The organism is Pseudomonas syringae pv. cilantro (assembly GCF_001293775.1).
GTDB classification, from domain to species: Bacteria; Pseudomonadota; Gammaproteobacteria; order Pseudomonadales; family Pseudomonadaceae; genus Aquipseudomonas; species Aquipseudomonas syringae_P.
On the sequence record NZ_LGLN01000071.1, the window covers coordinates 95,466 to 153,136 of the forward strand.

At 59.0% G+C, this 57,671-nt stretch carries 39 protein-coding genes (1 of these 39 only partly in view); 27 read left to right on the forward strand and 12 right to left on the reverse strand.

Features of this window, described 5'->3' with window-relative positions:
- Window positions 1-199: 199 nt before the first annotated feature.
- A complete protein-coding gene (locus ABJ99_RS19330) occupies window positions 200-1,234 on the reverse strand; it encodes a sensor histidine kinase (RefSeq protein WP_054087180.1) in 1,035 nt (344 codons plus the stop codon).
- A complete protein-coding gene (locus ABJ99_RS19335) occupies window positions 1,231-1,980 on the reverse strand; it encodes a response regulator (protein ID WP_054087240.1) in 750 nt (249 codons plus the stop codon). Before ABJ99_RS19335 ends, ABJ99_RS19330 begins: the two co-directional genes overlap by 4 nt.
- Window positions 1,981-2,351: 371 nt before the next feature.
- Here ABJ99_RS19335 and ABJ99_RS19340 point away from each other — a divergent pair, with 371 nt between their 5' ends.
- From ABJ99_RS19340 to ABJ99_RS19350, 4 genes are all read left to right on the forward strand, one after another.
- Window positions 2,352-3,830, forward strand: a complete 1,479-nt coding sequence (locus ABJ99_RS19340; protein WP_057446889.1) for a hypothetical protein — start codon at window positions 2,352-2,354, stop codon at window positions 3,828-3,830.
- A 26-nt stretch (window positions 3,831-3,856) separates the two neighbouring features.
- A complete protein-coding gene (locus tag ABJ99_RS29305; protein WP_230081065.1) occupies window positions 3,857-4,354 on the forward strand; it encodes a hypothetical protein in 498 nt (165 codons plus the stop codon).
- Window positions 4,355-4,650: 296 nt separating this feature from the next.
- Window positions 4,651-6,972 carry an autotransporter outer membrane beta-barrel domain-containing protein gene (locus ABJ99_RS19345; protein WP_054087181.1) on the forward strand — a complete coding sequence of 774 codons (2,322 nt, stop codon included), beginning with the start codon at window positions 4,651-4,653 and terminating at the stop codon, window positions 6,970-6,972.
- A gap of 135 nt (window positions 6,973-7,107) precedes the next feature.
- Complete coding sequence (locus ABJ99_RS19350) at window positions 7,108-8,655, forward strand: hypothetical protein (protein ID WP_080378222.1); 1,548 nt, start codon at window positions 7,108-7,110, stop codon at window positions 8,653-8,655.
- A gap of 37 nt (window positions 8,656-8,692) precedes the next feature.
- Here ABJ99_RS19350 and ABJ99_RS19355 read toward each other — a convergent pair whose 3' ends face one another.
- The 5 genes from ABJ99_RS19355 to ABJ99_RS19375 form a co-directional block, all read right to left on the reverse strand.
- Window positions 8,693-9,805 carry a fimbrial protein gene (locus ABJ99_RS19355; RefSeq protein ID WP_054087182.1) on the reverse strand — a complete coding sequence of 371 codons (1,113 nt, stop codon included), beginning with the start codon at window positions 9,803-9,805 and terminating at the stop codon, window positions 8,693-8,695.
- Window positions 9,806-9,851: 46 nt separating this feature from the next.
- Complete coding sequence (locus tag ABJ99_RS19360) at window positions 9,852-12,365, reverse strand: fimbria/pilus outer membrane usher protein (protein ID WP_054087183.1); 2,514 nt, start codon at window positions 12,363-12,365, stop codon at window positions 9,852-9,854.
- A gap of 38 nt (window positions 12,366-12,403) precedes the next feature.
- Window positions 12,404-13,159: a fimbrial biogenesis chaperone gene (locus ABJ99_RS19365; RefSeq protein ID WP_054087184.1), complete on the reverse strand. Its 756-nt coding sequence runs from the start codon at window positions 13,157-13,159 to the stop codon at window positions 12,404-12,406.
- A gap of 107 nt (window positions 13,160-13,266) precedes the next feature.
- Window positions 13,267-13,818, reverse strand: coding sequence for a fimbrial protein (locus tag ABJ99_RS19370; protein ID WP_024666983.1), 552 nt, complete (start codon window positions 13,816-13,818; stop codon window positions 13,267-13,269).
- Between the two features lie 439 nt (window positions 13,819-14,257).
- A complete protein-coding gene (locus tag ABJ99_RS19375) occupies window positions 14,258-19,330 on the reverse strand; it encodes an RHS repeat-associated core domain-containing protein (RefSeq protein WP_230081066.1) in 5,073 nt (1,690 codons plus the stop codon).
- A gap of 282 nt (window positions 19,331-19,612) precedes the next feature.
- Here ABJ99_RS19375 and ABJ99_RS19380 point away from each other — a divergent pair, with 282 nt between their 5' ends.
- The 6 genes from ABJ99_RS19380 to ABJ99_RS19405 all read left to right on the forward strand — a co-directional run bounded on the left by ABJ99_RS19380 (window position 19,613) and on the right by ABJ99_RS19405 (window position 34,675).
- Complete coding sequence (locus tag ABJ99_RS19380) at window positions 19,613-21,436, forward strand: hypothetical protein (RefSeq protein WP_054087185.1); 1,824 nt, start codon at window positions 19,613-19,615, stop codon at window positions 21,434-21,436.
- A 119-nt stretch (window positions 21,437-21,555) separates the two neighbouring features.
- Window positions 21,556-24,015 (forward strand): hypothetical protein, encoded by a 2,460-nt coding sequence (locus ABJ99_RS19385; RefSeq protein WP_054087186.1) that lies wholly within the window; start codon window positions 21,556-21,558, stop codon window positions 24,013-24,015.
- Between the two features lie 54 nt (window positions 24,016-24,069).
- Complete coding sequence (locus ABJ99_RS19390; protein ID WP_080378223.1) at window positions 24,070-26,343, forward strand: hypothetical protein; 2,274 nt, start codon at window positions 24,070-24,072, stop codon at window positions 26,341-26,343.
- Between the two features lie 38 nt (window positions 26,344-26,381).
- The gene (locus ABJ99_RS19395; protein ID WP_054087187.1) at window positions 26,382-29,372 is read left to right on the forward strand and encodes a hypothetical protein; all 2,991 of its coding nucleotides are present in this window, start codon (window positions 26,382-26,384) and stop codon (window positions 29,370-29,372) included.
- Window positions 29,369-29,854 carry a hypothetical protein gene (locus tag ABJ99_RS19400; protein ID WP_054087188.1) on the forward strand — a complete coding sequence of 162 codons (486 nt, stop codon included), beginning with the start codon at window positions 29,369-29,371 and terminating at the stop codon, window positions 29,852-29,854. Before ABJ99_RS19395 ends, ABJ99_RS19400 begins: the two co-directional genes overlap by 4 nt.
- Window positions 29,855-29,944: 90 nt before the next feature.
- On the forward strand, window positions 29,945-34,675 hold the full coding sequence (locus ABJ99_RS19405; protein ID WP_054087189.1) for an RHS repeat-associated core domain-containing protein: 4,731 nt from the start codon (window positions 29,945-29,947) through the stop codon (window positions 34,673-34,675).
- Window positions 34,676-34,746: 71 nt separating this feature from the next.
- On the opposite strand, the gene ABJ99_RS19410 is transcribed toward ABJ99_RS19405, so the two are convergent.
- Window positions 34,747-35,010 (reverse strand): helix-turn-helix domain-containing protein, encoded by a 264-nt coding sequence (locus ABJ99_RS19410; RefSeq protein WP_054087190.1) that lies wholly within the window; start codon window positions 35,008-35,010, stop codon window positions 34,747-34,749.
- Window positions 35,011-35,253: 243 nt separating this feature from the next.
- Here ABJ99_RS19410 and kdpF point away from each other — a divergent pair, with 243 nt between their 5' ends.
- The 12 genes from kdpF (at window position 35,254) to ABJ99_RS19470 (ending at window position 49,779) form a co-directional block, all read left to right on the forward strand.
- A complete protein-coding gene (gene kdpF, locus ABJ99_RS19415) occupies window positions 35,254-35,349 on the forward strand; it encodes a K(+)-transporting ATPase subunit F (RefSeq protein WP_003406089.1) in 96 nt (31 codons plus the stop codon).
- Window positions 35,350-35,351: 2 nt separating this feature from the next.
- Complete coding sequence (gene kdpA, locus ABJ99_RS19420; protein ID WP_054087191.1) at window positions 35,352-37,046, forward strand: potassium-transporting ATPase subunit KdpA; 1,695 nt, start codon at window positions 35,352-35,354, stop codon at window positions 37,044-37,046.
- 10 nt (window positions 37,047-37,056) lie between these two features.
- Window positions 37,057-39,135, forward strand: a complete 2,079-nt coding sequence (gene kdpB, locus ABJ99_RS19425) for a potassium-transporting ATPase subunit KdpB (RefSeq protein WP_054087192.1) — start codon at window positions 37,057-37,059, stop codon at window positions 39,133-39,135.
- A 68-nt stretch (window positions 39,136-39,203) separates the two neighbouring features.
- A complete protein-coding gene (gene kdpC / locus ABJ99_RS19430; protein WP_054087243.1) occupies window positions 39,204-39,776 on the forward strand; it encodes a potassium-transporting ATPase subunit KdpC in 573 nt (190 codons plus the stop codon).
- A gap of 66 nt (window positions 39,777-39,842) precedes the next feature.
- On the forward strand, window positions 39,843-42,506 hold the full coding sequence (locus ABJ99_RS19435) for a sensor histidine kinase (RefSeq protein ID WP_054087244.1): 2,664 nt from the start codon (window positions 39,843-39,845) through the stop codon (window positions 42,504-42,506).
- Window positions 42,507-42,552: 46 nt separating this feature from the next.
- Entirely contained in the window at window positions 42,553-43,245 is a 693-nt protein-coding gene (locus ABJ99_RS19440; protein ID WP_054087193.1) for a response regulator, read from the forward strand.
- Between the two features lie 105 nt (window positions 43,246-43,350).
- Entirely contained in the window at window positions 43,351-43,629 is a 279-nt protein-coding gene (locus tag ABJ99_RS19445) for a hypothetical protein (RefSeq protein ID WP_054087194.1), read from the forward strand.
- A 551-nt stretch (window positions 43,630-44,180) separates the two neighbouring features.
- On the forward strand, window positions 44,181-45,098 hold the full coding sequence (locus ABJ99_RS19450; protein WP_007249961.1) for an AAA family ATPase: 918 nt from the start codon (window positions 44,181-44,183) through the stop codon (window positions 45,096-45,098).
- Complete coding sequence (locus tag ABJ99_RS19455) at window positions 45,068-46,051, forward strand: DUF58 domain-containing protein (RefSeq protein ID WP_080378225.1); 984 nt, start codon at window positions 45,068-45,070, stop codon at window positions 46,049-46,051. Before ABJ99_RS19450 ends, ABJ99_RS19455 begins: the two co-directional genes overlap by 31 nt.
- Window positions 46,048-48,051 carry a transglutaminase TgpA family protein gene (locus ABJ99_RS19460; RefSeq protein ID WP_054087196.1) on the forward strand — a complete coding sequence of 668 codons (2,004 nt, stop codon included), beginning with the start codon at window positions 46,048-46,050 and terminating at the stop codon, window positions 48,049-48,051. The genes ABJ99_RS19455 and ABJ99_RS19460 overlap by 4 nt, the downstream gene beginning before the upstream one ends.
- A 24-nt stretch (window positions 48,052-48,075) precedes the next feature.
- Window positions 48,076-48,852, forward strand: a complete 777-nt coding sequence (locus ABJ99_RS19465; RefSeq protein ID WP_054087245.1) for a CHAD domain-containing protein — start codon at window positions 48,076-48,078, stop codon at window positions 48,850-48,852.
- 129 nt (window positions 48,853-48,981) lie between these two features.
- Window positions 48,982-49,779 carry an acyl-CoA thioesterase gene (locus ABJ99_RS19470; protein WP_054087197.1) on the forward strand — a complete coding sequence of 266 codons (798 nt, stop codon included), beginning with the start codon at window positions 48,982-48,984 and terminating at the stop codon, window positions 49,777-49,779.
- 6 nt (window positions 49,780-49,785) lie between these two features.
- Here ABJ99_RS19470 and ABJ99_RS19475 read toward each other — a convergent pair whose 3' ends face one another.
- Window positions 49,786-50,013 carry a hypothetical protein gene (locus tag ABJ99_RS19475; RefSeq protein WP_054087198.1) on the reverse strand — a complete coding sequence of 76 codons (228 nt, stop codon included), beginning with the start codon at window positions 50,011-50,013 and terminating at the stop codon, window positions 49,786-49,788.
- 160 nt (window positions 50,014-50,173) lie between these two features.
- Window positions 50,174-50,995, reverse strand: coding sequence for a TatD family hydrolase (locus ABJ99_RS19480; RefSeq protein ID WP_054087199.1), 822 nt, complete (start codon window positions 50,993-50,995; stop codon window positions 50,174-50,176).
- A 180-nt stretch (window positions 50,996-51,175) separates the two neighbouring features.
- Here ABJ99_RS19480 and ABJ99_RS19485 point away from each other — a divergent pair, with 180 nt between their 5' ends.
- The 5 genes from ABJ99_RS19485 (at window position 51,176) to greB (ending at window position 54,657) form a co-directional block, all read left to right on the forward strand.
- Complete coding sequence (locus tag ABJ99_RS19485) at window positions 51,176-52,597, forward strand: MltF family protein (protein ID WP_054087200.1); 1,422 nt, start codon at window positions 51,176-51,178, stop codon at window positions 52,595-52,597.
- A 106-nt stretch (window positions 52,598-52,703) separates the two neighbouring features.
- Window positions 52,704-53,138 carry a DoxX family protein gene (locus ABJ99_RS19490; protein WP_054087201.1) on the forward strand — a complete coding sequence of 145 codons (435 nt, stop codon included), beginning with the start codon at window positions 52,704-52,706 and terminating at the stop codon, window positions 53,136-53,138.
- Window positions 53,139-53,395: 257 nt separating this feature from the next.
- A complete protein-coding gene (locus ABJ99_RS19495; RefSeq protein WP_054087202.1) occupies window positions 53,396-53,704 on the forward strand; it encodes a hypothetical protein in 309 nt (102 codons plus the stop codon).
- A gap of 104 nt (window positions 53,705-53,808) precedes the next feature.
- Entirely contained in the window at window positions 53,809-54,138 is a 330-nt protein-coding gene (locus tag ABJ99_RS19500) for a hypothetical protein (RefSeq protein WP_007249951.1), read from the forward strand.
- Window positions 54,139-54,183: 45 nt separating this feature from the next.
- On the forward strand, window positions 54,184-54,657 hold the full coding sequence (gene greB / locus ABJ99_RS19505; protein WP_054079409.1) for a transcription elongation factor GreB: 474 nt from the start codon (window positions 54,184-54,186) through the stop codon (window positions 54,655-54,657).
- A 274-nt stretch (window positions 54,658-54,931) separates the two neighbouring features.
- Here greB and ABJ99_RS19510 read toward each other — a convergent pair whose 3' ends face one another.
- Window positions 54,932-57,448, reverse strand: coding sequence for an ABC transporter permease (locus ABJ99_RS19510; RefSeq protein WP_054087203.1), 2,517 nt, complete (start codon window positions 57,446-57,448; stop codon window positions 54,932-54,934).
- Window positions 57,448-57,671: the 3' end of an ABC transporter ATP-binding protein gene (locus ABJ99_RS19515; RefSeq protein ID WP_054087204.1), read on the reverse strand. Its footprint extends 460 nt past the window's final position; 224 of the gene's 684 nt are visible here — the last part of the coding sequence; the start codon falls outside the window, past its right edge — the gene reads right to left on this strand; it ends in the stop codon at window positions 57,448-57,450. Before ABJ99_RS19515 ends, ABJ99_RS19510 begins: the two co-directional genes overlap by 1 nt.

Genomic DNA, 57,671 nt, shown 5'->3' on the forward strand with positions numbered 1-57,671 from the left:
AGACATCATTGACATCGCAAACCGTTGTGTGACGCGTAGTACCACAAAGAGGACGCAGAGCGGCCAGAACGGCATGCCGACGCGGAGCACCGGCATAATAGTCATCAGTAGATCTTCAGCGTTGCACCAACTTCCTCGCGAGCAAGCTCACTCCCACACGGACATCGGGTACATGTACGAGTCGCGGTACACAAGGGGGTCAAAGGCGCGGCAGATCGAGGATTGCCGTCAGGCCGCCGCCTGGGGTCTGCGCAAGCGACAGATCCCCACCGATGCGGCGCGCAGCCTCGCGGGCGATGCTCATGCCCATGCCGATGCCGCCAGAGTTGCGATTGCGCGAACTCTCCATGCGATAGAACGGTTCAAACACCGTCTCGTGAAACTCGGGTGCAATGCCCGGTCCGTGATCAACCACCGACACGCGCACACGATCTGCGCTGTCTTCAATCACGATGTGCGCGCTACCGGCGTAGCGCAGCGCATTGTCGACCAGATTCTGCAGGCACGAGCGTAGCGCCATCGGTTGCGTCCTGAGCGGTTTGCACTGCCCTTCGTACTGCACGTCGTCGCCGTTGTCCTGGGCATTTTCGGCCTGGGATTCGATCAGCGCCTGCAGGTCAAACTGCTGCAAGCCTTCGGTTCGCCGATGTTCATTGAGGTAGGCGAGCGTGGCATCGAGCATGCTGATCATGTCGTTGAGGTCCTGGGTCATCAGCCCATGGAGCTTTGGCTCCACGATCTGCTCGACGCGCAGCTTGAGCCGCGACAGTGGGGTGCGCAGGTCATGCGAGACTGCCGCCAGCATGCGTCCGCGCTGCTGCATCTGTTCGCGCACTTTGCTTTGCATCAGGTTGAACGTCTGCGCGGCCTGACGCGCCTCCTTGGGGCCGCTGATCTCCAGTGGCGGGCTGTCAAGGTCTTCACTCAGGCGCTCGGCGGCTTCACTGAGTCGCTGTATCGGACGGCTGAGTGCCTTGGCGCCATACCAAGCGGCGATGATCATGGTAATGAACTGAAAGAGCAGCACTATCGCCGGGCCACCCAGAATCGGTGGCCTGTGCATCGGTCTGTCATCGAACTGGCTGTGCGCAGGGTCGAAGTCAGGCCTGGGCGGCGGCATGGGGCGCATGCCGTATTGCGTGAACCAGATGAAGGCTAGCAAGTGCGCGAGCAGGATCGCTAGCAGCGCACCACCGAACAGTCGGGCGAACAGCGTATCGAATCTGCGGATCAACCCAGCTCCCTGGCATCGAACAGATAGCCTTCACCGCGTACAGTTTTGATCAACTGTGGATTCTTCGGGTCATCTCCAAGCTTCTGACGCAGCCGCGAGACCAGCAAATCGATACTGCGGTCGAACGCCTCTATCGAGCGGCCTCTTGCGGCATCGAGCAACTGTTCGCGGCTCAAGACTCTGTGCGGCCGTTCGAGAAACACGCGCAACAGGCGAAACTCGGCGTTGGACAGCGGCACGACCAGACCGTCGGCGGCCGTCAATTGACGCAGGACGCTGTTCAGGCGCCAGGCGTCGAAACGAATGGTCGTGCGCTGATCGCTGCGTTCGTCGCGCACCCGGCGCAGGATGGTCTGGATGCGCGCGACCAGCTCGCGGGGCTCGAAGGGCTTGGCCATGTAATCGTCGGCACCCAGCTCCAGGCCGATGATCCGGTCGGTCGGTTCGCAGCGTGCGGTCAGCATGAGGATCGGGATATCCGAGGTGCTGCGCAGCCAGCGGCACAGCGACAGGCCGTCCTCGCCGGGCAGCATCAGGTCCAGCACCACCACGTCGAAGGTTTGATCGGTGAGAGCGTGACGCATTTGCGTGCCGTCGGTCACGCCACGGGCATTGATGTTGAAGCGCGTCAGGTAGTCGCAAAGCAGTTCGCGAATGGCCACATCGTCATCGACGATCAGCGCCCGCACGCTCCAGCGCTGGTCGGTCGATGTGGCATCAAGGGTGTTCTCGGGAAGTGCTTGCATAGTGCGTCTGTCGCCTGCGTGTGCCACCGTTGTCTGGCCGCTGTTGAAGATCAACGCTGCCGCTCATGCTACTTCGCCGTGAGGCTCGGCGGTAGGGTGGCGGTGGCCGATGTCCGGCGAATGTCGTGAATGTATCGATACGGATACATAGAGATGAGTGAACGAACCACGACGCTTACGCCTTAAAACGAAGATTGTCTAGCTAGCACTTCTACCAGTATCGCGGTGCCCTGATTAAGCCTTAGGTTGCTGGCATGACGGAAACCCGTGATCTCTCCGGTTTCGGCTGGCTTAAACGTCCGGTGAGCGGTTGCGGTTGTGCCTGTTGCCGCCAGGGCTTGATGGCGGCTGATCGTTATGGAGAACGACAAATGGACTTGCACGAAGAAAAAAAAACGGCTGAAGAGGTCCGCCAGGCGGTACGCAAGAAGCGCCTTGAGCGTGCTCGCAAAAGAAAGTACAGGCTGGAAGCTGCGCCAGTGGCATTGGGTACTTTACTACCAATTTCGGGCGATGATCGAACCCTGTGGCCAAAGACTCAATGGGAAAACCCTCTGACGCTGACTCTTCCAAGAACTGATTTCATAGAATACGGTTATGATGAAACACTCGAGTATATGATTAACGGCAGTCACCTTCAGACAAACGTGCTGAACAGCCCCTCCGATGTTGACGTTATAGTCCCCGTGGACGTCATTAAAGAGGCAGGGCGTTATTTATTTTCATATCGCTATACCCAATATGATGGCAACGATGCTGACTCGTCAGAACTCCAATTCACCGTTGATAAAGTTCCGCCAAATGAGGGCGACGAAGGCCCGCCTCCTACGCTGCCTGTCGAGGTGGTGACGAACGGTCTGACGCTTCAATACCTGAACGACAATGCTTACCTGGATATTTCGGTCTCGCGCACCAAGGACATGTTAGCGGGTGATACTGTTTTTATTTCATGGGCGCCCTCATTGCTCACTTCCCGCCAGAGTGATCCATTTGAACCCATTACGAGCAAACCAATTACGGTAGACGATGTAGTCCCGGAAGCGGGTGATCCGGTTGTCCGCCTCGAAGCCGACTTTGTCAAAACGCTGGCTCAGGGAAGAATAGCGGTTGTCTACCGTTATCAAGATCGCACGGGTAACTTTGGGGCTTATTCGGATGCGACCTATATAGAGGTTGATCTCAATCCTGGCCCTGCTGGGCTTCAAACTCCAGAGGTTGACTTGGCGTTCGATGGGTGGATCGACAGAGCCGACGCTCTGTTAGGCGTTGAGGTCGAGATTCCTGCGCCCAGTTATGAAAATGCGAAACCTGAAGCAGACCAGATAGAAGTTGTATGGGAAAACACCCGGCTACCGCTGGTGCCGGTGTCTAGCTTTCCGATGGTTTTCCTGATCGATTGGGCCACGCTGTCAGCGCAAGGTGCAGACAATGCGCGCACCTTTGAGGTTGGCTACAACGTCGTGCGTGGAGTGTCGAAGACTCCTTCGCCGAGACTGACGGTGAACGTTAACTTCAGTGTGGCTGGCCCGCCCCCTGTCGGGCTTGATCCTGTAAACATAAATCTCCCCCCGGTGGTCGTAAAAAGTCGGAATTCGTCTGCGCCGGATAATCAACTGACGGAGGCCGATCTGGATTTGTCTGCCACGGCGCAACTGCAACTCTATAACGAAGTCCAGGCAGGGCAGGTGTTGAAACTTTACTGGGGTACTTTGAGTGATCCTGTCAGTGAAATAACGCTGACCACTGAGTCGCCCGCTGCAACGGTCGCCTTTGAAGTTGCGTGGGCGGATATTGTCAGGGGGGGTACAACGAGAAGCTGCCGATCTACTACACCACTTCGAACGGCATAAACGTACAGCAATCCGCCCTCACCGAGGTGAGTGTCACTATCATTCCCATCGAGGGATTGGTCGATGTGGAGTTTCCTGGACGCTGGAGTGGAAGTCCGGCAGACGAACCGTTCATCAACTGTGGTAGCAAGCCGTGGGAGGGTATCGATGTTGTGATGCCAGGCAATGCTGCCAACATGCAACCGGGTGATACCGTCATGTTCAGTTGGCGGGGATACAGTGATAGGGATGGCACGATGCTGATACCCGGAACGGAGTTTACCTTTGATCCGATTACCGTGACTTCCGACCACGTGGCACAGGGTATTGAATTCAAGGTGCCTTATGCGGATCTTGTAGAGCCTGTTACCAACGGCAGCGGACTTTTTACCTATGAGTTGTCCAAAGACAGCGGACAGCGAGGCTCTCATTCAACACGCGTCCGGATCAGTCGAAAAACGGGCTCGACCTTTTGCTCTGCAAGCTCTCGCACTACCTGTATATCCGGTGAGGACAGCGGGCTGGAAACTGGCGATGCTCAGTAATAGATAGCGCTGTTTTATAGCGTCGCAGGGGTGTGGGTTTCAGTAGGTCGGCATCTTTCAGGGTGCCGACCTTGGGACCGTGCTCTAAGGACATTGCAGTTGCGGTGTAACAGCAGTACAGGGGGAATCGCCACTCGCAGTGTTGGTAGGAATATTCTTACAGTAATGTCGGAATTGCCTTGCATTTTTGTCGGATATACGTCGGTAGGATCCGCAGACGTCCTACAGCTCGCTTTTCTTTTTCTTAAGACAGATATCGAACGGGCTTACATATTTCCGAGATCGAGGAAGCTGCCATGATGCTCCGCCCCCCCTGTGCCCTGCATCCTTTGCCCGTTGCCATAAAGTGCCTGGCACTTGTTCCTGCGCTATTGATCAGCAATCAAGTGTTTGCCGCTATTGTCCCGGTAAAAGACGAGGTGATGGACATCGATCAATCCAGCCCCGTCAATAATTACGTGTTGTCCAGCGACGCAACGCTGAATGTGAATGGCGGAAGCCAGCACGGCAGGGTTGACTCTACGGGCTCCATGCTGAATATCTCGGCCGGGTCGGCCCTTGTGGCTGCCACGTTGCGTGGCGGTTCCGAGCTCACCATGAATGGCGCTGCGATCAGCAATGGCCTTAGCGTCACTAACAGTCTCGGGACTGTTTCCAACAGCACCATCGCCAATGCCAGCGGTATCGGTCTGAGCGTCAATCGATTACGGGACCTGACAACCGGCTCCAGCGTGAACCTGACCAACAGCTCCAGCAGCGGCGCATTGGCGGGTACAGTGGTCACGCATTTCAGTCAGCTCGGTCTGACGGGCTCGCAATTGGCAGGCACCGGCGTCGACGGGGTAGGTTTGCGCCTTAATGCCGGTGCAGCGCAGGCCAGTGCCAGCAGTATCGTCGGCACGGTGAATGGCGTTGCCATCAGCTCCGAGGAAGTCTACACAGAGGCGTCACTGAAGCTGGACAGCACGCAGGTGGTCGGGCAGACGGGGGCCGCTATCCGGATTGCCCCATTGATATCAAGGTTGCCAGGCTCCGTTGTGGCGTTAGATGTCAGCAATGGTTCCAGCCTGACGGGTGGCAACGGCAATATGCTGGAAGTCACCGGCGGCTCCTCGGCCGTGATGAATGTGTCGGCAAGCAGCCTGAGTGGCAACGTGCAGGTCGAGTCCGCGAGCGCCGTCACACTCAATCTCGACAACAGCAGCATGACGGGGGATGTACTTGCCGAGTCGGGTGCGCTCGCCGATGTACTGCTCGACAACAACTCAGTGCTGACCGGGCACCTGGAAAATACCCGCAGCGTCGCCATCAACAATGGCGCGCAGTGGGCCATGATCGGCAACGGCAACCTTGCTGAGTTGACCCTGAACGGTGGCTCGGTCCGCTTTGGCGACGCTGCCGGTTTTTACACACTGTCGGTCGCCAATCTGTCCGGCAATGGCACGTTCATCATGGATGTGGATTTTGGCGCGGGTCGCACAGACTTTCTCGACATCACCGGCAGTGCGACCGGCAGTCACTCGCTGCTGATCGGCAGCACCGGCACTGACCCGTCTGCTGACACCAGCATGCATGTGGTGCGCGCTGCCGCCGGCGATGCGGATTTTTCCTTGGTTGGCGGCGCGGTCGACCTCGGTGCCTGGTCCTACGATCTGGTCAAGCAGGGTGCCAGTGACTGGTATCTTGACGCGCAGACCCGCAAGGTCAGCCCTGCTGCCGCTACCGTAGTCGCACTGTTCAATACGGCACCGACCGTATGGTACGGCGAGCTGAGCTCGCTGCGCACGCGCATGGGCGAATTGCGTCATAACGGTGGCCAGTCGGGCGCGTGGATGCGCACCTACGGCAACAAGTTCAACGTCTCCGATGCGTCAGGTTTCGGCTATCAGCAAACTCAGCAGGGCTTTTCGCTGGGCGCGGACGGCAAAGTCCCGATGGGTGACGGGCAATGGCTGGCGGGTGTGATGGCAGGGCAAAGCAGTTCAGACCTGAGTCTGGACCGTGGTGCCAGTGGCAAAGTCGACAGCTACTACGTCGGTGCCTACAGCACATGGCTGGACAGCGACACGGGCTACTACTTCGACGGCGTGCTCAAGTTCAACCGTTTCAATAACAAAGCCCGCGTCAATCTGAGCGATGGCACCCGTACAAAAGGCGATTACAGCAACTCGGGTGTCGGTGCGTCGCTGGAGTTCGGACGCCATATCAAGCTGGACAATGGTTACTTTGTCGAGCCCTACAGCCAGTTGGCCGGCGTGGTCGTCGAAGGCAAGGATTATGAGCTGGACAACGGCATGCGTGCCGAAAACGACCTGACGCGTTCGCTGGTGGGCAAACTCGGTGCGACGACCGGGCGCAACTTCGATCTTGGGCAAGGCAGGACGGTCCAGCCTTATGTGCGTGCGGCCTGGGTTCACGAGTTTGCAAAAAACAACGAGGTTCAGGTGAACGACAACGTCTTCAACAACGACTTGTCGGGTTCGCGTGGCGAGTTGGGCATTGGTATAGCCGCCTCCCTGTCGAAGCGCTTTCAGGTGCATGCCGATTTCGAGCACAGCAATGGCGATAAAGTCGAGCAACCCTGGGGTGCCAGCGTAGGTATTCGTTACAGCTGGTAAACAAAACGAAAGGCAAAAGGGAGGTCACGATGACCTCCTTTTTGATAGGCGTCAGTTTATCGGCAGGGTCTGTCAACTAGCAGTTTTGCGAGTCGTGGCAATGGCACAGATGTGTTGAAGTAAGCAGGTGTGAATATGGATGTTCACCAAGCGGAAGCGGACTTCAAGGATCTGAACATGATAACGACTCGACTGTATGACCGTTTTCGCCACTGGCTGAGGAGGGTATTCACAGCGCTGTTCAGGCAGGATCCCGGCTATCCACCGCCTTTTATTGCCTATCTTCTTCCCGACGATCCGCAATGGGACGAAGAGGGGTTGTTGCCCGTAGACGATGTATTTAATCCACTGCCGATACAGATTCCCGCGTGGGATTACTACAATGAGCCCCGTTATGACGTCATTCTTACGGTTTACTGGGACAACACTACATTGGTCTATCAGAAAACCTGGCCAGGCGAAGATTTCCCCTCACTCCCCCTTGAAGACCTATCGTTCGACTTGCCGAAATATCATCTCACGGCTGGAATCCACTCGATACGCTATGAGGTGACGGAGTATTCGGGCAATAGCGAATGGTCTGTGCCCCAGGCTGTCACCATCGATCTGACTGCCCCGATGCTGGCTGCCAATCAGGGGCAACTGAGGTTTGATACCTCAAAGATTACCTCCGGGTATCTGGCAAGCCACGACGATAGAGTTACTGCCACTATTGAGTCATACCGTGGAGGAGCTCCCGGTGACGCCGTGACCTGGTACTGGAGCCGCGATCCCTTTGCATTCAGCGATGACGATATCGTTTCGACCAGGTCGCTGGCTGCGCCCGAGATCGGCAATTCTGTGACGCTGGTATTCAATGGCGACATGGTTCGGGCACGTGGTGACGGAGTGCGCTATGCGTTTTATCGCCTGACAGATCGTGCAGGGAACGCGTCTTCTTATTCACTGGCGTTCAGGCTTGATGTTGCAGCTCAGCCTGTTCCTCGAGTACTACCGCCACCGAGAATCGAGGGGGCGTCCGGCTCGGCAAGCTACAGCACACTCAATCCGTTGAGTGCTATCAATGGCGCTATCGTGACAATACCTGCCCAGGCTGACATTCGTCCTGGTGACGTTATTGCTGTCCAGTGGGCCGAGCCAGGCAGTACCGGGGCCTACCGGACAGACCAGCCGGAAGCTGCCAACCCTCTCGAGTTCAGGATTCCGGCCAGTCGGATTCCCCAGCATTTTGGTAAAACGATCCCTGTGTATTACGAGGTCACGGAGCCGAGCGCAGTGGAGCTGCATGTTTCAAGCAGGCATAACCTCACGGTATCGAGGGTCAGCGGTTTTCCGGTGGTGCAATGCGACAAGGTGTCGGGTGGACGGTTGCCGCTGAGCAGCATCGCCGATGGAGGGCGCGCAGTGTTCACACTCAATAGCTGGCTCTTCATGGCGACGGACCAGTTCGTCAATCTTGAAGTGCGCGGGGTGAACAACGCCAGTCAACTGGTGGTTGTTCCGGTACTGAGTGAGTATCCGGTGCCGTCGACCGGCGCAACAATCAGCGCCGGTCATATCAGCAAGGCGGATCTGCAGCGCTTCAAGGTTGGCACCCAGCTGGAGATCAGAGTGCGCGTGAGCTTCGACCAGAAACTCAGCTGGCAGCCGTTTCCTTCACTGGCACCAACGTTGTATGGCTGACGTCGGCATAGCGTGCAGGCATCTGCGGGTTGTTCTGCTATTTGTAGGTAAGGGTAAAGCTCAGCGCACCTTTGGCTTTGCCTGGGCGGACTTCGCTGCTGGCTTCGGTCTGATAGAAGCGCGCATAAAAGTTGAGTGACATGTTACCTGGCGTGATAGCAATCAACGGGACTTCGGTTTGCAGTTCCATGGGCGTCGAACCGTCGGCCTTGAGCACTTGAATCCCTATGCCACGAGCCTGCGAATCGGTCGTCAGGCTGAAAACGCCGCTATTGACGGGGCCGACCGGTGCCGAGCCGTCGACGCCGTCGAGCTGGACGTGGGCTGTTGCTGTAAAACCGGCGCCGGTGTCGGTCTCGCAATTGCTCAGGGCAATATGGAAAGGGACCTTCGTAGTGGTGAAACCGGGTCCGGTAAACTCTGCTCGGTCCCAGTCACCCAGTTGTACCGGGGCTGCGCTGCTCGGAGCGCCTACGGTGCATTGAGCCTGAATCACCGTGCCGGTGACGCCGTATCTCATGACTTTGCCCAGCGCAGTAAGGCTTCCTGACCACAGCTCGCTGCCATCCAGCACATTAGGGCCGGGAGGTATAGGCCCGATCTTGACCAGCGTGATAAAGTTTCTCAGGCCCACAATGCTGATTGGCACGAGCAGCTTGTCATATTCATTGAGAGCCAAAAACGGTACGACAGGATTTCCGTCGACCGGTGTGAAGCAATTGTTACACCCACCTGAGTACGGATGGTCCAGTTTTACCCTTATGCCGACTCCTGAAATATTGGTTTTAAATACTTTGCCGTTGATGTCTTCACCATTGATCGGTTCCAGACCACCAGAATGGATCGGGGCCGTTGCCGTCGCCCTGAACTCCAGTATAGCGGTGCCGTCATTGGCGCAAGCGGCCGATAGCCTTGCCATGTCGGGGGTGTATGCCTCCATATCGATCTTGCCGATAACGCTGCCGATTTTGGCATCTCGGGGGATGTAGATCGTGCCAATGTCACGGCGGAATTCTTTCATCCCGGGGCTGGATTGCCAGTAACAGCTGTCGCCCGGATTCTGATCGTAAGACTCGGCCATAGCGGTTGTGCCATGAACGAGGCTGGCGGCAGTCATGGCAAGCGCCAGTGCATTCAGTACATGTTTCATGAGGGGTTCCTGAAAGGTCGGTGGCACATGTGCGTCAGACCAGAGGTTATTGGCTGCACGTCAATGACTGTATTCGGTAGCCTTTGGTCAGCGGCATATTGGTCGGGTCTATGTGCAGTCGGCATCGGGATTCAGTCTGTTCACCCCAGCTTACGTCGAGGGTTTGTGCCTGCATGCCGGTGGACAGCAAAATCAATCCGCCCTGGCCTGCAATGCCCATGATGTTTCCTTCGGCGTCGCTGACCTGAGCACCGAACGGCAGCGGCTTGCCACTGTCGGTAAGCGCCGTGATAACCAGACGTGTGACGGTGCGTGCGGCAAAAGTGGTCTTGACCACGGCCCCGCGAGCCGGCACTACTCGAGCGCTGCCGTTATCGATTTCGATCTCCGGACCGAGCTGATCCGTTTGCAGCTCGATGTGGTTGTAACGGTAAGGCCGCAGGTAGGGCACCAGTGCATACCCTCGACTGTTGGTCTCGACGCCGATTGCATTCTGTACACCGACGCCCGGTGTGTCGGGCACTTCGATCAGCGCAATGGTATCGCCCAGACTCGGACCGGGTTCGATACCCCCTGCGTGCATCAACAGGGCGCCACTGACATTGATTGACGTGCTGCGATAATCGTTGCCCTGGGTCAGGCCCGCTCCGAAACTTGCAAAAGGCGCCTGATAGCCGACCGCGAGACCTGCGCTTTGCTGGCGGCCGTCATCGTTGCTCAGGCTGGTTCGGTAATTGAGGCGGTTATCGTCGAGGCTGCCGCTCAGACTGGCCCGCTGGCTGTAGTGATCACCACTGTTCTGCAGGTCGAAGGCTGCGCTGCTCGAATGCCCGATATCCAGAGGCAGCGAGATGCTTAGCCCCAACTGCCGGTCATTTTTCTGGTTGCGTGTGTCGGTCAGCGATTGTGAGGCATACAGGTTGTAGGTGACCCCGGCATGCTGAGTATTGAAGTTGAATTGATACTGCTGCTGTTCGGCAGCGCTGCCCCAATAATTCTGCCGGGACATTGTCAGACTGACACTGCTGCGGCTTCCGACCCTTTGGTGAACGGAGGCCTCCAGCCTGCTACGGCGGCTGCCGGTGAAGGGTCTGTCGTTATCGCGTTGACGCATGGTCTCGTCGAAATCACGATAGCCTTGAGTGGAGTAGCGGTAACCGGCGAAGCGCAGGTTGGTATTGGTGGTAAACATCTTGCCGTACTTGAGGGCGTAACTCATGCCTTGCACGCTGGTCGTTCCGGCGCGATCAATGTCCGCGTCCGACTGCGTTGCGTCCAATGCCACGGCCCCCAAAGCGCCCAGGTCCCGCGAGATGCCCAGCGCGGTGGCGCGGTACATGTCGCTGGCCATCAAGCCGCCGTAAAGGGTGGAGTTCCAGCCGGTGCCAATGGCCAGCGTGCTTTGCCAAATCCAGGGCTGCTCGATTGCGCTGGCACCGTTATAGCGGCCCAGTGCGGAGCTGTATTTCCAGACGCCCTCACGCAACAGGTTGCCGATGGTTGCGTAGGGCTGGCTGAAGCGCCGCACCTGACCGTCCGCCTCAGTCAGTACCACTTCCAGTTCGCCGCTGCCCGTAGCCGCCAGATCGTCGATTTCGTAGGGGCCGGCGCTGACATAGGTGGAATAGATCGGGTAGCCGTTCTGCAGCACTTCAAGCTTCGCCCGACTCTGCGCCACACCGCGAATCACCGGGGCGTACCCCTGTGCGGTGTCGGGGAGCATTTCCTGATCGGTTTTGATCAGTGCGCCTTTGATCGGTACGCTACGGAAAACATTGCTGTCGGTGGACGTCTCGCCGATGGTCAGATTCGCGTGAGTGCCGGGCAGGTCACGTTGGGCGTATGCATAGGCCCTTGTCCATTCACGACGACCCTCTTCGTCGTGACGTACGCTTTGATTGCTGCGCAGTCGCCATGCGCCAAGGTTGATACCGCTATTAAGGTACAGATCCGCGCTGTTGCCTGTGCCGGTGTCGGTACGCGTGGTTTGCTGAGCGGACGCCTGGTAACTGACGAATGCGGCATTGATGCCGTAATCCCAGAGCGCCGGATCAACCCTGCCGATGGCATCCCGGCGCATGGCGATCTGCGGTATGGAGATCGACAGTTGCAGCCTGCCGCCGTCCAGTTTGGTGGTTGCCTGGGGAATCAGCCGGGACAGGTCGACGCAGGAGGCCTGCAATAATGTCTGCTCGGCCAGGCTCTCGATGCGTACGCCCATTTGCTCAAGTAGCTCTTTTGACAGGCATGGCAGCAGACCGTTGCCTTGCGGGTCGGCATCGAAGCGCAGTTCCCGCTGACCGAAGTAACGCGTGTTGATGTGAATTTCGACCCAGTGGTTGCCGGGTACCAAGTCTTCGACCTCTGCGAGGTTATTCAGCGCTTTGTTTGCAGCGTCGATATCGTAGCCCTGGCCCTGGCGCAGAAAACCGGACTGGAAATTGACGAGATCTGCGGCCTGAATCAGCTCCAGTGGCAGGGCTCCGCTGCCGCAGACAATCAGCAACTGCATAAAACGCAGACGCACCGGTATGAGCCCGGAGTCGGGTAATAGGGTCATGGTCAATGTCCTGGGGAGTGAAAGCTGGCCGAAGCGGTTTAATGAGCCAGCGTGACCGGAACGGTCAGCGGAACGCTGTAGCCGCCGTAATCGTTTATCGCTGAAAAAACCACCTGAACGCCCGGCTCTGCTTTCGTTTCGCCAAGCTCATAGGCCTGCGAGGCAAAAGGTGCCAGCATGGCTGCCTGCGCGATCTTTTCGGTCTTGCCGTTGGCCGTGACTTCAAGGCGTATGAACGACACGTGGAAAGGGGTTGGGTTGATCCCCATCAGCCGGGTTTTACCGTTGGACTGCTCGATTGACCATTGCAGGTCCTTGAGGCGTGCAATTGGGTTGTCAGTCAGCCCGGCCGGGCGGTAGAACAGTTTGAGTCGGGTCCGCAGAGCTATATTCAGCACATTGCCTTGCGAACTGTCGGCCTGGGGGATTTCCTGCACATTGAAGAAGAACAGCGATTCGCGATCTGCGGGCAGGTCGTTGGGCAGGCCATTGATCTGCACTTGCTGCTGTTTGCCGGGGTTCAGGCGAAACAACGGTGGAGAGGGTGCAAAAGGTACTGCGGTCACTGTGTCGTCGACTGTCGTGTTGACCCAGGTCTGAACCGCGAACGGGCGATCGCTCGGGTTGGAAATGACCACCGAAGTACTGCGTTTTTCGCTGGCGAACACCACGCGGGTGGCATTGACGGTGAGCGCAGCTTCAGCAACCGGGATGTGAATGCTGAGCACGGCGAGAGCCATGCCTAAGCCGAGCGCGGACTTCGCAACGGCCTGTTGGCAGATAGTGCCGATCATGGTTGATTTACCTTGAACATCCAGGCCCGTAAAAGGGCCTGGATGCGTTGACAATGGTGCGGCTTGCGACAGGTCTTTTGACCGTTACACAGTGGCCGGGTGTTGTATCAGTTGATGGCGACGGTGAAGTTGATATCTGCCGAGGCAGTGCCCGGCGTCACTGTGGCGGCTGTCGAGCGATAGTAGGCGTCGAAGGTCATGTCGGTGACACCGCCAACGACCAGAGGGTAGGGGGCAGACTCGGTTCCAGGCTCGATAGAGTCTCCGCTAAAGTCACGAATGGCAATGGCGACGCCCGTTGCGCCATCTGCCGTTGGTGTGACAGCAAAGTAGCTGCCGGAACCGTCCGCGGCACCGTCAAACTTTACAGTTGCAACATCGGCAGTGCCTGTAAGACCGCAACTGCCATTGTCTTTGACGCGCAGGGCAAAGCTCTTGCCGCTGTATTCCTGGCCGACGGCGGTGAAGCGGCCAGCGTCGACAGAGCCCATTTTCACCAGGTTGCCAACTGCACCGTCACCTGGGTTGACCACTTCGATAGGGCAGGTGCTGCCGGTGATCTGGCCTTCAAAGTTGATAGTGCCGGTGTTGGCAGATACGGCGGTGCCAGTCAGGGCAGTGGCCAGAGCAAGACCGAGTGCGGATAGCGTTTTATTCACGATGATAACCTTATTGATTGGTTTGGTAGAAAAGTTTGGGAATGTAACTATGTAGTGCATCTGGATAGCGTGTTTGTGTTGCGTGTCATGACGGGGCGAGAGTGTATAGAGAAGATCTGGAATAAGGTGTTTCTGAAACTCGTTAGTTGGTGGCAGTTGTTGTAGGAGATTTCCGAAATGAATGTGGGGGCTAATGTTTCAGTGTTATTGGTTTTTCTGACGTATGAGGTGAGGCGAATTTTCATTACGTGTGATGAACCGTGATCTTTTGCGGCCACCTACAACGTAAACTCCAGACGTGTTGGTTTACCTGGCAGGCGGGTGGTGGAATAGCGAGTATGGGTCTGTCTGTTTCACGGATACGAACAGGGCGCCACCGACAGGCGCGTATGAAGTCGTGTCGGTGGCGGATGGGGCTGTGGTTCCGTGGCGAACGGTACTAACGTCGTAAAACCTGCATGAGCGCCATTAGCTCTGGGCCAGGATTATCTATAGGGGAAAGGTTTCTAACACGCGTTACGGTTGGCCCGAATCCTGCGCCCAAGCGATTAACTGTTGTAACTATCCAGTTACCTTGCCCCGCAGTTGTAGCAGTACTTGACGCTGCGACCGCGGCCAGGTTGCCAGATGAGCTTTGAGCAACGCCTGCCATGCTGCCTCCTGCCACGCTTCTTGCGCTTCCTAAGCTGCTGATGCTCCTTAAGCTGCTGCTGCTGCCGACGACGCCGACGACGACGCTGCCGGCCCTGCTGCCGACGACGCTGCCGGCCCTGCTGCCAACGGTCGCCGCAGCTTTAGCCGCAGCCGCAACTGCCCTCGCCACCACAACCCCCGCGCCAAACCCTACCAAGCCAACGGGCACAGCGGCAATACCCAACCAGCCGCCGACTTCTCCGGCCGTCTGATCGTTATTTACAATGGCAACTGTACTGGCCGTAGTTGAAGCCGCTGTCAATGCCGTACCGACGATCAGCGCACCGGTCGAGACTGTCGAAACGGCCGCGGCAGTGCTGGCGGTCATGGAAATGCCCAGGACAGTTACCGGGCCGGTAACCGGTGTGGCTGTTCCTAACGTGGCTATGGTAGCGGCAACGCCCAGTACGGTGAAAACAACGCCTATTCCTACACCCACCCAACCCATGATATTTCCGCCCGCTTGTTGCATTGGCAAAGCCCCCTCATCGGGCCGTCTCAACCGGCCGGTCTGACCGCTGGCATCATGTCCGGTAGGGTCGCGCAGGGCGATGGGGTTGCCCAGGCAGTAGGTGTAGGGGTTGACGCCGCCTTCGGCGAAGGGGCTGAGAAAATCCGGGCTGTGGAAGCGCATCAGGAGAGGGTTGTAGGCCCGGTAGCCATTGCCCAACAGATACCAGCCGTTGGCGGCTTCGCGTACTTCACCGTTAAACCCGGCAGTGCTTAGCAGCGCCTCCTCGCTGTGACGCTCCCCGTAGGCACTGTAGACCGCCTTGCGCAGCTGGCCTTGTTGAAATTCACCCATAACGCTCTGGTTTGCGTCAGTCAGCAGCAACAGGGTTTGCTCGGCTTCGTCCACAATCTGCTGGCCCAGCGGCTGTTCGCCGAGATGCAGGTACTGAGTGCGTTGATCTTCCTGCACCGTGCTGCTCAGTTGATGACCCTCATAGAACCGCAAAATCTCGCTTTCATTGCCATCCCTGGTGGCGACCAGTTGATTGTGGCCGTCATAACGGTATTGGCTGATAGGGGCACCGCCGGTTTCTGCGACCTGCAGCAGGCGGCTCTGGCTATCGTAATGCAGACTGTTGCCATGCTCGTCTTCAAGCTGGTTACCGTTGGCGTCGTAACTGAATGTCGGGTCTGGTGTTTTTCTGGGCGGCGTGTAGGCAATACTCAAAAGCTGGCAGCGGTCTTTATGCTTATCGTCGCCGGGGCTGCCGTATTTGAAAGCTGCTCGCTCAGAGGTGCCATCGGTAAACCTGGTCTGGCATAGCGTAATGTTGTCCAGCTCGTCGAAGCTGAATATTTGTCTGGTCATCTCCCTTTGCAGTTCGTCTCTCGGCAAGCTGCTACCCAGGTAATTCACCAGTGTCAGGCGGCCTCTGGGGTCGTAGCTAAACGTTTCGTGCAGCAGGGGGCTACCCGCCTGTTGCAGGTCGCGGGTTTTCAAAAGCCCGTCCACTGCCCACGTTTGAGTCAAGGTCAACGCCGCTTGGTTGCTTGCGGTCTGGGTTCTGAGAATTTCCTGTCCCTGGTCGTCGTATTCCATGTCGATGATCACGCCAGTTCCGGCCTGCAGGTCCTCGGTGGCCACCTTGCAGAGCTGGCCCAGCACGTCATAGTCGATTGTGGTGCGCAGGTTGCTCTGGTTGATAAACCTGATTCTGCCGAGCGTGTCGTAGTCGTAACGGGTCTCTGCGCCCGCCGCCTCGCCTTTTTTGAGATCGGTGCGCTTGATCGGCCGACCCAGCAGCGATGATTGGTGTCGGGTTTCCCAAGCCTGACCCAGCAGATTGTCCCAGGTCTCTCCCGTCAGTTGATTGTGCTTGTCATAGCGGTAAGTGCGCCTGCCTTGCGGGTTCGTCGCTTCGATGAGGCGGGCACTGGTCTTGTCATAATCGAATGTGGCCGTTTCATCCGGAGCCGTGCTGGAAAAAATCTGATCAGTGAGCGCCCGAGTGTAGGTAAAGTTGATGTTGTCCAGCCCAGCTGTTGTGCGCGACCTGGGCTGCATCTCACCGGCGTAGTAGTTGAACTGTTCGACGCGGTCACCTGTTTTGGTCTGCGTCACACGCTCAAGCCCGTCAAATTTCTGTGTACCTGCCACGGTTCTGGTGGTGCCGTTCTGGTGCACGACCTCGAGCATCGTTGCCAGCTCACTGCTGCTTTGCGGCGCATAACTCCGGTTGATGACGCTGCCGTCTGCAAGCGTGGAGGAGACCATGCGTGACCAGTTGTCGTAGCTGAACAGGGTGCTGTGCTGGAGTGCATCGCACTGCTCGGTGCAGCGTCCCAGCCCGTCGTACAGAAAAGTCTGCCTGCTCAGTTCCTGCTCAGTCGTGGTCAGGTTCCGGCTGCGGCTCATGCTGTGCGTGCGTCTGCGACCCGTTTTACCAGCGGTCAGCGTCCGGATCCGGTCCGGTTTGCCGAACAGATTCAGCCAGGTTTCGCTGCGGCCACTGATGCGGCCCTCCGGGTCGCCACTCTGTTTCCAGGTTTTCTGGATTGGGCCTTTATGTACGTCGCTGCCGATCGGGTCTGAATACTCATAAGTCTGTACGTTGTCATCGGTCGTGGTGCAGCATCGCTGGTTCCAGTCATCGTAGCGGTAGCCAAGGGTGCTGCTGGCCAAGGGTGTGGCCCCCAGCCAGTCATGGGCGGTCTCCTGCTCCAACTGATTCCAGGCGTTGTATCGGGCAGTATGGATTGGCTTCATAACCTGTGACTCGGGGCCCTCGATACGGTCCTTTTCTTCGCTGACAGTGCGTCCCAGCCCATCCATGAGCGAGCGTGTCCTGACGCCGCTGGCGTGGGTCAGCGTTTGTTCTGCCTGCTGCCCGGGAGCATTGCAAAGGGTGTATTCAAACTTGCGACTGGCCTGATAAGGCGTTCCCGCCGCCACTGTTTCCAGGGTCAGCCGGTTGAGTGCGTCGTAGACATATCGTGTTTCCACGCCATCTTCTTTAATCAACAGTTTGTGGCCGGTCAAGGCTGATAGCTGATGCTCGACGGTTTTTTGCGCTGCGTTGAAATTTGTTTCAGTGGTCTGGCTGATCGACAGCATCGTCCCGCCCGGTTGCCATTCGTTGAATTTTCTGTAGGCATACCGGGTGAAGGTGGAATTCCCCTTGAGTGTCTGAGTGTGTCGCACGGTACGTCCATGCGCGAAGGGGTCTGCCGGATTGTCGATGAGTTCGATCCGGATCTGCTGCAGCTCTACTTCCGTATTGCCGTCGATCTGCACCAGCGTCTCGCTTTCAGGCACGATCCAGTACAAGGCCTCGCTGCCTGTCAGCGTACCTATCCATGCGTAGCGATAACGTGTGCTGAGGGTCGGGGCACCCGCCTGCATCGAGGCTGCGGGCTTGATGATCTTTTCTCTGAGTCGGCAGACAAATCCTTCGGCATCGGCCGGGCAGCCATCGCTCGCTCCGGCGGGATACCAGCTGCTGATTTCTTCAATCCCTTCGGCTCGTAGATGCACCAGCACGTTGCCTTGATTGTCATAGGTGTCGGTGACGGTTTCACTGCGGGTGCGGGCAGGTTCGTTCAGTAACTGCCAACTGGTAACGGTTTCCCGGGGCAACTGGCAGTCAGCGGGCTGCTCGGCATAGTGGACGCCCGCTATATAATTGTAAGCGGTGGTTACAGTCTTCTGATGGCCGTTCTGGGCGGTGACCTCCCGGGTCTGCAGATGAAAGCGGTTGAACGTTCTCTCGATACTGCGCACCGGTTTCTCATCCACCCAGAGGCTCTCGGTACAGACGTAATCGTAGTCTTGCAGGTACTTGTAAAGATTATCCAGACCATCGTCGTCCCACTTGATCGACAGCCCGGCACCCAGAAAATTTCGCTGGCGCTGCTGACCGTCCAGGTAGGTATAGCGGACATCAATCGTTGCCTGTTCAAGGCCCGGATTAACAATATGCCGAGTCACTCGAGGTATCCTGACTCGGTTGGCACCCGAGGGGAACGGATGACCTGCATCAAGGTAGAAGATATCTTCGTGACTTCCAGAAGGCGTGTCCACGCTCTTGATACACCGCTGGTTGCCCTCCTTCAACTGGTATTCAAACCGCCAGGAAGCGTTAGTCTCGGGGTTGTCCCCGGTAGGCAGGACGATGCTCGATACTATTTTATCGCTGGTGCTCAGCTTCATGACAAACAGCGCCAGCGGCTTACCCTCCGGCCCGGCAGAGGGGTGCATTGCCAGATTGATTGATGTGCTGCTGCGGGTGATCTGAAGTAGAGCGTCGCCCAGGTCGTCTGTAATCGAGTCAAGCATGAACCGGGTGCTGTTGAAGGGGCTGTGTTTGAGGCGGATGCCGTGTCCAGAGGCAGCGATAATCTGCACGGGCCAGGCCATTTTGTTGTTGCCGCTGTAGTGGACCTCGAGAATCTCCACCAGACCGGACTTGTGAGCCACCCGGTAATGCGTTGCGTCCAGTTCGTAGAAGTGAAAAGTGTCGAGTTTTTTCTCGGATATCGTCAGTTCGGTTCGGCGGGTACCGTCCAGACAGGAAACTTCGCGGGTGCCATCGATACAGAAGGTTTCGCCGGTGCTCAGGCTCAGGATATGGGTACCGGGATTGTATTGCGACAGTTGTAGATTCCAGCCTAGCCCGTAGCCGCTGTCGATGCTGTTGAGCTGACTATAGGACAGATCGAGGTTGAAGCCCGGGCCGCGCAAATCATTACTTTGCAGTTCAGGCAGGGCGATCGATACGTTGTACAGCCCGGTACGGGGATCAACGCCGCTTTTCAGACAGCTCATGAAGTTGAGTGCATTGGAGTGTACGGAAGTAGAAGCAGCCATGGCGCAGGCCTCGCTGTTGATACGTGGCAGGCGCAGCAATGCCTGACCGTTATGCAGTCCAAGCGCCTGTTCGGTTGGCGACCTGTCAATGCGGGGCTTTCAGGGAAACCCTTGCGACTGAAGGTCTTGCTCAAACCCTAGACACGCCTGCCCCAGGCTGCGACCTAGTACTTGTGCTAGTGGGCGGGAGATTTTCATTGGCGTAAAAAAGCTAATCCGTTGTCGCACGGCCAAGCCTTGCCGGATATTCATCTCAAGTGAAACGAGACCGGAGTGACCGACATGGCATTGGACGTAAAACCCTCTCTGCAGCTGGACCTGCCGCCGCCCGAGGTTCCCTACCTGAAGCAGCCGGAGAATTACCTCGACCTTGATCAGTTGATGGGCCAGGAATTGGAGACCTGGATCAATTATCCGGGAATGCGTGTGGGAGATCGTTTGTTTCCCAATTGGCGGGGTTGCGGTTTGCAGGGTCAGTTGGTGGATTTCTTCGAAGACCTCGTGGTGGTCGAGGAGGATAATCCCAAGGGGGTGGCTGTAATCATTCTCAACCAGCCTCTGCAGGAGCTCGATCAGGGGTGGGTGTTTTATTCGTATCAGCTGTATGACCCCAACGTACAGGGTAATCGCGGCGAAGAGTCGTTGAGAATATTTTTCAACGTCGGTAAACGGCCCGCTTTATCTGGCGGATTGGGGGCGCCGCAATGCAAGGAGTCGCACGATCTCAAGCTTGATCCAGAGCTGCTGGAACTGGGTGGAGAAGTCCTGTTTGTGACGCCGCCGTATCACGCCATGCGCATGGGTGACACGATCACCCTGACACTGGACTTGTTTTTTGGCGAAAATAATCCGTTTCAACCCTTGTCGCAATCGAAGACCCTGACCAATAGCGATGTAGGACTGCCTGTGCAGTGGCGCGTGACGGCTAGCGATCTGCTTCAGATTGAAGGTGGCTATGTGCTGATGAGCTATAGCGTTACCTACGCTGGCACCTCCATAACCAGCCAGTCATCCATTCAGACCCTCGATATCGTCGAGCATGATGACGACTTGTTGCCAGCACTGACGATCAAGGATTTCAGCGGTGGCTCGCTGGATCCGGGCGCCTACCCCGATGGCATAACGCTGATAGTCGGGCCCTATCCGGGTATGCAGGTCAATGACGACGTCATGCTCTACGTCAGCGGCGACACTCGGGTAGCGCAGTCGCTGAGGGCTGACCTGTCGAGCGTTGAAAGTGGCATTGTGCAGTTCCGGCTGGCCTCGTCCTGGCTAATCGCCAATAACGGCAGGCAAGTAGAATTCATGTACGAATATGCCCGTCTGGGCGAAGCGAAGAGGTCGTTGTCGCGCGATGTCATTCTGCGGCGGCCACTCGATCTTCCAGCGCCCATTATCAAAGACGCGATCATTGATGAACCCGGTGACACGATGGTCAAGGGGCATATATTTGCCCGGCAACTGACGCAGGGTGTGACGATCAGCATACCCAAAGAGGCCTTCATCGGTGCAGGAGATCAGGTGCAGATGTACTGGGATGGCCACGGGAGCACTGGCCGTTTCATTGCCGACCCTTCGTCGAGCGACCCCCGGATGTTCCATATCCCGCCCGAGGCGGTGCCTGCCAACATGGGTAAACGCCTGGACGTGTATTACAAAGTCACGCCGGTGCTCGAACCCGCAGGGACCTCCAGAGTGTTCAATCTGGAAGTGAGGAAGTTAGACGGTGGCTGGCCGTTCATCCAGTTCGTGAGCCCTCCTGTTTTGGATGCGCGGCTTTCACTCGCCAAGGTACCTCCAGGTGGTGCCGGTCTGGAACTGCCTGGCTGGGTCTACATGGCACCGGGGCAGCGAGTAAGAATAAAGGCTGTCGGACTGCTGCAGTCATCTGGCACGACGCTGACGCTGGGCCTTCGCATCGGCGTAGCGGAGCCGGTTACCGAGGCTGAGTATCAGGCCCGGCGCGTGCCGGTGAGCATTCCAAGAGAGTTTCTGGAGCGCTTGCAAAGAAACAGTGAAACCAACAGCGTGACCGTCGATGTCAGCTTCGATGACGGCCTGAGTTACACCCAATTTCCGCCCATTACTTTTACCTTGGTGGACTAGACAGGCTGCGCAACGCCACGAGGACCCCTTACATGACTTCGCGGTAGCGGTACTGATATCAATAAAATGCCGGTCGCATTTATGCGACCGTTCACCAGCAGCCACATGGAGGTGGCCCCATGGCTAATAACACACTGGAAAGTATCACTGCCTGGATGAAAGACCCTCTCACTGATGTGATGTTGGGCTGGGACTCAATCGCGGTGATGGCTCGGGACGAAGTCAATTACCTGCTGCTTGAGGAGTACATTTCCCGCTTCTCATCCAACACGTATCTGAGTCCGATAAGTGGTGAGGTGCCACAGGTCGGCGGCAGGTCGAAGGAAAGCATCCATGATTTTATTCTGGACGCCCCCCGTCTCTCGTTCTCCGACAACGACTTGAGCAAATCCCATGCGTCATTGACCTGCGCCATTCTGAGCGGAACCCAAGTGACGATGACCAACAATGTCGACACCTGGGAGGCGGTCAGGGTCATTCGTGTCGATCCACTGCAGGGGCCGAGGCTGACGCTCGACCTGAGCCTGGACAGGGTCCCGGGGATTGTCGATCTGGATGGCCGGGTCAAGCTGGACCTCAAGGAAAGTGACAACTTCATCCTGACGTTCGCCGAGACGATCGACGACCGGAAACTGGGCGGGGATTTTTTCAAGGACTGGTTCAACACACTCCCGGACAACAAGCGTGTGTGGACGCTGGGGTTCATTAGCGCGGGCAACGTTGCACAGGTGCGCCCCGAGTCGTTCAAGATGCGTACCCAGACCAATCCTGCGGGCTCGCTGGACCCAACTGCGCCTGACTATGGCGACGGCGCTGTTCTTGTGTTCATTCGCATGCAAGGCAATGACGAGGGCGGCGACATCCCGGCGCAATACCGATACCTGATTCCGGATGACCCGGGCAAGGGGTATTCCGCCACTGTGCTGTTCGATTCAACACGTCTGGCCAGCATTGCGCTTCCCATTGAGCCAGTTACAGAAGCGTTGGGTGCTCTGTTCGAAAATCCCCTCGTCGTCAGGGAAGAGTTCGATGGCACCGGCCACATGATCAAGGCGCAAGGTATCAGCGGTGTGTTGACGATCCCAAGTGTCAGTGAAGAATTTCCTTTCTACAGCGGCGGTGAAAATATCGTTGCCTCTGTTCACCATACCGGGTTCTGGTTAGACGTAGAGGGTGTCAGACCTGACTTTAATGTAGGGACTATCGAGCCTCTCCTGATAGAACTGACTGACCATGGCAGCGCTGCGTTTAGCTGGACAGTAAAATGCCTTGACGGCTTATATCTCACGTTGCCGGGTTATAACAATAATGTTCTGGTTATTATTCGGAATGCGATAACAGAGCTGAAATGCACCTACCGTTTTGCGGAAGATGATGAAGAGGGCTTCGTTCTGATGTCTTCTCTGGACATCACGTTGAGTGAGTTGAACCTGTATCCGCGAGAGTACCCACCGGTCTTTAACGGCAAGCCGGTGAACAGCCCTTTCCTGTTCGACCTGATTGCACGGTTGAAAGCCGAATCATCGGACCCGGATCTGGACTTTCACAAATCCAGGATCCGGGAAGCATTGCAGCATACGCTCACGCCTTACCTGTCGGTCGAGTCGCTCATCCATGAGCATATTCATCTGAATTACAATCAGACCATTGTTGCTGATGTGCTCCGTGCGCCCAGAGATATCGCCGTGTTCGGTCGTATCAACCCTCTGAGGGCCGATTTTTCTATTAGCCCCGTCGAGCAGGTGATGGTTTCCGGCAGCACCCACAAATTTGTCGTTGCACCGGCAGGCGCGAATGTTAAGTGGGCTGTTGAGAGTTTGCAGGGCAATCCTGAGGATTATGGCGCTATTAATACGGCGGGCGTTTATTACGCTCCGACATTGCCAGGCGATACGTCCTTCAACCGGATGCGCGTCACTGCCACTCATGACACGTCGGGCGTTGTCAGTTCGGCGCTTGTCACGGTAGTGGCCAGCTACGCCACTCTCAACCCGCTGATTCAGATCTGCGAGGTGACCCGAACGGCGGAACTGGCGGCGGGGGAAGTGAATCGTGGCCAATTACTCTGGACGCTCAAAGAGACCGTGATTGGCGAAGGCGGCGACTTGTGCCCCAGTGCACTGCCCGATGGTGATCACACCTATATTCCCCGCAGACCGGCGTTGCGCGATAAAACCTACGTGCTGGACGAGATCATCGTCACCGGCAAGAGCAACCCCCAGGCCCATGCTTCTGCCTGGGTATTGGTCACGCAAAAGATCCCTTTCCTGACCATCAAGCTCGTAGCGTTTGCGCAGGTAGCTGCCGGTCAGGTGCAACTGCAGGCGTTCGCCAATGGCAACCCTCTCGACCCGGCGTTGTTCAAGGTCAATTGGGAAATTGGCGCGAAGGTCACCGGGACAATCAGTGATACCGGGCTCTATAGCGTCGCGCAGAACACGACCGACAGATTTGTGCTGATTTTTGCCTGGGCCATGCACCCCCTGTTTGGAAAGGTGGAGGGGCATATCATCCTTCCATTACCACTGGGCCGGTTTGCCCGGGAGCTGGGCATGATGAGCAACAAGACAGCACCCTGAGTGCAGTAAGCACATCAGGGTCACAGGTACATCAACATCACAGGAGGTGATGTCATGGCAGGTCACTCGGCCGAAAGTCTGTTGGCATGGATGAAAGATACAACCCGGTTGCGAGGCTGGGATGCGGTCATCGCGCTGGATGGCGCACAGGTCAACGGTATGCTCGACGAGACGTATCGGCTCGGAGTGGAGCAGGGGCGGTCCCGCCCCGTGCCGAATGGGAGCGTCACCATTCCCGATACCCAGACATCCCATTTTTTTTCGGGTTGTGTACTCGGAGCGCCAGCCTTTTTTTTCAAGCATATCCCGATGGAGCGCGCTGCACTTGCATGGCAACTGTCATTGCTCGGCGGCTTGCACACCGTCGTGGAAGATATTCATGGGCAGCACATCATTCAGAGAATCGCCGCCTACCAGCCTCTCGACGCTCCTCATCTGAATCTGGATCTTGCGCTGGACAGTCAAGGTCCGAACCTGCTGCTCGACCTCGGCCAAGGGGCCAACGCGACGCTGGATTTTGCCGGTACGCCAGTTGAACAACGCGCGATCGGCAAGTTTTTCCAGAGCTGGTTGAGCAGCCCGGACAATCAGGAACGCGTATTCAAGCTGAGCGTGTTCAGCGACCAGAGCAACGAATTGCTCCAGGTCCGCAGGATCGACGTGCGCTCACAGCTGGAAAGCCCGGAGGCCGAGCCTGGTTCCAGCAAAGGCGCCCTGCTGCTGTTCACCACCATGGCATATGGCGTGACAGGCGGGCTGCCTGATGAAGATGCCGATTTCCGTTACCTGATCCCCAATGACGACAAGGCCGGGTTTACGGCAACCGCGGTGTTCTCCGCACATGCGCTGCAACGTGCCGCATTCGGGCATGCCGTTATGCAGCTGCTGCAAACCAATGATTTTGAATTCATCGTTTCTGACGACAGACCGCTGGAGCGGATGATAGCTCAAGCTGGTGTGTTCGCTGTACCGAAAAGCGAGTACGAGAGTGCGGATTTTGCCTTCAGGTCAGAAACGTTCAGTGTTCAGGCGTTCAACCGTCAGCACCCGTTGACCATTGACTTCGAGTACAACCAGGTCACGCAGAACTGGAGTTTCCCCTGCACCCTGGATTTCAGCTACCGGGCGCTGAGTGGCGGCCAGTGGCAGTCGCGCAATGCAACGTTCAACGTGAGTCTCAGACACGAGTTTCATCTGACTGCCGACGACTCTGAAGCGCAGGCGATGGAAGGGCATCTCTACACCCCCTATCTTTATGACGAGCACGTCGCCCCGGTTGCAGGTCTGCTGGACGACCTGAGTGCCGATGATCAGCAGCAGATCAACGGATTCGTGGCTCACACCGTCAAGCACGCACTACTTAAAGGGTTCAGCCAGACACTGGACGCCGGTGGGGCCGAGCGTTTTCTGAACAACTGGCAATTGTCGGGGGAGCAGAGCCTGCAGGCCTTGCGCCGGCAAATGCCTTATGACCTGGCGGTGTTCGGTCGAATCGTTGCAGCACCGGCGGCGTTCAGCGTTGTCGAGCAACAGGCGGTGGTCATCGCTGGAGAAACCCTGCAACTGACCACCCAGCCGGCTCGCGAGGGGCTGCAGTGGGCTGTGAAAATTCCGCCGGATGGCATCGCGGGCAGCTACGGCTCCATCAGTGAGCAAGGCCTGTATATGGCACCAGAGTTACAAAACATGCCTCAGCACTTTCAGCGTGTTCTGGTTGAGGCGGTGGATCCTGTGACCCTTGCAAGCAGCACCGTGTTGATCACCGTTGTAACCAGCGCCATTAGCGTCAACCCGCTGATTGAAGTGTGTAATCACGATGAAAGAGTAAAGCTTTCGGCCAGTCATTCGCGTGGAGGTGTCCTGAAGTGGGATATAGCCAATCGCACGCCTGAAAGCGGCACCCTGGAAGATGATCCGCAGGGTGGCAAGTTTTACGTGGCTGGGCCAGCAGGGCAGGGCAAGACTTACGTACTGGATCAGATCACCGTCAGCGACGGGCAAAGTGTCCAGGGGATCAAGGTGCTGGTACGTCGACACGCCCCGACGCTGGTGGTCAGGGTGGTCACCTCCTCTGGAGGAAAGGTCATCATGCAGGCTTCCGGCAATAACGTTGCGCTTGAGGTCGAGTGGCGTCTTGACGGTCCGGGTCTTTTAGAAACCGATGGTTTGAACGGTATCTACGCCAGCCTCCCCGGGGAGCCGGAGCGTTTTGTCGTGATCTTCGCCAGTTACGAGGACCCTTGGGGGTTCGGCACGATGCAGGGGCATCTGATTCTGCCGCTGCCACTGAGTGATTCTCCTGCCGTATTGCAGGCGCTGGCCCGCTAATCAAAGCGCAGCCAGAGTGCTGCGCGGAGGGTAATGTAATGTCCAACTCCATGAGAGATGTTCTGGATAAACTGAGCGCCGGCAATGGCACTCAGGGCTGGGGGGCTATTGCCGCGATCAGTCGCAGTGATATCAACCAGCAATTGCAACAGCAATACGTAGAACGTTACCAGCGCCTTGCCTTTGTGCCGCTGTTCAGCGGCGAGGTTGGTGCGAAAGACCCTATGCTCGATACCCTGACGCTTGCGGGCGTCGAACTGGGTGCACCAACCCTTTCATTTCAGTATGAACGGTCAGGAGAGGTCAGTGTTGTCGTGGCGATGAGTATCGTCGCCGGGCGCTACAGCAGTCTTCACCATGTGTCGGGCGGTGCAACGACCGTGTCCGCAAGCTCCAGGGTTACCGAGTCAATGGGGTTCATGCTGACGCTGAGTGTCCGGCTTTCAACCGATGACGCTGGCCGGGTGACGTTCAACCTTGCTAAAGGGTATGACTTTGGCTGCAACCTGGCGGGGCTTGATGAGGCCAATAACCAGCGCCTGGCGACACTCTTTGCCGACAGATTTCAGCAGATTGCGCTGCACCGCGGTGTCTTCTCGGTTGTGCAGGTGCAGCTTGCACGATATTCGGCGCAGGCCGTTGAAAGTTTTCAGATACATCCCGTGGTTGCGCCCGGTGCAGGCGTCCCGGGCGCGGAGAACTTCGGTGAAGGCGCGTTGCTGCTGCTCATGCGCTTGAGCGGCCATCTGGACCAAGGGCAATTCCCGCCATCAGAAACACTGCCATATCCGATACCTGACGAACACGGCACTGGCAATCAGGGCAAATATGGCACCGTGCTGGTCCTTTCCCGGGAAGCGATGTCGGACGTTGATACCAGACGCTTGCCCATTCTCGACAGTTTGCGTTTTACCAGCGGCGACACATTTACAGAGCTCGAACGCTACTGGCACGATGATCTTGTGATGTTCGGCACTCTGCGTGCAACGCAGGCCAGCGTCACACCTTTATTCACGACCATCAAGGCAGGGAATACCCAGCGCTTCATTCTGCGTGACGGTCAAGGTCAGGTGATACCGTTGACGGACTGGAGCGCGGTCAGCCTGCAAAGCCATACAGCTGCCGGGCACGGTAGCATCTCGGCCGACGGCCTCTACACTGCCCCGGCTCCCGAAACGATTGGCCATGACCTGCTGCGCGTCGTGATTACCGCTGCGTATAAAGACTCAGGTGTCACGCGCACTGCTTCGGCGTTGTTGGGTGTGGTGTTCGAGAGCATGGCACTGGTGCCGCGGGTGACGGTCGTTGCGGGTGGCGCTGAGTCCATGCACCCCGTATCGCTGGGCGTTTCGACGCTGGACGCAATTCCGGTCCAATGGCGGCTGAGCGGCCCGCAATATGGCGAACTCGGCATGGATGGCGGCGTGAGGTTTGTCGCAGATGCCAGATCCGGAAAAAAAGCGTTGGTCGCGCAGCATATTGAAGCGCTGGGGAGCGAGACCGGCCTTGCCTCCGTATTGATAGCCAATGGTCAACAGCTGTTGCGTGTCGAGCCCCCTTTCGTGGCCCGCGCGCGCAGACACCAAGCGGTGCAGTTGAAAGACGACAGCGCACTGTTGCCAGGTCTTCGGCGACGCTGGAAGGTCATTGGCGGCGCAGGCACTGTGGACCCGCAAGGGTTATTCATGCCGCCCGATGCGTCGGTGGTTGCCAGTAGTGTAGTGAGCTGTGAGGTGGTGAACAACGGCGTGGTCCTGGCGTGCGGCTACAGTGTGATCGAGCTGTCCGAGATGGATGAGGAGCCTAGCTGGAAAGAGCTCTCGATGTTCATCATTCTGGTGCCAGGCGGCACCGATAATCAGCGCGAAGGTCGCCTTTACCCCAACGGCTATCAGCAGCTCAGGCTGCAGGTCAAGACTCAGACCATGCCGGTTGATGGTATCGATTACCCACTGAGCGTCATTGAAAGGGCGTCCATGCTCCTGGTCAATGAAGACGGCAACCAGAACCTTGAGTCAGTCAGTCCTGAGCTCGACGGTATATCCGAAGAGGACACAAAAGCCTGGCGCGTGAGTTTGCTACGCAACCGTTTCGAGCTGGCCGGGCCGGGGCTTGGCGCAGAGGAGTCGGACCTGAACGCTCCGGTGATTGTCACTCAGAACTTCTACCTGCACAGCCGGGAAGACACTGCGTTTATCGGAAATTTCTACGCCACCTTCCAGAAGGACGACGGCCAATGGAAGACTTCGCTTGAACTGGAGGACATCAACAGCCGGGTGCAGATCACCCCGCGACAGCTTCCACAGTTCGATAAATTCAATTATATCTTTGTGCCTACACGCGCTACAGGCGCGGGGGGCAATCCTTCGCCCGAGCCGCCACCGGTGGGCGATCCAGATGATCCATTCGATTTCGAGCTGAAGACGGTCGACTACTGGGCGCTGAGCGTCCGCTATCCTGATACAGGACAGTGGGTCAAATTCGAGACGCTGGAATTTCTTGCGGTCATTGACAATCAGCGGCCCAACGAAGCGGCGAAACGCAGGCGGTCAATGATTCTATGGGAAAGTGAGCAGACCGCAGAAATCATGTTCAGCTGGACAGGTTATATATTCGACGATGCAGCGGTGAAAGATGATGCGCGCATGATCGGCTTCGATACACAGCTGGAAAAGCTATTAAATAAAGGCACTTATCTGACGATTCCCGTCAAGGCGACCGAGTTCGAAAAGGGCAAGTTGGTGATTAGCTTGCATCGGACATACCCGGTTGTATTTATCCCGGCAAGTCCTCCGCCTCTGCCCCCCACGCCGCCGAATCCGCTACCCGAGGCTCCGGCGCGGGATTACCTGTCTGGCTCGCTGGTGGTCAGGTTGCTCGATACTCAGGGTAATGTCCACAAGCGAATGATCAGTTTTCTGCCGCAAGGCCAGGTAGGCAGGCGTAATCGACTTCAGCATACCCAGTATTCGCCGCCCGACAGAAACGAGACGTTTAAACAATCCGATGACAGGGAGTCATACCCGTGAATACGCTAATCAAAACCCTTGCAGGACTGGCGCTTGTCAACCTGGCAAGTTGCACGCTTGTGCTTGCCGGTAGTCAGCCTCCTGCCGCTGACCCTGTGCCCAGTCGCACGATCAGACTTGCAGAAAATAGCGACGGTGGAGGTAACGACTGCAGTTTTACCGTAAAAACCGAATCGGTCTGGCTTAATAAAGAAGACCATTCGTGCAAGAACGACGAAATGAGCTACATAAAGCTGGATAATGTTCGCTCTGCGGTGTTGATACAACTCCGTTCCAATGACTGCAACGAAGACAAAGGCTGGACGTTCACGTTGCGCACCTACATTGATCCTGTTACGACGCTCTGGATATCCATCGACCAACTCAGGGGCCAACCCGCCAATACCATCGTCGCAGCGGGTGTGCTACTGGTCGAGGGCTACAGTGGCGACGAGAATATAACAGGCAAGTTGTCCTGCGTTAATGTCACTGTATCACCTTGATAATCAGTTCGGCAGAGCAGGCATGAAGTGTTATATGCCTGCTTTGCCGACGTGTGACCATGTATTCATTTAGCGCCAGGAGTTCTGGACATGACCACCTCGACATCCGTTCATTCCAATGCCTTCAATTTCATGAGTTACCTGCAAAGTGGCGTGGACCCGCGCACCGGGCAGTACACGGTGTCCATTAACTTGCCCGAGGTCAAAAGCAACGGGCTGCGCGGCCCGGTTGTACCGTTGGTACTGAGTTATAACCCGCTCAATGTGCAGGACAGCGGGTTCGGCCTTGGCTGGAACTTGCAACTGTCACAATACGATCCGGGCACCCGGATCGTGTCTCTGGGCAGTGGAGAAACCTTCAAGGTAGAAGGCTCCCTCGGGGACCAACTGTGGATGCCTGAAAAGAAGCTCGACAGCTTTCACTTCTACAAACAGGACGACACCCGTTACCGGGTGGTGCACAAATCCGGTCAGGTGGAAGAACTTGAGGTACTTGGCAGTCTGGGTAATCGCATTGCCTTGCCGGTCCGCATCTATTCACCCGAGGGGCATGGTATTACGCTGCACTATGCGTCCTTCGGTGCTTATCAAATGCTCAGCGAAGTTGTGGATGATGACGGTCAGGTGATTCTCACAATCACTCGCGACAGTACCTCGGTGCGGTTACTGCTTTATGGGGCCCCGAAAGCCGACGCAGAGTTTGTGATGATTCTGAGCGGCTCGAACCGTAACGTGGCAAGGATCGAATTGCCGACCGCCAACAAGGCTTCCTGGCGTTTTACCTACAGCATTATTCGCGGCCATTCATGCATTGCCTCGGTGGATACGCCTGTCGGGGGGCATGAAGATGTCTTCTATCAGGACTCCGGGCATCAGTTTCCCCTCAGTGCTGGCCGTGAACCGCTGCCGCGGGTTACTCGCCACCTGACAACGCCCGGGTTTTTGCAGCCTGAGGTCGACGTGCGCTACACCTACAAGGATGGCGCAGGGCGCGAGCGCAACTTTCTGGGGGCGGGCCTGGATATCGCCTGGGAAGATGATGGTCTGGATAACCTGTATCGATACCTTGGCGCAGCGCCATACCTGTATTCATCGACTGAAACCCTGCGTGTCAACGATGTGGACATACGCAGCATCGAGCGTGTATTCAACCAGTTTCACCTGCTGGCCCTGGAAACCACGCGCCAGAATCTTAGCATCCTGGAAGTGGACACTCGCTACTACATTGAAGAGGGGAAGCCGTTTGACCAGCAACCCAACTATTGTCAGTTGCCCAAAGAGGTCAGGACGACCTGGCGATTGTCACCAGATGGCAGCGTGCCGCGTACCGAGATCGTCAGCAGTGACTATGACAGTTATGGCAATCTGTTGGCTCAGACTCAGGCTAACGGGGTGACCGAGACGAGTGAATGGTACTCGGTCAGCGGTGAAGACGGCTGCCCGCCAGACCCCGATGGCTTTGTGCGTACCCTCAAGGCAAAAAGCGTTGTTCCGGCGCAATCTGATTATGGCCACGCGCTTGTCCTCGTCACCCGCTATCGCTACAAGGCTTTGCCTGCGCTTGCAGGCAGTGGCCAAAACCTGTGGCTTGCAGCAGAGAGCGAAACGCTGCTGCAGCAAACCACTGATGGCGAGAAAGAGCTGCAACAGACAACGTACACGTATATCGAAGATAACCCGTACGACGCGTTCCAGTACGGGCGCATCCGTCACCAGTCGGTGACCCTTGAGGGGCTGAGTACCACGACTGACTATCGTTACGACCTTCTGCAAGATCCCGATTTTGACCAGACCGTGCAGCAAACCTTACAGATCGTCACCGGTTTTGACATGACACAGAAAGTCATCAGGCTGGAACACTCGCTGTTCACCGGCGAGCCTTTGCTCAATCGCGATGACAACGATGTGGAAATTCGTTATGACTACGACAATCTGCGGCGCGTAGTCAGTGAAACAGTCTCGCCGAACAAGGAAGAGTACAAGGCAACCAGACACTATGAGTATCAGCTTTGCGCCGTGAAGACCGATCAGGCCGAGCAGAGGTTGTTTGATGTCAAGAATGTGCAGACTACAAGCCGCTTTGATGGTCTTGGTCGGGTCATTTATGAGGCTCGCGCCGACGCCGATAATCCTGATGTTCACCGCCGGCTTGACCTGCGTCAGACGTATGAAGCTGCGTATGACGCCTGGGGAGATAAGGTTGAGGAAACCAGTTACGACTGGCTGGACCAGCAGAAACGGGCCCTGACCAACTATTTCGAATATGACGACTGGGACCAGCAGCTAAGCGTCACGGGGCCGGACGGTGTAACGACAATCGAGCAAACCGACCCCGTCGGCACGCAGGCTTCCAACGGCCCGATCCAGCGCCGCTGGACTGAAAGCAATGACGGGCTGCAGACAAGCGAGGTCAGCGAAACCTGGCTCAATCTGTTCGATGAGCCGACTCGCAGCGTTCGCCTGGATCGGCTGGACTGGTTGAGTGAACCGGTCAGCCTGAGCCGTTACCAGTACGACGGGCTGGGGCGCCTCGTCAAGGAAGTCTCCGGTTTGCCAACCCGGGAACGGAGCACAACCTACGCCTATGATGTTTTTGATCGAGTCACGGCAAACACGTTGCCAGACGGGGCGGTCGTGCGTCGCCGCTATGCGCCCCACAGCGGCGAAGACTTGCCGGCCTGGATCGGTGTCGATCATAACGGCAAGAGCAGCGTACTGGGCGAGCAGAAGTTCGACGGGCTGGATCGCATCGTCACCTCCATCACCGGAGGACGCGAGCGTGAGCTCAGCTACACGTCCGACCTGATGCAACCCAAGACAGTAAAACTGCCCAGCGAACGACAGATTGATTATGACTACCTGCCTGAGCTGGGTGATGAACCGCTGAAGCGTACCCAGTCCGACACCGTTGCCAGGCTGAAACTGACCGCCGACTACACGTACGACCCACAAAATGCGCGCCTTATCGGTTCCTCCGAACAGGGTGAAGAGTTGCAGCGTGAGTATTACAGCACCGGGTCACTGAAGAGCGAGCAGCGTACCTCCCAAGGTATTGAAAACACGATGCACTACCGCTACAGCCGGCTGGGTCTGCCGCTGTCCTATATCGATGTGCTGGGCCAGGAGCAACTCAGCGTCTACGACGATTTCGGGCGTTTGGCTCAGACCTCGCTGGGGGAAGTGGTTTCGGATTTCACCTATGACACGTTCGGCCGTACGGCCAGCATCGCCACGCTGGACAGTTCGAGCAATGGCCAGGTGGAGATCAGCCTGGAATATGACGCTCAAGGGCGTGAAGCGCAGCGTACGTTTACGATCAATGGCGCCAACCAGCAAATGGTTCAGGTTTACGATGATGTTGACCAGATGGTCGAGCGAACCCTCAGCGAGGGGGCGGTCATCATTCGCGAAGAGCACTATGGTTACGATCTGTGTGGCCGCCTGACGCAATACGATTGTTCAGGTAAACAGCGGCCGGTGGACCCCTATGGCATGACGATTAGCCGCCAGGTGTTCAGCTTTGATGGCCTGAACAATCTGACCTTGGTCACGACTACGTTTGACGGTGGACGCAACCGGGCGCGTTACTTTTACGAAGGCATCGACCCGGCGCAATTGACCCGGGTGACCAATACACAACTTGCGTGGGTGAATGCCCGGTTGATCCCGGTGAACAAAAATGACAGTACCTATCCGCCGGAAATCAGGCTGACCTATGATCCGGACGGCAACCTGATTACCGACGAGGCTGGCCGCCTGCTCAGCTACGATCCGCTTGGCCGACTGCTTGAAGTGAGTATGCCTGCCGGTGATGTTCGTTATCGTTACGACCCGCAGGACCGCCTGGCAGGGGAAACCGGTGAGCAGCGCTTTTATCGCGACGGGGTGCTGGCCAGTCAACTGGGCGCAAGTCAGAACAGCACGTACATGCGTGGCGACGGCTACCTCCTGGCTGAGCAACAGGGAAGTGACGCGCTGCTGTTTTCCACCAGCATCAGCAACAGCGTGTTGAGCGAAGTTCATCCTGACGGGGTCAGCAACCGGTCTTATACCGTATACGGTCACAGCAGCGGTGATAATCCTCCGGCCGGGAGGCTGGGGTACAACGGCGAATTGCACGAGACCGAAACCGGCTGGCAATTGTTGGGCAATGGCTATCGGGCGTATAACCCGGTGCTGATGCGCTTTCATAGTCCGGACAGTCTGAGCCCGTTTGGAGAGGGCGGGTTGAATGCTTATGCGTATGGGGAGGGGGATTCGGTGAATGGGGTGGATCCGACGGGGCATATGCTCCGTAGACCAACAGGCCCCCCTCTTAAAAGCAGCCTACGTTCAGGAAGCCCCCAACAAAACAACGTAAAGAAAAATGTGAGGTTCGAGACACCCGAGGCGAATAACCGTGCGGGAATCTCAAATTCTCAGGGCAGCACCGTTGACGCAGGCGGCAATCAGCCAGGAACGTCACGTAAACCAAGACACTCGGTCCTTGTTGCTAAGACGTCTGAAAGTGCTTCATCAGAACCAGTGGCGCCGAGAAAGGCAGTCCTTGTTGTTAGCACGTCTGAAAGTGCTCAATTAGGACAAGCAGGGCGCCGAAACGCAGTACTTATCCCTAGGGGGGCCAGTGACGCGAACTCAAGTAGCTCGGGGTCTTCTTCTGGCGTGGTATTTGATGAAATCGCGATGACAACACAAATTGATAGACAGGCGCTTGTTGAACAGTGGGTTTTGGATGTTTCGCAAATATTTTCAGCTAGCAACAACGTAAGCCCTATTGTTCAGAGTGCTAATGGCGCGAATAGTAATATCAGGAGGAGTTAATAGGGGCTGCATGAAGGCTTCGATATAATTCAAAGCCTTCATTACTTACGTCCTTTCATATAAAAAATGATTCACTCCATTAAAATAACCCCCTGCCTGATCGCCATCACTAACGCCGCCTTCAACGACGTCACCCCGAACTTGCGGCGAATATTGCTGGTATGAAAGTGCACGGTCGCTTCCGAACACCCTTGTATCCGTGCTATCTCCCACGCCGATTTGCCGATCGCCACCCACTCCAGGACTTGTCGTTCCTTGACAGTCAACTGGACCACGGGGGGCGTTTCCTGGGAGGGCGATGGAGTGCCGGGTGGTTTGCCCTTGTCGCGAAGCATAGTGAAGTCCTTTCCCTGAAGATCGCTGCATCACGATACCCCCGCCGTCAACTTCGCGAACCTGACATAAATGACAGCGCTGACGGCCGTGCATGCGCCGCACTGTCTGGCCTGTAGCGTTTTTTTACAGCTTCTTTACGCTCGGCGCCCGTTGTCGATCTCGCGTCTTTACAGCCTTGCTGCGGACAATCACCCCACGCGGCCTGCGCCGTAACCGGTTGTTGCCTGATGGGGAAAATTTCAATGAGCGTTATGGATGGTATCTCTCTGTTGATGGGGGTCGGGCTGTTCATCTATCTGCTGGTGGCGCTGTTACGCGCCGACCAGAGTCAGGAGTGATCATGCACAGTTACGATTATCTGTTGATCCTGGCCTTTCTGGTCCTGCTGCTGGCACCTGCGCCGTGGTTGGGGCGTTTCTTTTATCGGGTCATGGAAGGCGAGCGCACCTGGCTGAGCCCGGTGCTGGGGCCGGTCGAGCGGGCCTGCTACCGCATTTCCGGCATCGACCCCAAAACCGAGCAATCCTGGAAGCAATACGCGTTGGCTTTGCTGGCGTTCAACCTGGCAGGTTTTGTCGTGTTGTTCGCGATGCTGATGCTGCAAGGCATGCTGCCGCTCAACCCGCAGCAGCTGCCGGGCATGGAGTGGTCGCTGGCGTTCAACACGGCGATGAGCTTTGTCACCAACACCAACTGGCAGGCCTACAGCGGCGAAGCGTCGCTCAGCTACCTGAGCCAGATGGTCGGCCTGACCGTGCAGAACTTCGTCAGCGCTGCGACTGGCCTGGCCGTGCTGGTTGCGCTGTGTCGCGGCATCAGCCGTCGTTCGTCGCACAGCCTGGGTAACTTCTGGGCCGACATGACCCGCGCCACGCTTTACGCGCTGCTGCCGATCAGCATCGTGCTGGCGGTGCTTCTTGTCTGGCAGGGCGTGCCGCAGAACTTTGCGCATTACATCGACGCTTTGACGCTGCAAGGCGCGGATCAAAGCCTGCCGATGGGGCCTGCTGCCAGCCAGATATCGATCAAGCAACTGGGCACCAACGGCGGTGGCTTCTTCGGCGTCAACTCGGCGCATCCGTTCGAGAACCCGACCGCCTGGAGCAACCTGTTCGAACTGGTGTCGATCCTGCTGATCCCGGCTGCGCTGGTGTTCACCTTCGGCCACTACGTCAAGGACATGCGCCAGAGCCGCGCGATTCTCGGCTGCATGCTGGCCTTGCTGTTGATCGGCGGCGCGGTTTCGCTGTGGGCCGAGTACCAGCCCAACCCGGCGCTGAACATCGCAGGTGTCGAACAGACCGCGCCACTGGAAGGCAAGGAAACCCGCTTCGGCACCACCGGCACCGTGCTCTGGTCAGTCGCCACCACGGCGGCGTCCAACGGCTCGGTCAACGGCATGCACGATAGCCTCAATCCGCTGGCCGGCATGGTCGCGCTGGTCAACATGATGGTTGGCGAAGTGATCTTCGGCGGCGTCGGCGTCGGCCTCAACGGCATGTTGCTCAACGTGCTGATTGCGGTGTTCCTCGCCGGCCTGATGATTGGCCGCACCCCGGAATACCTCGGCAAAAAGCTCCAGGCGCAGGAAGTCCGGCTGCTGGTCGCGACCTTGCTGGTGATGCCGGTCGGCGTGCTGGTGCTGGGCGCGATTGCCGCCAGCCTGCCAGGCCCGGCAGGTGCGATCAGCAACCCCGGCCCGCACGGTTTCAGCCAGTTGCTGTACGCCTACACCTCGGCCACGGCCAACAACGGCTCGGCCTTCGGTGGTTTCAGCGCCAACACCGTGTTCCACAACCTGATGCTCAGCCTGGCGATTTTCATTGGCCGCTTCGGTTACATCCTGCCGGTGCTGGCACTGGCTGGCAGCCTGGCCATGAAGAAAACCGCGCCACAGGGCCAGAACAGCTTCCCGACCCACGGCCTGCTGTTCGTCACCCTGCTGACTGTCACCATTTTGCTGGTGGGTGGCTTGACCTTTCTGCCGACCCTGGCACTGGGGCCGATTGCCGAACACCTGAGCCTGGGTTTCTGAGGAACCGATCATGAGCACTACTGAAGTTTCAAGAAATGCTGCTGCAAAAGCCGCTGATCCACAGGCCGTCAACGAATCAGCGAAAACCGGCATCGCCGCCCTGTGGCGTCCGGCGCTGGTGCAGGCCTTCGTCAAGCTCGACCCGCGCCAGCTCAAGCGTTCGCCGGTCATGCTGGTGGTGGAACTGACTGCCATTCTGACCACCGTGCTGTGTGTCATCCCCGACCCGCAAGTGCCGACCTCGGTCTGTGTGCAGATTGCCCTGTGGCTGTGGTTCACGGTGTTGTTCGCCAACTTTGCCGAAGCACTGGCTGAAGGCCGTGGCAAGGCGCGCGCTGACAGCCTCAAGGCCGGTAGCGAAGGCCTCAAGGCGCGTATCCGTGACGAAAACGGCAGCCTGCGCACGATCAATGCAAGCGAGTTGCGTAAAGGCGATGTGGTGCGCGTCGAAATCGGCGAAATGATTCCCGGTGACGGCGAAGTCATCGAAGGCATTGCAGCCGTCAACGAAGCGGCGATTACCGGTGAATCCGCGCCGGTGATTCGCGAATCCGGCGGCGACCGCTCGGCGGTCACTGGCAACACCCGGCTGGTGTCCGACTGGCTGCTGATCCGCATCAGCAGCAACCCCGGTGAATCGACGCTGGACCGCATGATCGCGCTGGTCGAAGGCGCCAAACGTCAGAAAACCCCCAACGAAGTGGCGCTGGACATCCTGCTGATCGGCCTGACGCTGATCTTCCTGCTGGTGGTCATCACCTTGCAGCCGTTCGCTCATTTTGCCGGTGGCAGCCTGCCGCTGGTGTTTCTGGTGGCGCTGCTGGTGACGCTGATCCCGACCACCATCGGCGGTCTGCTGTCGGCCATCGGCATTGCCGGTATGGACCGTCTGGTGCGCCTCAATGTGATTGCCAAGTCCGGTCGCGCCGTCGAGGCCGCAGGCGATGTGCACGTTTTACTGCTGGACAAGACCGGCACCATCACCTTCGGTAACCGTCGCTGCGCTGCCGTCTACGCGGCACCCGGCGTGACCCCCAAAGAGCTGGGCGAGGGTGCCTTGCTGGCGTCGCTGGCCGACGACACGGCGGAGGGCAAATCCATCGTCGAGTTCCTGCGCGAGCAGCACCCGATGAACGAGCCGACCCTGGGTTCGGTGACGGCCGTGCCGTTCAGCGCTGACACACGGCTGTCCGGCGTGGACTACCAGAACCATGTGTACCGCAAGGGCGCGGTGGATTCGCTGCTGGCGTTCATCAACATGCAGCGCAGCGAGCTGCCGCCGGCACTGGCACGCGAAGTCGACAAGATCGCCAAGACCGGTGGCACGCCGTTGCTGGTTTGCGCCAACGGTCGGCTGCTGGGCGCCATCCACCTCAAGGACGTGGTCAAGCCGGGCATTCGCGAGCGTTTCGAAGAGCTGCGCAAGCTGGGCATTCGGACCGTGATGGTGACCGGCGACAACCCGCTGACCGCCGCGGCAATTGCTGCCGAAGCGGGCGTTGACGATGTACTGGCCGAAGCCACGCCGGAGAAGAAACTGGAGCGGATTCGTCAGGAGCAGGGCGAAGGGCGGCTGGTGGCGATGTGCGGCGACGGTGCTAACGATGCGCCTGCGCTGGCCCAGGCCGACGTCGGCATGGCAATGAACGACGGCACCCAGGCGGCGCGCGAAGCGGCCAACATGGTCGACCTCGACAGCGACCCCACCAAGCTGCTGGACGTGGTGCAGATCGGCAAGCAATTGCTGGTCACCCGTGGCGCGCTGACCACGTTCTCCATCGCCAACGACGTGGCTAAATACTTCGCCGTGCTGCCTGCGCTGTTTGCTTCGATCTACCCGCAACTCGGCGTGCTCAACGTCATGCAGCTGGCCAGCCCGCAGAGCGCGATTCTCTCGGCCATCGTCTTCAACGCGCTGATCATCGTCGTGCTGATTCCGCTGGCCCTGCGCGGTGTGCGCGTCCAGGCCGCCAGCGCGGCGCATTTGCTGCGGCGCAACCTGCTGATCTATGGCCTGGGCGGCATCGTGGTGCCATTTATCGGCATCAAGCTGATCGACATGTTGCTGGTCGGTCTCGGCCTTGTTTGAAGCTTGAAGTGTGAAGCCTGTGTTGCATGCCGGTTGGCGTGCAGCCTTACCTGATTGAGGATGTGCAGATGTCCAGTGTATTGCGTCCGGCCCTGAGCCTGATTGTGTTGATGAGCCTGATAACCGGCGTGGCGTATCCGCTGCTGGTCACCGGGGTGACGCAAGTCGCGTTTCCCGCGCAGGCCAATGGCAGCCTGCTGTATGACGAGTCGGGCAAGGTGCGCGGCTCGGCCTTGATTGCCCAGTCGTTCAGCGGCGATGAGTGGTTTCAGTCGCGCCCCTCGGCGGGCGCTTTTGCGACGGTAGCCAGTGGCGCGAGCAACTTCGCGCCGAGCAACCCGGCACTGGCGACCCGCGTCACGGAGGAGGCCGCCAGGCTTGCGAACGCCGCGCAAGGGCCCGTGCCACTAGCCTTGCTGACCACGTCCGGCAGCGGTCTGGACCCGCACTTATCGCCTGAAGCCGTTGCCTGGCAGGCCGGTCGCGTGGCGGCGGCCCGGCAGTTGCCGCTGGATAAAGTGCAGGCGCTGATTGACGCCAACACCCGGCGTCCACTGATCGGCCCACCGGTGGTCAACGTGTTGGCCTTGAATATGAGCCTGAATCAGTTACCTTCTGCACCGCGTAACGCGCAGCTGTAACAAATTGCGCCGTGCCTGCAATCGCTTAACTAAGCTGTCAGTAATAAAGAGAGGGTGGTAACCAACTTGAGTGATTCCGGTCGTGCTGACGCATTGTTGGCCCAGTTGCCCCGCGAAGCGCGCGGGCGGCTGAAAGTTTTTCTCGGTGCGGCGCCGGGTGTGGGCAAGACCTACGCCATGCTCCAGGCGGCCCACGCGCAGTTACGCCAGGGCGTCAGGGTCGTGGCGGGCGTGGTGGAAACCCACGGCCGTGCGGAAACCGAGGCGTTGCTCAACGGCTTGCCGCAACAGCCCTTGCTGCGCACCGAATACCGCGGCATGACCCTCGAAGAAATGGACCTCGACGCGCTGCTCAAGGCGGCGCCGAGCCTGGTGCTGGTCGATGAACTGGCGCACACCAATGCGCCCGGCAGCCGGCACACCAAACGCTGGCAGGACATTCAGGAACTGCTCGCAGCCGGCATCGACGTCTACACCACGGTCAACGTCCAGCACCTGGAAAGCCTCAACGATCAGGTGCGCGGCATCACTGGCGTACAGGTGCGCGAAACACTGCCCGACTGGGTCTTGCAGGAAGCCTTCGACCTGGTGCTGATCGACCTGCCGCCGCGCGAGCTGCTTGAGCGCTTGCGCGACGGCAAGGTCTACGTGCCGGAGCAGGCGCGCGCGGCCATCGACGCGTTCTTCACCCAGACCAACCTCACCGCACTGCGCGAAATGGCCATGCAGACCGCGGCGGCGCAGGTCGACAACGATCTGGCGCAAGGCTATCGGCAGTTGGGCCAGGCGGCACCGGCGGTGCGCGGGCGGATGTTGGTGGGCATCGATGGCGACCTGCATGCCGAGCGTCTGGTGCGCCACGCCAGCCGAGTGGCTCAGCGTCGTCATCTGCCGTGGAGCGCGGTACATGTGGATGACGGGCAGACGCTGGACGAACAGTCCCGCGCGCGTTTGCAGAACGCCCAGCAACTGGCCGAGCGACTCGGTGGCGAAGCCGTGTCGCTGCGTGCCGGGGAGGTGGCCAGAACGCTGGTGCAACATGCCATCGAACGGCGTGCCAGCGTGGTGCTGGTCGGTCAGTCGCGCCGGCACTGGCGGCGCCGAGTGTTTGGTGGGGGCGTTGCGGCACGCTTGCTGCGCGAAGGGCACGGGCTGGAAATCTCGGTGCTCGACGACAGCGAAGAGCTGCCCGATCAGCCGCCGCGCGCACGCCCGTCTCGCGAGGTGGTGTGGTTCGATTACGGTCTGGCCTTCGTCGCCACTTTGATCGCCAGTCTGGTGGCCTGGGGGGTGTCGGGCGTGCTGGCGCTGCCGAACATTTCCCTGATTTTTCTCGCCGCGGTGCTGCTGGTGGCCGTGCGCAGCAGCATGGGGCCGGCGCTGGCGTGTGCCGGGTTGTCGTTTCTGGCTTACGACTTTCTGTTCATCCCGCCTAGTTTTTCCCTGAACATCCAGCGCGAAGAAGACGTGCTGACGCTCCTGTTTTTCCTGCTGATGTCGGCCCTGACCGGCAAGCTGGCCGCTCGCCAGCGCAGGCAATTGCAGGCACTGCGTGATACCCAGGAACAGACCAGCGAGCTGCTCGATCTGTCGCGCAAGATGACCGCAGCCACCGACCGCAAGGCGGTACTCGCGGCGGCAGAACAGCATTTTTCCGGCTGGAAAGAGCTGCACCTGTGTCTGGTGGATCGTGACGGGCGGGGCACGTTAGTGGTCGAAACCGGCGGCCCGCTGACCTTTTCTGAAGCCGAACGCGCCGCCGCTGACTGGGCCTGGCAGCATGAACAGCCCGCAGGCAGCGGGACCGGCACGCTGCCGTCCGGTCGCTGGTGGTGGTGGCCGATCACGGCAGAAGAAGGGCCGTTGGCGTTGCTCGGCGTCAGTGCGCGAGAAGGTCAGTCGTTCACTGCGCAGCATCGACGTCTGCTGGCCGCGCTGACGCAACCGCTGGCGCAGGCGTTGGCCCGTGCGCAGCTTGCACAGGAACTCGAGGCGGCGCGTCTGCACGGCGAAACCGAGCAACTGCGCAGCGCCTTGCTGGCCTCGGTGTCCCATGATCTGCGCACCCCGCTGACCTCGATGCGCGGCAGTATCGACAGCCTGCTGGCGCTGGGCGAAGCCATTCCGCTGGAGGATCGCCGCGAACTGCTGGAAGGCACTCGTGACGAAGCCGAGCGTCTGGACCGCTATATCCAGAACCTGCTGGACATGACGCGCCTAGGGCACGGCGCGCTGAAACTGGCGCGCGACTGGGTGTCGCCTGCCGATATCGTGGGGAGCGCGTTGAATCGCCTGCGTGCCGTGCTGGCACCGTTGCAGGTCAGCACGCAGGTCACCGGCGACCTGCCGCTGCTGTATGTTCACGCGGCGTTGATCGAGCAGGCGTTGGTTAATGTGCTGGAGAACGCGGCACGTTTTTCCCCCCTCGGCGGTCGCCTGCAAGTGGCGGCCGGCGTGGTCGACGGCGAGCTGTTCTTCTCGGTCAGTGACGAAGGGCCGGGCATACCCGAAGACGAACGGGCGAAGATTTTCGATATGTTTTACACCGCCGCACGCGGTGATCGCGGCGGGCAGGGCACCGGGCTCGGCCTGGCGATCTGTCAGGGCATGATCGGCGCGCATGGCGGACGGCTCACGGTCGAGGAAGGCATCGACGGGCTGGGTACGCGTATCACGTTGTTTCTGCCGTTACAGGCGCAACCGGACGTTGAAGTGGAGGAGCCTGTTTGAGTCGCACATCGGTTACCCCAGCGCTGTCTGAAACGGCATTTCAGACATGAGTCATACGGCGACGATTCTGGTCATCGACGACGAACCGCAGATTCGCAAGTTCTTGCGCATCAGCCTTGTGTCTCAGGGCTACAAAGTGCTGGAGGCCGCCACCGGCATGGAAGGCCTGACGCAGGCGGCGCTGAACAAGCCGGATTTGCTGGTCCTCGATCTCGGCCTGCCGGACATGGACGGCCAGCAAGTGCTGAGCGAGTTTCGCGAATGGTCGGCGGTGCCGGTGCTGGTCCTCTCGGTGCGCGCCAGCGAAGCGCAGAAAGTTCAGGCGCTGGACGCCGGGGCCAATGATTACGTGACCAAACCGTTTGGTATCCAAGAGTTTCTGGCGAGGATTCGGGCCTTGCTCAGGCAGGTGTCGGGCAGCGACAAGCCCGAATCGGCGTTGCGCTTCGGTCCGTTGATCGTGGATCTGGCCTACCGCCGTGTGCTGCTCGATGAGCAGGAGGTGGCGCTGACCCGCAAGGAATACGCGGTGCTGGCGCAACTGGCACGGCATCCGGGGCGGGTCATCACCCAGCAACAACTGCTCAAGGATATCTGGGGGCCGACGCATACTGAAGACAGCCACTACCTGCGCATCGTGGTCGGGCATTTGCGCCAGAAACTGGGCGATGACCCGACCGCGCCGAGGTTCATCATCACCGAAGCAGGAATCGGCTATCGATTGCTCGCCGACGATTGATGACACGAAGATGAAAACGACGATTTCGGCGCCGGTGGCACGGCACTTTTGCCAGGCCGGATCGTCAAAGCCGCACACTTCCTATTACGTTTGAGGTGACACCCCATGAAAGCCCTGATCTGTCTGCCATTGCTGGTTCTGGTTCTTGCAGGTTGTGCCGGCAAGACCGGGTATCGCGACAGCTGCGCCACTCAACTGGATGCCGCCTGGCACGAACTGGACCTGGCCAAGGCTGAAGGCTTCGCCGGGACCGTGAGCTACTCCAAAGCCCTGTCGCTACTGACCGGCGCCAAGACCCAGCAACAGTTTGAAGCTTTTGAAGGCTGCACCGAAAAAGCCGAAAAAGCCCGCTTCTACATCCGCGAATCCCGCGCTGGCCGCTGATAACTGATCCTGCACCGCGTCGTACATGCCATCGCGGACGCAGAGCGTCCAGCGCGGAGCGTCGCACGATAATCAAAAGCCGCAAACGGCATGCTTACGCGGAGCGTCTTACGATAGTTGAAGTCGTGGGGACTTGTCCGCGAATGGGGCGGTACATCCGATGCATTTTCTGTGTCTGGAATAGTGCCTTCGCGGACAAGCGAAGCGNCAAAAATCAAAGCCAGTAAATATAGGCGCTCCAGCCCGGTTTCTTTCCAAAAAATGGGCTTTTTCAGAGGGTCCTTAAGCGGACCTTGTGGGAGCGGACTTGTCCGCGAAAAGGGCCTTGAATTCGCAGGAGATATATTGTTCTCAACATCGCCGTCGCGGACTAGCGAACCGTCGCCCGTTCCGCACAGTGTTTGTCCAGATACCTCTCGCTCCGTATGCTCTGCATCACATCAAATCCCTACCGCCTCTAGCGAAACGGCCTACGCTAACCGTAGAGTGTTCAGACGTCTTGCATCGCTTGCAGTCCCGCAGTCATGCAGCAGTTTCGGAAGGGGCTTTCGATGGGTAGAAAACTCGATGCGTGCCTGAGCGCCATCAATGAAGTGATTCTGGGCAAGGAAGCGCAGGTGCGGCTGGCGATGACCTGCCTGATTGGCGGCGGGCATTTGCTGATCGAGGACTTGCCGGGGATGGGCAAGACCACCCTCAGTCACGCGCTGGCGAAGATTCTCGGCCTGAGTTATCAGCGTATCCAGTTCACGTCCGATCTGTTGCCCGGCGATATTCTTGGCACCTCGGTGTTCGACCGCGACAGCGGGCAATTCACCTTTCATCCGGGGCCGATCTTCGCCGAACTGGTGCTCGCCGATGAAATCAATCGCGCCACCCCGAAAAGCCAGAGCGCATTGCTGGAGGCCATGGAGGAGGGCCAGGTGTCCATCGAAGGCGCGACTCGTCTGCTGCCTGATCCTTTCTTCGTGATTGCGACCCAGAACCCCTTCAGTTCCGGCGGCACCTTCGCGTTGCCCGAGTCGCAGCTCGACAGATTCCTGATGCGCATTTCCATGGGCTACCCGGCCAGAGCGGCGGAGAAAGCCTTGCTGCTCGGTGAATCGCGTCGTGAACTGTTGCCGCGTCTGCAACCGATTCTCGATCACGCATTGCTCGGGCAACTGCAGGCCGAGGCACGTCAGGTGCGGGCCAGTGACGCGCTGGTCGATTACGTGCTGAGGCTGGCGGACGCAACGCGCAGCCAGCCGCAGTTTGCCTATGGGCTGTCACCCAGAGCGAGCCTGGCGATTCTGGCGGCGGCGCGTGCCTGGGCGATGTTGCTGGGCCGTGACTACGTGATTCCCGAGGACGTGCAGGCGGTGCTGCCTTCGGTGGTCGGTCATCGGTTGCGCGAACGCAGCGATCCGACCGGGCATGGCGGCGGGGCGCTGGTGCAGTGGCTGTTGCGCGAGGTGCCGGTACTTTGATCCAGTCGTTCAGACCGCTCTGGCAACGCTGGCTGGCTAAACGAATTCCGCCAGCGTCGCGGATTGCGCTCGACCACCGGCGCATTTTCATCATGCCGACGCGCACCGGCATGATATTCGTGCTGGTGTTGCTGCTCATGCTGCTGGTCGCCATCAACTACCAGAACAGCCTGGCTTACGGGCTGACCTTTCTGCTGATGTCGGTGGGCGTACTTGCCATCCTGCACACCTACCGCAACGTCAGCGGTTTGATCCTCAGTGCCGGTGTGGCGCGTTCGGTGTTTGTCGGCGAACCGGTGCAATTGCGTATGCGCCTGGAAAGCGCAGGGCAGGCGCATCATGCTTTGGGACTGGGCTGGACCGCGGCCGCGCTGCAAGCAGGCGATGTTCTGCCGCGCGGGCTGACGGACCTGGAACTGACCCTGCCTGCCGAAAAGCGCGGCTGGCTACACGCCCCCCGCTTACGCATCGAAAGTGCCTTCCCGCTGGGCATCTTCCGCGCCTGGAGCTGGCTGGATCTGGAGCAGAGCGCCCTCATCTATCCCCGGCCATTGGCCGGAGCCATGCCGTTGCTCAAGGGCGTGCAGCCTCACGCTGAGGATGACGGGCAAGCAACCCGGGGCGCTGGCGTCGATGATTACCAGGGCTTGCGCGTTTATCAGCCGGGTGACAACCGCGGCCGTCTGCACTGGAAAGCCTATTCCCGTGGTCAGGGTCTGCTGGTCAAGGATTTCACCGACCTGAGCGGCCATGACCTGTGCCTGGATTTCATGGCCCTGGGCGGCGATATCGAGGAACGACTCTCGCGCCTGTGTTACTGGGTATTGGAACTGTCGCAACGACGTCAACCCTTCGCCTTGCGGCTGCCGGGGTTTCTGTCGTCGCTGGACAGCGGCGACGCGCACCGCGAAGCCTGCCTACGCGCGCTAGCTCTGTACGGTCAGCGCTCGTGAGCAGCAAGGTCGTGGTCAGCGCGCCGATTCCTCGTGTCAGCCTCACTTGGCTGCTGCTCGCTCAGGCGCTGGTGGTGTTGCCGTTCGCGCTGCATGTGCCGGTCTCGATCATGATGCTGTGGCTGGGCTGCACGCTCTGGCGGGTGCAGGTGTTCCGCATGCGTGCCCGTCTGCCGGGCAGCTGGGTCAAGGCCGGCTTGTTGGTGGGCACCGCCGCTGGCGTTTATCTGGCGCGTGGCAGTCTGGTCGGGCTGGATGCCGGGGCCGCGCTGCTGGTAGCCGCCTTCGTTCTGAAAATGCTGGAAATGAACAACCGCCGGGATGCACGGGTGCTGATCTTTCTGGGCTTTTTTTGCGTCGCCGTCGGCTACCTGTTCGAAGACAACCTGTTATGGGCACTGTTCAGCCTGTTGCCCATCGCTGCATTGCTGGCAGCGCTGATCGGTCTGCAACAGTCGGACCTGGCCGGCAAGTCATCAGACACGCTCAAACTGGCTTTCAAGCTGATGGCGCAGGCCGTGCCGCTGATGCTGCTGTTGTTTCTGTTCTTTCCGCGCCTGGACCCGCTCTGGTCGTTGCCACAGCCGAGCAACAAAGGCGTGACCGGTCTGTCCGACAACATGGCCCCCGGCGACATGGCCGAGCTGAGCAAGTCGCCTGCGCTGGTGTTTCGGGCCAGTTTCGAGGGGCTGATACCGGCCCGCAATCAGCTGTACTGGCGCGGCCTGACCCTGGAGCAGTTCGACGGCCGTCGCTGGTCGCAGTCGTCACGGGCGCAGACAGTGCAGATCCCGCAGTGGCAAAAGCGCGGCGATCCGCTGGCCTACAGCATCGTCATGGAGGCGAGCGGGCGGCCCTGGCTGCCGAGCCTCGACGTTGCTGAAACCCAGCTGCCGGACGTGCGCCAGATGAGCGATTTTCGCTTGCAGCGCAGGCGGCCGGTCGAGCAGTCGCTGTTGTATGCCGTGCAGTCCTGGCCGCAGAGCATTCGCGATCCTCAACCCGGCGAGCAGATCCAGCGTCAGGACCTGCAATTGCCTGCCAAGGGCAACCCGCAGGCCCGACAATGGGCTGATGAGCTGCGTCGGCGTTATTCCACACCGGAAGACCTGGTCGCGGGCATGCTCGCTTATTTCAGCGACCAGCCCTTTCACTACACGCTCAAGCCGACCACGCTGGGCAACGACAGCATCGATGAGTTCCTGTTTGTCAGCCGTCAGGGTTTCTGCGCCCACTATGCCGGGGCCATGACCTTCGTGTTGCGCGCTGCGGGGATTCCGGCGCGGGTGGTGGCCGGGTATCAGGGCGGCGAACTCAACCCCGACGGGCAGTACCTGACCGTGCGCCAGTTTGACGCTCATGCCTGGGTCGAATACTGGCAGCCGGGAATCGGCTGGCGCAGTGTTGACCCGACCGCCGCCGTGGCACCGCAACGTATCGAACAAGGGCTGGAGCAGGCACTGGCCGCTGACGAGGCCTTTTTGCAGGATTCGCCCCTGTCGGCGCTGCGTTATCGCAATGTGGCCTGGCTCAACACCCTGCGCCTGAGCTGGGACAACCTCAATTACGGCTGGCAACGCTGGGTCCTGGGCTATCAGGGACAACAGCAGTTACAAATTCTCGGACGCTGGTTTTCCGGGTTTCAGGCGCCGGTTTTTGTGACCGGCATCGTGCTTTCACTGGGCCTGGTGGCCTTGTGGCTGTTCAAACCCTGGTTGCGCGAAAGCGATTCGCAGTTGCGACTGTTCAACGCCTTTGAACGCTTGCTGGCCCGGCATGGTCTGCGTCGTATGCCGGGTGAAGGCGCGGAGGCGTTCTGTCAGCGTGCGGTGCTGTGTTTTCCGCAGCATGCCGATGCGATCAGCGCCTTTGTCCGGGAGTTTCAGGCACAGCGTTACGCTGGACGGCTGACGTCGCCCGGCCGTCTGCGAAGTGCCTTGCGGGTGCTGCGTCGGCGTCTGCCATGGAGGTTATCGGCTGTCAGGGACAGGCATTCATGAATGGTTTTGTCGAAGGGGAATTGCATGTCGTCAATGGTCGATCATCTGGTCGCTGAAGTGCTGTCACTGGATGTCAAATTGCTGGCCTGTCAGGCGCGCCTTGCAGCGTCGACCGACAGCGAAGCGCTGCATGATTTGCGAACCACGGTGCGTCGCCTGCGCAGTGTGCTGAGGCCGTTGCGCGAGATTTCCGGGGCGGCGCAACTGGAAGACGCGGCCAAGGCCGTCGGCCAGGTGACTACGCCGCTGCGTGACATGCAGGTGCTTGCTGCGCTGCTGGAGCAGAAAAGTGTGGAGAGCGCGAGCCTGCACGAGGCCGCACTCAAGCGTAATCAGTATTTGAGCAGCGCCTGCCCCAAGGTCGCGGCCTCTCCCGAACTGCATCGCTTGCTGACCCTGCTCGACCAGTTCCCGACCATGCTTCGCGTGCAGCAGCGTCAGGGCATGCTGCGTGGCCTGCGCAAAACCATCGAAAAACGCATGGACAAGCAATGGCACAAACTGCGCGTCGCCATCGCCGAACCGGGCCATGATCGACACGACCTGCGTCTGCTGATCAAGCGCGTACGCTACGCCGCCGAGGCCTACCCGGAACTCAGTCATCAACCGAAAAACATGCAGGCACGCCTTAAATCTGCACAAGGCGAACTGGGCGACTGGCACGATCATTTGCAATGGCTGGCACAAGCGGAGGTAGAGGTCGATCTGGCACCGTGCGTTGCCGGTTGGCAGGTCGGTATCGTGCGCGCAGAACGCAAAGCCGAGGCGTCGCTCAAACGGCTGGCCAAGGCATGCTTCTGAGCCTGCAAACCGTCGAGTTTTTTACTGAAAGGCGTCATTCAGGCCGCAATAATGGCCGTTATGGAGCCTGCACTCCGGTAAGAGTATGGTTATCATCCATTCATTGGTGTTCAAGCCGTTGGAGTAACCATGACCTTTTCCGAACTGATCGATGTCGGTCGTGACCATCCGCTCTCTGTGACCATTCCTGCTGAATGGTCACAGGGGCGCGCCTGTTTTGGCGGGCTGATGGCTGCGCTGACCTATGAAGCGATGCGTGCCCAGGTGCCGGAGGGGCGGCCGGTGCGTTCGCTGGCCATTACGTTCGTCGGTCCGGCAGCGCCTGGCGTGCCGATTGCGTTCGAGGTCGAGGTTCTGCGTCATGGCAAGGCGGTCAGTCAGGTAGTGGGGCGCGCCATGCAGAATGGCGAGGTCATGACCCTGATTCAGGGCAGTTTCGGGGCGCCTCGGGAGTCGGTTATCGCTGTCGCTGCGGAGCCTGCGCCAGTTCTCAAGCCCGTCGAGGACTGCCCGGAACTGCCGTTTGTCAGCGGCGTGATGCCTGACTATTTGCGTTTCATGGACATTCGCTGGGCGCTGGGCGGTATGCCGTTCAGTAATACCCGGTCACCGGCAATTGGTGGCTATGTGCGGTTGCGCGATGAGCAGCACGCCAGGCCGATGAGCGAAGCGCACATTCTGGCATTGGTCGACACGTGGCCACCTGCGGTATTGCCGCACTTGAACACCCCGGCACCCGGCAGTTCGCTGACCTGGACCATCGAATTCGTTCAGCCGCAGCCTACGCTCGATACCCTGCAATGGTGCAGCTATCGTGCGGTCATCGAGCACGCCCGCGATGGCTATGGTCATACCGCCGCCGCACTGTGGAGCCCACAGGGCGAGCTGATCGCGATCAGTCGGCAGACGGTCACCGTGTTTGGTTGATGTGTCTCACCTGTCCACTGTGATACGCGGAATCACCAGCGCTGCTACGACCCCGATCACGCCAATGGCGGTCGACGAAAGGCTTTCGGAGAACAGCCCGTTGAGGATCAGCAGGGTTGCCAGAATAAACAACGGCACTGCGATCAGATAAAGGGTGAGGCTGGCGGATTGATCCTCGTGGTCGGTACTTTCGGGCCATTGATTCAATTGCAGGTCGGGACGTGGCTTGTTCATACAGCTTTCCTCTTCAGAGCATTCAGGGCGTTCTTCCATGCGCCGTTGTGGTGACTGAAGAGTAAGCCCGGCCCGGAATGCCCGCGAGGCAAGCCTTTCTATCGGCTCGATAGTCCGCCAAGTGCAGGGACCTTCATGGCCTGGTGCAGAAAACGATCCTTCAGGACCCCGCTGGCTGGTCCAGCGTCGGTAACGCGAAAAACGCTTGGGCGCAGGCGGTGCTGTAGCGCGCCAGATCGTCCTCACTTTCGCCACGGTGCAAGGCCACTTCGCGCAATACTTCCGGTAAGTAAGCGGGCTCGTTACGACCGTTTTTCGGTTTGGGGCGCAAGCTGCGCGGCAGAAGATAAGGTGCGTCGCTTTCCAGCATCAGCCGGCCGCGAGGGATATTGCCCACCAGCGGGTGCAGGTGGGTGCCGCGTCGCTCATCGCAGATCCAGCCTGTGATGCCGATGTGCAGGTCCAGGTCGAGGTAACTGAACAGCGCGGTGCGTTCGCCGGTGAAGCAGTGCACCACGGCGGCGGGCAAACGATCACGGTAGTCGCGCAGGATCTCCAGCAGGCGCTGGTTGGCGTCCCGCTCGTGCAGAAATACTGGCAATTGCAGTTCCACCGCCATGGCCAGATGCGCTTCCAGCACCTTTTCCTGCTGCGGGCGAGGGGAGAAGTCGCGGTTGAAGTCCAGACCGCATTCGCCCACCGCGCGAACGCGATTTTCCTTGAGCAGGGCATGCAACTGTTGCTCGGTGTCACCGGTCCAATCGCTCGCCGAGTGCGGATGGATGCCCGCTGTGCAGAACAGGCGTTGCGCGCTTTCATCAAGCTCGTGGCACAACTGCAAAGCCTGTTCGCTGCCCTCGACGCTGGTGCCGGTCACCACCAGTTGTGCGACGCCTGCAGCGTAGGCGCGATCGAGTACCGCCTGTCGCTGCGAGGCGAAGCTTGCGTTGGTCAGATTGACGCCGATGTCGATGAGTTGCATGGTGCTACCTCCAGCTGCAGGCTGCCGAGCATACCAGAGCGCCGGCCACAATAAGAAAAGGCTGAGTATTCAAGCGATTGAGCCAGAAGGCTCGACGATTTCCTCGCTGTTCGACGCTGCTGCGTGACCTCAAGATTTCCTTTTTCCTGTTTCTTTCCGGCATTTGCCCCGGGGAAGTGAATGATCCGATCCACGCTTGTGTCTTTCATCTGTCTGCTGTCGCTTTCACCGCTGCACGCGGCTGCTCGCCAGGCCGGCCCAGAGGCTGTGCAGCACACCACGCAGGCGCGTGATCTGGCGGCGATTCGCAGCAGCAAGGTGCTGCGCGTGCTGGTCAACCAAAGCCGTAACAGCTCCGGTGACGTCAAGGGCCAGGAAATCGGCGTCGAGTATCACCGTTTGCAGGCGTTCGAGCAGTACCTGAACAGCCATGCCCGCGACGGGCAGAAAGTGACCTTCAAGATCATCCCCAAAGCCAAGAATCAGTTGCTGACGGCGTTGCAGCGCGGCGAGGGTGATCTGATCGCGCCCGGCGAGTTGCTCGATGCCAGCGCCGCCAAAGGCATTCAGGCCACGGCGCCGATCATCCATGACGTGCCGCTGGTGCTGGTCGGCGTTCGCGGTCAGCGCAGCTTGCGACGTGTCGATCAGTTGTCCGGGCGCACCTTGAGCCTGCCCACCGGCAGTGCCGCCGACGAAGCGCTGCATCAGGTCAATCGGCAGTTGGAACTGCGCAAGCTGGCGCCGGTGAAAATCGACTGGGTTGACCCGAGCCTTGCAGTCGAAGACGTGCTGGAAATGGTTCAGGCCGGAATTTACCCGATGACGCTGGTCGAGCAACCCATTGCCGAGCGCTGGTCGAAGGTCATGCCCAGACTGCGAATCGACCGTGGTCTGACCTTGCAGACTCAGGGCGACGTCAGTTGGTTCGTCAGTGACAAGGCGCCCCTGCTGCGCGCCAGCGCCGATGATTTTCTCAAGGGTTACAAGCCGTCGGTGCAGCAGGATCTGGCGTTCGAGAAGGCTTACAAGAACACCTATCAAGTCAACAATCCGCTGGTACGCAACAACCTGCAACGCCTTGAACAATTGCGCCCCATGCTGCAACGCCACGCCGATGCGCAGGGCATGGACTGGCTGGACCTTGCCGCGCTGGCATTCAAGGAGTCGAAACTCGACCCGTCGGCCAAGGGCAGCGGCGGGGCGACCGGGTTGCTGCAGATTACCCCGTCGGCGGCGAAACGCGTCGGCGTAGCGAGTATCCAGAGCGCCGACGACAACGTTCGTGCCGGCTCGCGGTACATGGCGCTGATCCAGCGCAAATATTTCGCCAGCAACAAAGTCAACGAGCGTGAGCGAATGGCGTTTGTCATGGCGGCCTACAACCTGGGGCCGGAACGCGTGCAAGGCATGCGCGAAGAGGCACGGCGGCGCGGGCTCAACCCCAATCAGTGGTTCTTTCAGACCGAGCGGGTGGCCATGGAGCAGGGTGGTGCCAACGTTGTCGCCTTTGTGAACAGCGTGAACAAATACTATCTGGCGTTTGATCGCGAGCGCGAAGCGCTGGAAAAACAGGGCCCGAAAAAACCGCTTATGCGTTAATGATCGAATATCTTGATGAAGATGCGCGGTTATTTTCGGTTTTTACATGAGGCGATTTGATTATCATGGCGGCACTCCCACTTAATCAGTCATGGAAAGTCACCTCATGAACACAATGATCAAATCGCTTCTCACCACCCGTGCCGGTTATGGCCTGACCGTCCTGCGCGTCATTGTCGGTATCGCATTCATCGCCCACGGCAGTCAGAAACTGTTCGGCGCGTTTGGCGGCTATGGTCTGGACGGCACCGCGCAGTACATGGAAAGCCTGGGCCTGACACCAGGCTACCTGATGGCACTGATGTCTGGCAGCGCCGAATTTTTCGGCGGCCTGGGTCTGCTGCTCGGGCTGCTGGCGCGTCCGGCCGCAGTGGTGGTGATCCTGCTGTTGCTGGTAGCGATCTTCACTGTGCATATCCATAACGGTTTTTTCATGGCCAACAACGGCTATGAGTACGCACTGGCGTTGCTCGGCGGTGCGCTGGCGGTCCTCATCGAAGGCGCCGGCAAGCTGTCGCTGGATCGCGTCATCGCCCGATAACCGTCTACGCTTCACTCACGAGGCCCGCTCCCCTGCGGGCCTCGTGCGTTTGCCCGCCTCGGGCATGAAGGGCGCGGGCACGGATGACAATTGACAATGAATGGGACGTTTCTCTAGGATGCGTGCTCAAGCGCCGATTTAACAACTACTTGCGGGGCGCCTGGCAGGGCTGAAACCTTGTCGAAATACCGCTAAAACGTTGGTTCGGTGTTGCCTCCCACCGCTGCCCAGCGGAGCTTCTGAGGCAGAGAAAAACCATGAACAACCTGCGTCCCCTCATCCGTCTTTCCCCGATCAGCACGATCTTGTCCCGCAAGAACCCGAAAATCCTGCTCAGCGGTGCCCACCAGCCCACGTTGCTACGCTATCTGGACGGCTGGCCTCGCCGACGCGGCGGCTCCTGTGCGTTTCTGATCCAGTTTGTCGATCCCCATCAGTCATTGAGCCATTTTGCCAACGATCAGTTTGACCTCGCCGTGGTGCAGTCGCCGCAAGCGGATGATGTCGATCAGGTCATTCGCGACCTGACCCGCATCGCCCGTCAGGGGCTGATCACGCTGGGTTGATCCTCACGCGACATAACGGTGTAGTAGAAGGCACAGTGCTGGCCCCCGGCGTTCGATCCGACAGGCAAAATCGCCGCCTTATCAAAGGATTAGGTGGTGATCACATGCGTTTGGTTTATTGTGCTCTGGCTTGCCTGACGCTATCGGGGCTGGCTTTTTCCGCGCAGGCCAGAAACGCCACGGAAAACGAGCGTTATCTGTGCCGCTGGGGCTCGACCATTGCAGGCGGTGCGCAGGCTTCCAAACTGTCGGGGGTCACTCGCTATGGGGCGCGGCAGAAGCTTCAGGCGCGCAAATTCGCCAAACAGTGGATGCGCCCGATGGCCTTGCGCATCACCGAGCAGACGTACGACAGCGAGTCGCGCCTGAAGCCGGACGCGGTCAGCAAGGTGTACTACGAGGGCTGCATTCAGCATGAGGTGGCGCGTCGATAACCCTTGATGCCGTTGCATTGATTTTTGCAGGGTCGGAGAAACGTCTTGAGTACAAAGATCATCACCAGGGACGGGCACGAGGCCCTGAAGAAAGAACTCGACTACCTGTGGCGAGAGCACCGGCCCGACATCACCCAGAAGGTCGCCTGGGCGGCCTCGCTGGGTGATCGTAGCGAGAACGCTGATTACCAGTACAACAAAAAGCTGCTGCGCGAGATCGACCGCCGCGTGCGTTACCTGCGCAAGCGGCTCGAAGACATGCGCGTGGTCAGCTATTCGCCAGAACAAGAAGGGCGGGTGTTTTTCGGGGCTTGGGTCGAAATCGAAAACGAGGCGGGTGATCTGAAAAAGTTTCGGATCGTCGGATACGACGAGATATACGGCCGCAACGACTACATCTCCATCGATTCGCCCATGGCTCGCGCCTTGTTGAAGAAAGAAGTCGGCGACGAAGTGCTCGTCAACACACCTGAGGGCGAGAAACTCTGGTTCGTGAACTCTATTGTTTATGAACAGTGAGGCCGTGAACGCAGAGCGATCTGCCGCGATGAAGGAGCGGACCGGGCGACGCTTCGCTTGTCCGCGATTTCCCGGTTTTTGTGGGAGCGGACTTGTNACCGGCAGCAAAACCAGCCACCCCGGTGCACCAGAAGCAACCGAGGCAGCAGGTTTTGGGGCCGCTTCGCAGCTCATCGCAGCGGTCGTGACCTCCTGAAACTCCAGCGCTTTCCGGGCAGAAGCCCGTATTCCTGCCTCTTGAGGCGTTGTGCATGACGCTGGGCAGCTTCCAGCCTCAACCCTCGCGCAGCACGGTCAGCGGGCTGACGTTCAGCGCGCGGCGGGTGCCGAATACGCCAGCGCCACCCACCAGCAACGCGCCGATCACCGGCAGCAGCAACAGCCACGGGTGGGGCTGCCAGTCCAGTGAAAAGGCATAGCGATACAGCACGAAGCTCACCAGCTCGCAGCCCAGTGCCGCCAGTACGCCGCTGGCGGCGCCCAGCAAACCGAACTCGATACGCCGCGACTTGATCAGCAGTGCTCGCTCGGCACCCAGCGCACGCAGCAGCGCGCCTTGCCGGATGCGCTCGTCCAGCGTTGCCTGCAAACCTGAAAACAACACGGCAATGCCCGCCGCCAGCACGAACAGCAGCACGAACTGCACCGCCAGGGTGACCTGATCGAGAATGCTGCGTACCTGCGCCAGCAAGGCTTCGACGCCGAGAATGCTGATCGACGGGTAGGCGCGCGACAGTTCGACGATCTGCTTGTCCTGGCCAGGTGGCAGATAGAAGCTGGTCAGGTAAGTGGTGGGCAGGTCGGCCAATGTGCCGGGCTGGAAGATCATGAAGAAGTTGGGCTGGAAGGTGTCCCAGTTGACCGTTCGCAGGCTGGTGACCACCGCGTCACGTGTCAGACCGCCGACAATGAAACTCAGACGATCACCTACGTGGATGTTCAGGCTCTCTGCCAGCTTGGTCTCAATCGACACACCGGGCGTCGCATCATTCTGGCCGGAGGCGGGCAGGTCTTTCCACCAGCTGCCAGCGGTCAAGGCATTGCCCTCGGGCAAGTCGGCCGCCCAGGTCAGGCTCAGGTCACGGCGCGTTGCGTTTTCGCCGCGCGAGTCCTTGGTGACAAAGTTGTTCACCGGTTCGCCATTGATGCTGATCAGACGTCCCGGCACCACTGGATAGAGCGGCGCAGCGTGAGGGGAGAGCTTGCTCAGGGTCTGGGCGAAGTTGTCTTTATCGGCAGGCAACACATTGAGCACGAAATAATTCGGTGCATCCTTGGGCAACTGGTTCTGCCAGGTGTCGAGCAATTCGCCACGCAGCAGCGCGATCAGGCCCATCGACAGCAGGATCAGGCCAAAGGCCAGTGACTGACCGGCGGCGGCCAGCGGATAACGCAGCAGTTGCCCAAGACCCAGCCGCCATGGCAGCGACGCCCCGGCCAGCAGGCGGCGCAAGCTGTTGAGCACCAGCAATAAAAGGCTGCCCAATACCAGCGCCGCCACAATGCCGCCGCCCAGCAGGGCAAACGTGAGGACCAGGTCCAGGCTCAGCCGCCACATGATCAGGCCGAGCGCCATTAGCGCTGCGCCATACACCAGCCATGAACTGGCGGGGATCGGCAGCATGTCGCGGCGCAACACGCGCAACGGTGGTACGCGGCCCAGAGCAGCCAGTGGCGGCAGGGCAAAACCGGCCAGCGCCACCAGCCCCGTGCCCATGCCTGCCAGCGCAGGCAGCAGCCCGCCCGGTGGCACAGTGGCCGGAAGCAGATTTTGCAGCAGGGCAAACAGCCCGAGTTGTGCAAGCCAGCCCAGCAATGCGCCGCTCAGGCTGGCCAGCAGGCCGATGATTGCCAATTGCAGGCTGAACAGCGCCATGGTCTCGCCACGCGACAGACCCAGACAGCGAAGCAGGGCGCTGGCATCGAAGCGCCGCGCGGCAAAGCGCGACGCCGAGAGCGCCACGGCCACGCCAGCCAACAGCACAGCCACCAGACTGGCCATGTTCAGGTAACGCTCGGCCTTGCCCAGCGCGCCGCCAATCTGCTGGCTGCCGTCGCGGGCGTCCTTGATTTCCTGATGCGGTTCAAGGCCCGGCTCAATGGCCTTGCGGTAGGCGGCCAGCGCTTCGGGCGGGCCACTCCACATTTCCCGGTAGGTCACCCGGCTGCCAGGCTGAACCACACCGGTGGCGGTCAGGTCTTGCAGATTGATCATCACCCGGGGTGTCAGGCTGTAGAAGTTGCCGGCCCGGTCTGGCTCATAGGTCAGGATGCGAGTCAGTTTCAGGGTTTTGGAGCCGACGTCGATGGCGTCGCCTATCTTCAGGTCGACCGCCGGAAGCAGCCGTGCCTCGGCCCAGGCTTCGCCCGGTTTCGGGCCGCTGCCAGCCTGCTCTGGCTGGTACAGGTCGGGGGCGCTCTTCAGTTCACCGCGCAAGGGGTAAACGTCATCCACTGCCTTGATGCTCGACAGCTGGATACCGGCGTCGGTAGCGATCACGCTGGAAAAGACCACAATCTGCGCGTGCTTGAGTTGTAACTGCTTACCTTCCTCGACTTGCTCGGCTCGCGCCGGGCTCGAACCTTCGAGAATCAGATCAGCGCCCAAGAACTCGGTCGCCCGTAACAGCATCGCGCCATTCAGGCGCGCACCGAAGTAACCGATGGCGGTGCTGGCGGCCACCGCCACCAGCAGGGCGAAAAACAGGACCCGCAATTCTCCTGCGCGGGCATCGCGCAGCAATTGACGGGCCGCAAGGCTCAGCAGTCGGGTAAAAGGCAAGCGTGCCATCAAGGCTCCAGCGGGGCGACCAGACGGCCCCCTTCGAGACGGATCAGACGGCGACAGCGATGGGCCAGACGCTCATCGTGTGTCACCAGCACCAGCGTGGTGTTGCGCTCTTTGTTCAGCTCGAACAGCAGGTCGCTGATACGCTCGCCGGTGTGACTGTCGAGGTTGCCGGTGGGTTCGTCGGCAAACAGCACGTCCGGGTCGGCCGCAAAAGCGCGGGCAA

Bases quoted from the DNA above. Each gene is read 5' to 3' on its own strand.
- ABJ99_RS19335 (WP_054087240.1), bottom strand. From the start codon at position 1,980: ATGCAAGCACTTCCCGAGAACACCCTTGATGCCACATCGACCGACCAG.
- ABJ99_RS19340 (WP_057446889.1), top strand. From the start codon at position 2,352: ATGGACTTGCACGAAGAAAAAAAAACGGCTGAAGAGGTCCGCCAGGCG.
- ABJ99_RS19345 (WP_054087181.1), top strand. From the start codon at position 4,651: ATGATGCTCCGCCCCCCCTGTGCCCTGCATCCTTTGCCCGTTGCCATA.
- ABJ99_RS19350 (WP_080378222.1), top strand. From the start codon at position 7,108: ATGGATGTTCACCAAGCGGAAGCGGACTTCAAGGATCTGAACATGATA.
- ABJ99_RS19355 (WP_054087182.1), bottom strand. From the start codon at position 9,805: ATGAAACATGTACTGAATGCACTGGCGCTTGCCATGACTGCCGCCAGC.
- ABJ99_RS19360 (WP_054087183.1), bottom strand. From the start codon at position 12,365: ATGACCCTATTACCCGACTCCGGGCTCATACCGGTGCGTCTGCGTTTT.
- ABJ99_RS19365 (WP_054087184.1), bottom strand. From the start codon at position 13,159: ATGATCGGCACTATCTGCCAACAGGCCGTTGCGAAGTCCGCGCTCGGC.
- ABJ99_RS19375 (WP_230081066.1), bottom strand. From the start codon at position 19,330: ATGGCTGCTTCTACTTCCGTACACTCCAATGCACTCAACTTCATGAGC.
- ABJ99_RS19380 (WP_054087185.1), top strand. From the start codon at position 19,613: ATGGCATTGGACGTAAAACCCTCTCTGCAGCTGGACCTGCCGCCGCCC.
- ABJ99_RS19385 (WP_054087186.1), top strand. From the start codon at position 21,556: ATGGCTAATAACACACTGGAAAGTATCACTGCCTGGATGAAAGACCCT.
- ABJ99_RS19390 (WP_080378223.1), top strand. From the start codon at position 24,070: ATGGCAGGTCACTCGGCCGAAAGTCTGTTGGCATGGATGAAAGATACA.
- ABJ99_RS19395 (WP_054087187.1), top strand. From the start codon at position 26,382: ATGTCCAACTCCATGAGAGATGTTCTGGATAAACTGAGCGCCGGCAAT.
- ABJ99_RS19405 (WP_054087189.1), top strand. From the start codon at position 29,945: ATGACCACCTCGACATCCGTTCATTCCAATGCCTTCAATTTCATGAGT.
- ABJ99_RS19410 (WP_054087190.1), bottom strand. From the start codon at position 35,010: ATGCTTCGCGACAAGGGCAAACCACCCGGCACTCCATCGCCCTCCCAG.
- kdpF (WP_003406089.1), top strand. From the start codon at position 35,254: ATGAGCGTTATGGATGGTATCTCTCTGTTGATGGGGGTCGGGCTGTTC.
- kdpA (WP_054087191.1), top strand. From the start codon at position 35,352: ATGCACAGTTACGATTATCTGTTGATCCTGGCCTTTCTGGTCCTGCTG.
- kdpB (WP_054087192.1), top strand. From the start codon at position 37,057: ATGAGCACTACTGAAGTTTCAAGAAATGCTGCTGCAAAAGCCGCTGAT.
- kdpC (WP_054087243.1), top strand. From the start codon at position 39,204: ATGTCCAGTGTATTGCGTCCGGCCCTGAGCCTGATTGTGTTGATGAGC.
- ABJ99_RS19440 (WP_054087193.1), top strand. From the start codon at position 42,553: ATGAGTCATACGGCGACGATTCTGGTCATCGACGACGAACCGCAGATT.
- ABJ99_RS19445 (WP_054087194.1), top strand. From the start codon at position 43,351: ATGAAAGCCCTGATCTGTCTGCCATTGCTGGTTCTGGTTCTTGCAGGT.
- ABJ99_RS19450 (WP_007249961.1), top strand. From the start codon at position 44,181: ATGGGTAGAAAACTCGATGCGTGCCTGAGCGCCATCAATGAAGTGATT.
- ABJ99_RS19465 (WP_054087245.1), top strand. From the start codon at position 48,076: ATGTCGTCAATGGTCGATCATCTGGTCGCTGAAGTGCTGTCACTGGAT.
- ABJ99_RS19470 (WP_054087197.1), top strand. From the start codon at position 48,982: ATGACCTTTTCCGAACTGATCGATGTCGGTCGTGACCATCCGCTCTCT.
- ABJ99_RS19475 (WP_054087198.1), bottom strand. From the start codon at position 50,013: ATGAACAAGCCACGTCCCGACCTGCAATTGAATCAATGGCCCGAAAGT.
- ABJ99_RS19480 (WP_054087199.1), bottom strand. From the start codon at position 50,995: ATGCAACTCATCGACATCGGCGTCAATCTGACCAACGCAAGCTTCGCC.
- ABJ99_RS19485 (WP_054087200.1), top strand. From the start codon at position 51,176: ATGATCCGATCCACGCTTGTGTCTTTCATCTGTCTGCTGTCGCTTTCA.
- ABJ99_RS19490 (WP_054087201.1), top strand. From the start codon at position 52,704: ATGAACACAATGATCAAATCGCTTCTCACCACCCGTGCCGGTTATGGC.
- ABJ99_RS19495 (WP_054087202.1), top strand. From the start codon at position 53,396: ATGAACAACCTGCGTCCCCTCATCCGTCTTTCCCCGATCAGCACGATC.
- ABJ99_RS19500 (WP_007249951.1), top strand. From the start codon at position 53,809: ATGCGTTTGGTTTATTGTGCTCTGGCTTGCCTGACGCTATCGGGGCTG.
- ABJ99_RS19510 (WP_054087203.1), bottom strand. From the start codon at position 57,448: ATGGCACGCTTGCCTTTTACCCGACTGCTGAGCCTTGCGGCCCGTCAA.